Origin of the sequence: Promicromonospora sukumoe (assembly GCF_014137995.1) — a bacterium.
Classification (GTDB): Bacteria; Actinomycetota; Actinomycetes; order Actinomycetales; family Cellulomonadaceae; genus Promicromonospora; species Promicromonospora sukumoe.
This window is the reverse complement of record NZ_JACGWV010000002.1, coordinates 114748-170415: the sequence shown is the minus strand read 5'-3', so window position 1 is coordinate 170415 and position 55668 is coordinate 114748. Positions and strand designations below refer to the sequence as shown.

Genomic DNA, 55668 nt, shown 5'->3' with positions numbered 1-55668 from the left:
GGCCCCGGTGGGGGCCAGGGCCGTCCGGGTCCGTCCGGCCCCGGCGGCCAGGGTGCCCCGGGCAGCCACGGCGCGCCCGGCCAGCAGGGTGGTCCCGGCCAGCAGGGCGCACCGCCCAGCCCGTTCGGCGGGCGCCCGTCGAGCGCGCCCGTGCCGCCCGCCCCGCAGCAGGGTCGGTCGGGCCGGTTCGCGCCGAGCGCACCCCCGGCTCCTGGCGGCGCCGGCGACCCCGGCCAGACGACGCAGTGGGGTGCTCCCCCCGCGGCCCCGACCCAACAGCCGCCGTCGCCGTTCGGCGGTCGCCCCGGTGCGCCGAGCGCACCCGGTGCGCCCGGCGGCCTCGGCCAGCAGCGTCCGGGTTCCCCGGGCCGTCCCGTCGGCGGCCCGCCGAGCGGCGCGGTCTCGGGCGGCGCGCCCGCGCTCCCCTGGGAGGCCGGCGCTGCGGCATCGCCGCAGTCGGCGCCCCCGGGCGGCGCGCCCACGGCCCCCGGCTCCCCGTTCCCCGGCCGCCCCGGCGGCCAGCCCGGTCCGGGCGGTCCCGGCCCCGGTCAGAACGGCGGGCCCGGCCAGCAGCACCCCGGTGCCCCCGGCCAGTTCGCCGCCGGCCCGGTGGCCCCGTCCCGTTCCTCCCGCCGTGAGGTGGAGGAGGAGTGGGACGAGGAAGAGGACGAGGGTCCGCAGTACACCTGGCTGCACTACATCATCCTGGTGGTCGTGGCGTTCGTGCTCGGCCTCCTGATCTGGAAGCTCGTGCTCGAGGGGGACAGCTCGATCGCGACCGACCAGGCTGCTGCCCTGCTGGGCACCCTGCCGGGCGGTCTGCCCGGCCTCATCGGAGGTAATGCGGTATGACGGCGACCGAGCGGGCCACCGAGCTCGCGATCATCGCGGCGCGAGCGGCGAGCGACATCAAGGCGCAGGAGATCATCGCGCTCGACGTCAGCGAGCAGCTCGTGCTGACCGACGTGTTCCTCATCGCGTCGGGCGCCAGCGAGCGTCAGGTCTCCGCGATCGTGGACTCCGTCGAGGAGGCGCTCTTCAAGGAGGGCGTCAAGCCGATCCGGCGCGAGGGCAAGACCGAGGCCCGGTGGGTGCTCATCGACTTCGGCGACGTCGTCGTGCACGTGCAGCACGCCGAGGACCGCACGTACTACGCGCTCGAGCGCCTGTGGAAGGACTGCCCGGCCATCCCGCTGCCGGAGGACGCGCAGGGCGGCGGCGACGCCGCCGAGTACCAGGACCCCGACGACGGCGCGATCCACCTCGCCGGGGACTCCCGCCTGTGACCGCTGGAACGATCGTCCTGCTGCGCCACGCGCGCACGGCGTACAACGCCGGGCTGCGGCTGCAGGGCCAGATCGACATCCCGCTCGACGAGGTCGGTCGCTGGCAGGCGGAGCAGGGCGCCACGGCGCTGGCGGCGTCGCACAAGGCGTCCTTCGTGGTGGCCAGCGACCTGCAGCGGGCCCGGGACACGGCCGTCGCGTACGCGCGGCACCTCGACCTGGACGTCGTGACCGACGCCGGACTGCGCGAGCGGTCGTTCGGCGACTGGGAGGGGCTGACCGACGCCGAGATCGCCGAGCGCTGGCCGGAGGAGCACGCCGTCTGGCGCAGCGGCGGCGAGCCGGAGGCGAACGGCGTCGAGTCCAAGGCGGTCACCGCCCGGCGCATGGAGGAGGCCGTGCTGCGGCATGCCGACTCCCTGGCCTCGGGGGAGACGCTCGTGGTCGTGTCGCACGGTTCGGCCATCACGCAGGCCATCACCCGGCTGCTCGGCCTGGACCCCGCCGTCTGGCGCGGGCTGCACGGCCTGCACAACGTGCACTGGTCGCACCTGCGGGCCTCCGGGCCCGGCGCGTCGCCCGCGTGGCGGCTCGTCGCGCACAACGTCGGGGCCGGTTACCCGCTCGACACGTGGCAGTCCGGGCCCGAGGCGCGGCAGTGACCACGCGGTGATCACGCAGTGACCGAGCGCACGCCGGTCTAGATTTGGTCCCTGGCGTCGGTCTGCATAGACTAGCAACGCTCGCCCGGCCAGCACGGCTGGGGGAGACCATTTCGGGGCTGTGGCGCAGCTGGTAGCGCACCTGCATGGCATGCAGGGGGTCGGGGGTTCGAGTCCCCCCAGCTCCACCGAGATCATCCGCGGTCCGCCCATCGGGCGGGCCGCGGATTTTCTGTTTCCGGGGTTCCGGCCAAGGGCCGACGCCGGTCAGCCGGGCCGGTGTGAAGCGGGTCACGGTGGCCCCCGGTTCGTTGACCTGAACCGTGGTTGAGGTCCTAGCGTCGGGAGCATCCGACGAGAGGACCCGGACATGACCGTCTACACCCTGCCTGACCTGCCCTACGACTACGCGGCGCTCGAGCCGCACATCAGCGGGCGCATCATGGAGCTGCACCACGACAAGCACCACGCCGCGTACGTGGCCGGCGCCAACGCCGCGCTCGACGCGCTGGCCCAGGCCCGGGAGAGCGGCGACCTCGCCTCGGTGAACCTGCACGAGAAGAACCTCGCGTTCAACCTCGGCGGCCACACCAACCACACCGTGTTCTGGAACAACCTCTCGCCCGACGGCGGCGGGGAGCCGGACGGGGAGCTCGCGGCGGCGATCATCGACCAGTTCGGCAGCTTCGCGGCGTTCCAGGCGCACTTCGCCGCCGCGGCCACCGGCATCCAGGGCTCGGGCTGGGCGGTGCTCGGCTGGGACAGCATCGGCGGGCGGCTGCTGGTGTTCCAGCTCTTCGACCAGCAGGCGAACGTGCCGCTGGGCGTCACCCCGCTGCTCATGCTCGACATGTGGGAGCACGCGTTCTACCTGGACTACCTCAACGTCAAGGCGGACTACGTCGCGGCGTTCTGGAAGCTGGCGAACTGGGCCGACGTCGGCGCCCGGCTCGACCGGGCGCGAGCCGCCACCGGGGGTCTCCTGACGGCGGTCTGAACCGCGCTCCGGCCTCGCTTTGGTCAGGCGGGCCGGATCGGTCTAGACTGACGGCGCTCGCCCCCACCAGGGCGAACGCCTTTGGGGCTGTGGCGCAGCTGGTAGCGCACCTGCATGGCATGCAGGGGGTCGGGGGTTCGAGTCCCCCCAGCTCCACCCACGAGAACGCGGGACACCGACGGGTGTCCCGCGTTCTTGCTTTTCCGGTCGCAACATTGTCCTGTCGCGGCCTTTTCCTGTCGCGGCGCGGCGTTCCAGGGCAGGGTGTCCTCCGAGGAGGTGGCCGATGCGGACGGGCTCGACACGGCAGCCGGGGACCTGGCAGGTCCTGCGGGAGTCGCTCGACGGCGCCGTCGTGCTCCCCGAGGACGAGGGGTACGACGCCGCACGCCGGCTGTTCAACGGGCGGTTCGAGCACCTGCGGCCGGCGGCCGTCGCCTACCCGGAGCACGCGGGCGACGTCGCCGAGTGTCTCGCCCTGGCCCTGCGGTCGGGTGTTCCCGTCGCGGTCCGCAGCGGCGGGCACTCGTACGCGGGCTGGTCGGGCGGGACCGGCCGCCTGATCGTCGACGTCAGCCGTCTTGCGGGGGTCGACGTCGCCGGGCGGACGGCGACCGTCGGGGCCGGCGCGCGGCTGGGCGCCGTGTACGACGGGCTCGCCGCGCACGGCGCGACCGTCCCCGCGGGCACCTGCCCCACGGTCGGCATCGCGGGGCTCACGCTCGGCGGCGGCCACGGCGTGATGTCGCGGGCGTACGGCCTGACCTGCGACAACCTGGTCCGCGCCACCCTCGTGACCGCCGACGGCCGGGAGATCGTCTGCGACGACGAGGACGACCCGGAGCTGTTCTGGGCGCTGCGGGGCGCCGGGGGCGGCACGTTCGGCGTCGTGACCGGGCTGGAGCTCCGGACGCACCCGGCCGGGCCGACGGCGTCGGCGGACCTGGCCTGGGCGTGGCGGGACGCCCGCCGGGTGCTGACGGCCTGGCAGCAGTGGGCGCCGTCGCTGCCCGACCATGTCTGGACGGCCCTGCGCCTCCAGCGCGCCGCAGACGGCCCCACGGTCTCCGTGACCGTGTTCAGCCTGGGCGACCGGGACGAGCTCGACGGCCTGGTCGACCGGCTCCCCGGCGGCGCGCTCGACGTCGTCGTGCGCGAGGAACCGCACGCGGACGCGATGCGCCGGCTCGGGGGCGAGCCTGCCGCGGAACGGGACACCGCCGAACCGGACGCCGCGCCGGACGGCGAATCCGGTGCCGCGCCGGAAGCGCATCCCCACAACTACGACGTCCGCAGCCAGTTCCTCCGGCGGTCGCTGCCGCCCGCTGGTGTCGAGGCCGCTGCCCGGGCCGTCGAGGCGGCCGGGCCGGGCATCGAGGCGGTTGTCGCCGTCGTCGCCCTGGGTGGGGCGACCAACCGGGTCGCGCCGGGCGCGACCGCGTTCGTCCACCGGGACAGCCTCTTCCTGGTGCAGCACGAGGCGTACTGGACGCCGTCGGCCCTGCGTGGGCCCGCCGAGATGGCCGCGGCGGAACGGGCTGCGGGCGACTGGCTCGTCTCTGTGCACGATGCGCTGCGCCCGTACGCCTCCGGCGAGGCCTACCAGAACGTGCCCGACCCGCGCCTGCCCGACGCGGAGCGCGCCTACTACGGGGAGGCCGTCCCCCGGCTGCGCCGGGTGCGGCAGCGGCTCGACCCCGACGGGGTGTTCAGTCGCCCCCAAACGATCTGAGCCAAGGACATGAGCGAGGGTGGGAAGTGACGGAGAGGGAGCCGATGGACAAGGCCGACTTCAAGAAGAGCCTCGACGCCTACCAGGCGAAGCGGGACCAGTTCCGGCTCGTCGACGTGCCCGAGCAGTGGTACCTGATGATCGACGGGCACGGCGACCCGAACACGTCGCCGGCCTTCGCCGAGGCGATCGAGGTGCTCTACCCGGTGGCTTACACCCTCAAGTTCGCGAGCAAGCGCGAGCTCGGGCGCGACTACGTCGTCATGCCCCTGGAGGGGCAGTGGTGGGCGCAGGACATGGCCGCCTTCACGTCCCAGCGGGACAAGTCCCGCTGGGACTGGACCCTGCTGATCATGCAGCCGGACTGGACCACCCCGGAGATGTTCGACGCCGCCGTGGCGAAGGTCGACGAGAAGGTCAGGGCGAAGGGCGGCCCGGCCCGGCTCGGCGACGTCCGCCTGGAGACGCTGGCCGAGGGGCGGTGCGTGCAGACGCTGCACGTCGGCTCGTTCGACGCCGAGGCCGGGACGCTCGCGCGGATGCACGACGAGTTCATCCCGGGCCGCGGGCTGCGCCGGACCGGCCGGCACCACGAGATCTACCTCAGCGACTTCCGCAAGGTGGCGCCCGAGAAGCAGCGGACCATCCTGCGGCAGCCGGTCGAGGAGGTCCGCGGTTGACCGCCCATGGGGCCGCGGGCCTGCGCCGCACCTACCTGAACCTCGGCCTGGGCGAGCTGGCCGCCGTGGTGGTCTTCGTCGTCGTCCGGCCCGGGGTCGCGGCCCGGCTGGGCGATGACGGCGGGCCCGCGCTGTGGTGGGCCATGACGCCGTTGCTGGTCGTGCTGCTGCAGGGCAGCGCCTACTGGCTCGCCGCGCGCGCCTGGTTGCCCGGCTCCGGGCGCTTGGGGAGCCCGCGGCGGGGTACGGGGCGACGCGGGATGCCGCGTCCCGTCGCCCTCACGTACCGGGCGTTCCGCCTGCTGAACCCGGTGCTGCTGGCGGTCTGTCTGGCGGGCCTGCTGCTGTCCGGCGCCGACGGCGGAGCCCTGGTGGTCTGCCTGCTCGTCTGGGCCTTCGGCGTGCTGGAGTACGTGAACTACTTCGTGGTGCGGCTGTCGTACCCGGTCGCCCGGTGGTTCGCGCTGGTCGGCCGACGGCGGACGCCCGCCCTGGTCCGGGACGTCGCCCGGACGCTCGGTGCGCCGGCCGCGGCCGGCGTCGTCCACCCTGGGGCTGACGACGCCGTCCACCCGGGGCCCGATGCCGGGGGCGGCGTGCGTCGGTAGTTTCGTGGCCATGACCACGACCGCCGACACCTCGTCCGCCCGCGCCGACCTGTACCGCCCGCTGGTGCGGTCCGGGATCGTGGTCGTCCTGAGCTTCCTGCTGGGCGGCCTGACGTCGTACGCCCAGGGGTTCCTGCCGGACGCCTTCGCGTCCTTCGCCAACTCGGCCAGCGGATGGACGGTGCTCACGGCCCTGCTCGTGTACTGGTCCCGGGTCCGCACCGCGCCGGCCGCCGTGCTGGGCGCGGTGAGCTTCGTGCTGCTCGTGCTCGGATACACCGTCGCGGCCGACCTGCGCGGGTTCTACTACGACCCGCTCCTGTTCTCGGTGGTCGGCGTGGTGGCCGGCCCGTTCGTCGGCGTCGCCGCGTCCTGGCTGCGGGCCGACGGCGTCCGCGCGGCGTTCGGCACGGCGCTGCTCGCCGGCATCGGCGTGGGCGAGGCGGTCTACGGGCTGACGATCATCCGGGAGACCACCAGCCCGGTCTACTGGACGGTGATCGGCGTCGCCGGCCTCGCGCTGCTGGCCGGCGTGCTCGTGCGCCGCGTCCGGGGCGTGCTGCCGGTCGCCCTGGCCGTGGGCGGGACGGCGGTCGTCGCGGCTGCGTTCTACCTCGCCTATTCCAGCCTGTAGACGCACCGGCGGGGCGGCCTACGGTCCGACCAGGCGGTCCAGCAGCCGGTCGAGCAGTGCGTCCGCGCGCGACGCGGCGCTCGCGTCGATCAGCAGCGTCTGCGCCAGCCCGCTCGCGGCGGCGACGATCAGCTCCGCGTCCAGGTCGGCTGCGCTGTCGGCCGCGCCGTTGGTCGCGCTGCCGGCGGCGTCGTCGGCCGGGCTGCCGGCTGACTGTGCGCCGCCCGCGCTGGCCGCCGCCCCTGCTCCCGCCCGCCGGAGCTGGTCCGCGATAGCGGTGACCAGGTACCGCGGCGCGCCCAGCGTGTCCTCCGCGACGACGTCGGAGGCCGTGAGTGCGGCCGTGTGGAAGGCGTTGAGCACCACGGTGTCCTGGCGCCGCTCGGCGTCCGTCGGCAGCAGCTCGACGAGGATCGCCTGGATCACGTCGCGCGGGGCAGGGTCCCCACCGAGGGCCTCGAGCCGGCGGGTGAACCGGGCTCCGGCGTCGGCCACCACGGCCTGGTGGGTGGCGAGCAGGAACTTCCGCTTGGTGCCGAAGTAGTACTGGACCAGGCGGACCGAGATGCCGGCCTCCGCCGCCACGGACTGGAAGGTCGCCGCCCCCAGGCCCTCGCGTGCGACGACGCGTCGGGTGGCGTCGGTGATCTGCGTCCGCCGCTGATCGTGGTCGGCCAGTCGAGGCATGCGGTCCCGCCCTCTCGTCCTTTTTATGGTATGTCTGCACCATCATAAGTGATACGTTCATATCACCAAACCCACGGAGGGCATGCCATGGTCAGGATCGGACGCTTCAGGAGCGACGCGGCGCGCGACACCTACCTGCGCGCCTATGCGGCGATGGAAGGGCTGTGGCCGGTGCCGTCGATGACGGCCGACGTGCCGACCGCCTACGGGACAACGCATGTCCGCCGCTCGGGCTCCGGCGACGGGCTGCCGCTCGTGCTGCTGCACGGCTACGGCGGCAACGGCCTGTACTGGCACGACGTGGTGGAGGCCCTCGCCGGCGACCGCGCCCTCGTGGCTCTGGACACCGTCGGTGCGGCCGGGCGCAGCGTGCAGAGGGCGCCCCTGCGCGGCGACGCCGACTACGGCGCCTGGTTCGCGCAGGTGCTGGACGGGCTGGGCCTCGGCCGGGTCCACGTGCTGGGGGAGTCGCTGGGCGCGTGGCACGCGACGCTGGTGGCACTGCACGCCCCGGACCGGGTGGCGAGCGTGTCCCTGATCGAACCCAACGGCGTGGTCACGCGCACGCCGTTCCGTGCCCTGGTGAGGATGCTCCGGTTCGGGGTCAACCCCACCGACGAGGGCTGGCGCAGGATGAGCGAGTGGCTGGCGCCGGGAACTCACCCGACCGACGCGGAGCGGGCGTGCATGAAGGCCGCGCAGGGCTACCGGACCGCGGCCGGGTGGGCGCGGCCGCTCAAGGACGCCGAGCTCGCGTCGCTCGCCCCTCCGCTGCTGGCGCTCTACGGCGAGCGGTCGGTGGTCTCCGAGCCGTATGCCGCTCGACGCCGCCTCGCGGAGCGCCTGCCCTCGGCCGAGGTCGAGATCTTCCCCGGGGCTGGGCACGGCGTGCGCGGGCAGGTGCCGGACCGGGTGGCCGCCCGGGTCTCGCGATTCGTCGCGCGGCACGACACCTCGGCGCGCGTCGATCGTTGAGCAGGCTCGGGCCAGGTGCTGGTCAGGGCGTGACGGGCTGTTTGAGAATCGTTCTCATTTCTGGTTGACTCCTCCTCGGTAACGAGAATGATTGTCATTCTAGATGGAAGGAGCGGGCGGCCTCGGCCGCCCGACCAACGATGAGAAACCACACCACCCGCGCGGCCGCAGGCCTCGGCGCGGCACTGTCCCTGGTCCTGCTGAGCGCCTGTGCCACCGAGGGCGACCCGGCCGGCTCGGCCTCCGGGTCGGCCTCGGCCGAGGCCGACGGTCACGACGAGCACGAGGAGGGCGCCACCGAGGCCCAGGCCCGCACGGCCCGCCTCGCCGTCACGTACGACGGCGGCGTCGTGGTGCTCGACGCGATGAGCCTCGAACCCGTGGGCGAGGTCGAGCTGGAGGGCTTCACCCGGCTGAACCCGGCCGGCGACGAGCGGCACCTGATGGTCTCCACGACCGGCGGCTTCAAGGCCCTCGACCTGGGCTCCTGGGCCGAGGCGCACGGCGACCACGCCCACTACTGGACGGCCGAGCCGAGCCTGACCGACGTCACCTACGAGGCGTCCGAGCCCGGGCACGTCGTGGTCCACGAGGGCCGCACCGCCCTGTTCGACGACGGCACCGGCCTGGTGCGCGTGCTCGACTCGGCGCACGTGGCGGACGCCGACGCGGCGGCCCGCGAGTACACGACGCCGTCGGCCCACCACGGCGTGGCCGTCGAGCTGACCGACGACACCCTCGTGATCTCCGAGGGCACCGAGGACGCCCGCACCGGCATCCGGGCGCTCGACGGCGACGACAAGGAGATCGCGGCCTCCGACGAGTGCCCCGGCGTGCACGGCGAGGCCGTGGCCGCCGACGAGGCCGTCGTCATCGGCTGCGAGGACGGCGCGGTGGTCTACGCGGACGGCGAGATCACCAAGGTCACCTCGCCCGACGCCTACGGCCGCATCGGCAACCAGGCCGGCACCGAGGCGTCGCCGGTCGTGCTGGGCGACTACAAGAAGGACAAGGACGCCGAGCTCGAGCGGCCCACGCAGGTCTCGCTGATCGACACCCGGACCGGCGACCTCCAGCTCGTCGACCTGCCGTCGTCGTACACCTTCCGGTCCCTCGCGCGGGGCGACGACGGCGAGGCCCTCGTGCTCGGCACGGACGGCCAGGTGCACGTGATCGACCCGGAGTCCGGCAAGCTCACGCAGTCGATCCCCGTGATCGACGAGTGGGAGGAGCCGACCGAGTGGCAGGAGCCGCGTCCGGCGATCCTGACCCTGGACGGCTCGGTCTACGTGACCGACCCGGCGAACGACTCGATCCACGCGGTGGACGTCGAGACGGGTGAGGTCTGGAAGTCCGCGGAGCTCGGCGTCACCCCGAACGAGCTGAACGGCGTCACGGGCGGGGAGCCCCACACCCACGAGGCCCACTGACCCTCAGGGCAGACGTGCGCCCCGCTGGTCGAGCTTGTCGAGACCGTTTCGAGGTCTCGACAAGCTCGACCAGCGGGGTTTCGCCCGTCCGGGGGTGGGTCAGGGCGTCTCGAAGAAGGTGCGGAGGTCGGCGACCAGGACGTCCGGGACCTCCATCGCCGCGTAGTGGCCGCCCGTCGGGTACTCGGACCAGTGCTCGATGCGGGCGTTGTCGCGGTCGGCGAACGCCCGGATCGTCTTGAAGTCGTCGGCGAAGACGGCGACGCCGATGCGGCCCTGGCTCACCACCGGCTCCGCCCCGGACCGTGCCTCGCTGTAGTGGTAGCGCACCGAGGTGGCCGACGTGTTGGTCAGCCAGTACAGGCTGACCTGCGCCAGGACCTGGTCGCGGGAGACCAGGCTCGTGCCGTTGCCGAAGCTCTCGAACAGCTCGTTGTAGGCGAGCTGCCCCACCGGCGAGTCGCTGAGCCCGGCCGCCACGGTCTGGGGCCGGGAGCCGTTCATCGTGTTGTACGCGCCGACGCTCTGGAACCACTGCAGGTGCTCCAGCGCCGCGAACTCCTTGGGGCCGAAGCCGTCCATCTCGCCGTCGGCGCCGGTCGGGAACGAGAAGAGCTGGAGCACGTGCGCGCCCAGGAAGCCCTCGGGGTCGAGCACGGCCAGCTCGCGGCTGACCATGGCGCCCGCGTCGCTGCCGTGGGTGCCGTAGGACTGGTAGCCGAGCCGGCGCATCAGGGTGTCCCAGGTGCGGGCGACGCGGGCCATGGTCCAGGTGCCGCCGTCGGCGGGCTGGCTCAGCGGGGTGCTGAAGCCGAAGCCGGGGATGGACGGGACCACCACGTGGAAGGCGTCCTCGGCGCGGCCGCCGTGGGCAACGGGGTCGGTGAGCGGGCCGATCATGTCGAGGAAGTCGAGCACCGAGCCCGGGTAGGTGTGGGTCAGCAGAAGGGCGCGGGCGCCCGGCTCGGCCGAGCGGACGTGCAGGAAGTGGACCGTCTGGCCGTCGATCTCGGTCAGGAACTGGGGGAACGCGTTGACGCGCTCCTCGACCGCGCGCCAGTCGAAGCCGTCGCGCCACTGCTCGACCGACTCGCGCAGGTAGGACTCGGGCGTGCCGTAGTCCCAGGAGTCGCCGGGCGCGGCCGGGGCGAAGCGGGTGCGGGCGAGGCGGTCGTTCAGGTCGTCGAGGTCGGCCTGGGGGATGTCGATGCGGAAGGGGCGGATGCTGGTGTCGTTGGTGTTCATGTCTCCGACACTACGAGCGGTTCAGGAACGGTTCTTTCCTCTATTCTGAACCGGTCCCAGAACTTTTTTCAGATGCTGGTTTCGGATGCCGGTGAGGAGCGGAGATGACGACGACGGCGGGGCGGCTGCTCGCCCTTCTCGGCCTGCTCCAGTCCCGCGCCGAGTGGTCCGGGCCGGAGCTCGCGACGCGCCTCGACGTCACGGACCGCACGGTGCGCAACGACGTCGCGCGCCTGCGCGAGCTGGGCTACCCGGTCGACGCCGTCCGCGGGCCGGGCGGGCGGTACCGGCTCGGTGTGGGCGGCAAGCTGCCCCCGCTGGTGCTCGACGACGAGGAGGCGGTCGCCATCGCGGTCGGGCTGCGGGCCGCGACCGCCGTGGTGGGCATCGAGGAGTCCAGCGCCCGCGCGCTCGGCAAGCTGGAGCAGGTGCTGCCCGACCGGCTGCGCCGTCAGGTCGCGGCGCTGCGGGACGCGACGGAGGCCGGGCCCGTGAACACGGACAGCAACGTCGAGGACCCCGCCGTCGACCCCGCGCTGCTCACCGAGCTGGCCGCCGCGATCCGGGACCACCAGGGGCTGCGGTTCTGGTACCGCGAGGAGCCGCGGGAGGTGGAGCCGGTCCGGCTCGTGGCGTGGCAGCGCCGCTGGTACCTCGTGGGGCGGGACGTCGGCTCGGGCCGCTGGGAGCCGTACCGCGTGGACTGGCTGGAGCTGCGCCGTCCGGGCGGACGCCGCTTCACGCCCGTGGAGCCGCCCTTCGACCTGACCGAGTTCGTGGTGCGCGAGGTGGCCCGCACGGGCTGGGCGGTGCACACCCGGATCGTCGTGCACGCCCCGGCGCACGAGGTGCTGGAGCGCATCAACCCGGCCGTCGGCACGGTCGAGCCGCGGGACGAGGCGACGTGCCTGCTGGTCACGGGCGGGGACAGCATCGAGACGGTGGCCGTGTGGATCGGCATGCTCGGGCTCGACTTCACGGTGGCGGGACCCCCGGCCCTGCTGGACCACCTCGGCGTGCTGTCCCGCCGGTACGCGGGGGCGGTCAGCGGCGCGTCAGGTGTCCCTGCTCGATGACGTGGCTGAGCCGGTCGCGCGTCTCGGCGAGCTCGCGCATCCGCTCGTCGATCTTGTCCCGCTCGGCCGCCAGCAGGTCGAGCATGTCGGCCGACGCCATGCCGGTCTCCATGCACGGCATGATCCCCGAGACCGCCTTGCTGTTCAGCCCCGCCGCGTACAGGAGCTGGATCAGCCGCACGCGGTCGACGGCGTCCTGCGCGTACCGGCGCTGGCCGGCGGGGGAGCGCTCCGAGTCCAGCAGCCCCTGTTCCTCGTAGTACCGCAGCGCGCGCACGCTCACGCCCGTGCGCGTGGCGACCTCGCCGATCCGCATGTGTCCTCCAGATCACACCGGCAGGGCCCGGTCGGCCCTTGCCCCTGACGTCAACGTCAGATTCTACGGTGCTCGTGGCGGGGCCGTCCGGCCTCGCGCCACACCGAGCACCAAGGAGCAGGACCATGGACATCGCCGGATCCGTCGCACTCGTCACCGGGGCCGACCGCGGCATCGGCCGGAGCTTCGCCGCCGAGCTGCTGGAGCGCGGGGCGACCGTGTGGGCCACCGCCCGCCGCCCCGAGACGGTGGACCTGCCGGGCGTGCGGGTGCTGCCGCTCGACGTCACCGACCCGGCGTCGGTCGCCGCGGCGGCGGAGGCGGCGTCGGACGTGTCGCTGCTGGTCAACAACGCCGGGATCTCCGTCCAGCAGAACCTGGTCGCGGGCGACGTCGACCGGACGCGGCAGGAGATGGAGGTGCACTACTTCGGCACGCTGCACATGATCCGGGCGTTCGCGCCCGTGCTCGCCGCGAACGGCGGCGGCGCGATCGTCACCATGCTCTCGGCGCTCTCGTACGGGCACTTCGACGGCGCCAACTCCTACGCGGCCGCCAAGGCCGCGCAGTGGAGCCTGGTCGACGCCGCCCGGCTGGAGCTCGCAGCGCAGGGCACCCTGGTCACCGGCACGTACGTGGGCTCCGTGGACACCGACATGATGGCCGGCTGGGACGTGCCGAAGGTGCACCCGGCCGACGTCGCGCGGGCGGCCCTCGACGCCGTCGCCGCGGGGGAGACCGAGGCCCTGGTCGACGACGACGCCCGGGGTGCGCGCGCCGCGCTGGCCGCGCGGCTGGCGGTCACGGGAGTGCGCTAGGCCGGCGTCTCGCGCAGGCCCAGCATGCCGCGGAGCATCGCCGCGAGGATGCGGGCCAGCCGCGGCTCGACCTCCACCAGGGCGTGCGAGAGCAGCGGGTCGGACCGGTAGAGCTCGGCGACCTCGGCGCCCGGGGTGGCGATCTGGTGGAAGGTCCCGGCCAGCGAGGTCGCGGCCGCCACCAGGTCGACGCCGTCCTGCTCGGTCAGCCCGGGCAGGGCGGCGCGGACCGCCGGGACGATCTGCCCCAGCCCGTCGCGGGTCGTGAGCTTGAACTCCCGGACCTTCTCGACCGACACGTTCCGCTCCAGGTTCAGCGGCGTCTGCGCGAGCAGGTCGCAGAACATCCCGCGTCCGGCGAGGGTCGAGGCGAACGCCGCGGCGACGGCGTCGGCCCGGGTACCGGCGTCGGCCCCTTGCTGCCCGACGGCGCGCACCCGCGCGGCGAGGTCCGGCGCCCAGTCCTGCCAGCCCTCCGCCGTGAGCCGCAGGAAGATCTCCTCGCGCGTCTCGAAGTACCGCAGCATCGCGGACTTGTGCATGTCCACGGCGGTGGCGATGTCGGTCAGCGTCACCTCGCGGATGCCGCGCTCGGAGCCGAGCCGGCGGGCCGCGTCGAGGATGGCCGCCTCCCGGACGCGCTTGGCCTCGGGCGAGCGCGCTCGCTGGAAGTCGCGTGTCGTCATGCTCACATCTTAGCGCAACGGGGTTGCGTAAGTTAGAGAAACGGTGTTTCGTTAACGCCATGCAGCAGACATGGTTCATCACAGGTTCCTCGCGTGGCTTCGGCCGCGCCCTCGCTCTCGCCGCGCTCGCCGCGGGTGACCAGGTGGCAACGACCGCCCGGCGTCCCGAGCAGCTCGACGACCTCGTCGCGCAGTACGGCGAGCGGGTGCTCCCGCTCCGGCTCGACGTCACCGACCCCGCCGCCGTCCGCGCGGCGCTCGACGAGGCCGCCGCCCGGTTCGGCGGCATCGACGTCGTCGTCAACAACGCGGGCTACGCCAACGTCGCCCCGATCGAGACCGGGGACGACGCCGACTTCCGCACCCAGTTCGAGACCAACTTCTGGGGCGTCTACAACGTGTCCAAGGCCGTGATCCCGCTGCTCCGCAAGCAGGGGAGCGGCCTCGTGATCCAGTTCTCGTCGGTCGGCGGCCGCGTCGGCGGGTCGCCGGGCATCGCGTCGTACCAGGCGGCCAAGTTCGCCATCGACGGCTTCAGCCGCGTGCTCCGCGTCGAGACGGCGCCGTTCGGAGTCAAGGTGCTCGTCGTCGAGCCGAGCGGCTTCCGCACCGACTGGGCCGGCGCGTCCATGACCGTGCACGATGCCCCGGCAGGGTACGAGTCCACGGTCGGCGCCATGAACACGCGGATGCGTCAGGCCGGCGCGGGCGCCGCGGGTGACCCGGCGCGGGCCGCCGAGATCCTGGTGGCGGTCGCCAAGCACGACGACCTGCCCGACAACCTGCCGCTGGGCGTCAACGCCACGGAGATGTCGGTCGCGCAGGACCGCCGGCTCCTGGCGTCGGACGAGCGGTGGGGCGACGTGAGCAGGTCGGCGGACTTCGGCCAGCCCTTCCCGGCCGCCCTCCCGAAGGCCTGAAAGATCCGGCCTGCTCATCTGTGATCGTCATCGTGCTCATCTGTTAGCCTGACGGCTGTTCAACGGAGTCGGAAGGCGGCGGAGGAGCACGATGACGGCACTCGACGAGGAGACCGTGGGCAGCCTGGTGGCGTCCGCGCCGGACGGCGCAGACCTGACGGTGCCCACCTATGACCGCGACCGGCTCACCACCGGGATCGTGCATCTCGGGGTGGGCGGCTTCCACCGCGCGCACCAGGCGATGTACCTGGACCGGCTGATGGCCGAGGGCAAGGCGCTCGACTGGGCGGTCTGCGGCGTCGGCGTGCTGCCGGGCGACGCCCGTATGCGCGACGCGCTGGCCGCCCAGGACGGCCTCTACACGCTGGTGCTCAAGCACCCGGACGGGCGCCTGGAGGCGCGCGTCATCGGGTCGATCAAGGAGTACCTGCTCGCCCCCGACGACCCGGAGGCCGTGCTGGAGAAGATGGCCTCGCCCGAGGTCCGCATCGTCTCCCTCACGGTCACCGAGGGCGGCTACAACATCCACCACGTGACCGGCGAGTTCGACCTGGCGGACCCGGCGGTCGCCGCGGACCTGGCCGACGGCGCCGTCCCCGCGACGACGTTCGGCCTGGTCACCGAGGCCCTGCGCCGACGGCGGGAGCGTGGCGTGCCGCCGTTCACCGTGATGAGCTGCGACAACATCCAGGGCAACGGCGAGGTCGCGCGCCGCGCCTTCACCACGTTCGCCCGCGCGAAGGACGCCGACCTGGCGGCGTGGATCGAGACCGAGGTCGCGTTCCCGAGCTCCATGGTGGACCGCATCACGCCGGTGACCACCGACGCCGACCGTGCCCTGGTGGCCGAGCGGTTCGGCGTCGACGACGCCTGGCCCGTCGTGGCCGAGCCGTTCGAGCAGTGGGCCCTGGAGGACACCTTCCCGACGGGGCGGCCGCCGTTCGAGGACGCCGGCGTGCAGGTGGTGCCCGACGTCGAGCCCTACGAGCTGATGAAGCTCCGCCTGCTCAACGCCAGCCACCAGGCCCTGTGCTACGTGGGCTACCTGGCCGGTCACCGGTACGCGCACGAGGTCGCCGGGCAGGACGTGTACGCCCGGTTCCTGCGCGGGTACATGGACCGCGAGGGCACGCCCACGCTGGAGCCGGTGCCCGGCATCGACCTGGACCAGTACAAGGCCACGCTGATCGAGCGGTTCGCGAACCCGCACGTGGCAGACACCCTGGCGCGGCTGTGCGCCGAGTCGTCCGACCGCATCCCCAAGTGGCTGCTGCCCGTGGTGCGGCACCACCTGGCCACGGGCGGGCCGATCGAGCACGCGGCGCTCGTCGTGGCCTCCTGGGCCCGGTACGACGAGGGCACGGACGAGGCCGGCGAGCCCATCGAGATCGTGGACCGGCTCGCCGACCGCCTGCACCGCGCCGCCCTCGCGCAGGCGGAGGACCCGCTGGCGTTCCTGCGGGACCGCGAGGTGTTCGGCGACCTGGTCGACGACGAGCGCTTCACCGCCGCCTACACCGCGGCGCTGGACGCCCTGCACGAGCAGGGCGCCCGCGCCACGGTCGAGGACCTGGTCGCCCGGGGCTGACTCGCTGTCGCTGGTCGAGCTTGTCGAGACCCGGGTCTCGACGAGCTCGACCAGCGGCGTCGGTCAGCTCGGGGCTAGCTCGGGGCGATGATCTCCAGCGCCGCCGCGGCGGCGTCGTCGACCACCAGGGTGTCGGCGACGCCGCCGTTCACCGCGGCCAGCAGGCCGGGCGCGACGGCGGACCCGTAGCCGATCGCGATGACGCGGGGCGTGCCGGTGAGCTGTTCGAGTGTCACGCCCACCACGCGCTCGTCGAGGCTGGTGCGGACGGGCCTGCCCGCGGCGTCGAACAGGCGGCCCGAGCACTCGGCGACCGCGCCCGCGGCCGTGGCCGCCTGCTGCTCCTCGACGCTGATCTGCGGGAACACCGTGGAGGTGCGCTCGGACCAGTTGCCGATCGCGACGACGGCGACGTCGAGGTGGTCGGCCCGCGCGAGGGCGTCGGCGATCTCGGGCTGGCGGCGCATGCCCGCGGCGGTCGCGGCGTCGGCCACCAGGAGCGGGGACCAGACGGGCCAGGTGCGCACGCCCGGCATCTGCGCGAACGTGCTTATGAGCGCCAGGGAGTTGCCGCTGCCCTCGACGGGCAGGGCGCCGACGAGCTGCACGACGTCGCACTCGGGGAGCTGCCCGATGTGCCGCACCGCGGCCTCGACCGTGCGCGACCAGGACACCCCGACGGTCATGCCCTCGGTGATCTGCTCCCGGGCGGTGCGCGCGAGCGCGACGGCGACGTTCTCGCGCGTGGCGGCCGGGTCCGGGCCGCTGGGCGCGACGAGGATCTCACGCGCGCCGAGGCGGGCGGCCAGGCGCGCGCCGCGCTCGCCGTCGACCCCGGGCGCGTTGATCTCGATGCGCACCACGCCCTGCTCCCGGGCCTGCGCGAGCAGCCGGGCCACCTGGAAACGGGAGATGCCGCGGTCACGGGCGATCTCGACCTTCGACTTGCCGTCGAGGTAGTAGTCGGTACTCACCTCGACCATGAGGTTCGTGTCGTTCGGGGTCACCTTCGTCCTCACTCCCGCGAGTGGTGGCGGGAACCATTTGAGCGACTTCTGAGTGGGGGCCTTGCTCACCTGAGCATACCGAACTAGTCTGCGGATGCAGATGAGCAGTTAAAGATTCTCAGATGAGCGCGGCGGAGAGGCTGCGCCGAGGAGAGGACGAGGATGTTCCGACCTCCGAGGGGTAACTCGGTGAGATGGGCGGCGGCCGCCGCGACGGCGGCCACCGCGCTGGCCCTGTCCGGCTGTGCCGGGGCGGGAGCCGTGGGCGGGGACGACGGCGAGCAGATCGTGGTCGCGATCGTCTCCAACCCGCAGATGCAGGACGCGATCTCGTTGCAGGACGAGTTCCGTGCCGCGCACCCGGGCGTCGACGTGCGCTTCGTGTCGCTGCCCGAGAACGAGGCCCGCGCCAAGATCACGGCGTCCGTGGCGACCGGCGGCGGTGAGTTCGACGTCGTCATGATCTCCAACTACGAGACGCCGATGTGGGCCGAGAACGGCTGGATCGAGAACCTGCAGCCGTACATCGACGAGACGGAGGGCTACGACGCCGAGGACTTCGTCCCCAGCGTCCGCGAGGCCCTCTCGCGCGACGGCGACATGTACTCGGTGCCGTTCTACGGCGAGTCGTCGTTCCTGGCGTACCGCGCCGACCTGTTCGAGCAGGCGGGGCTGGACATGCCCGCCAACCCGACCTGGGACGAGGTGCGGGAGCTGGCCGCGGAGCTGAACGAGCCCGCCGAGGACTTCTCGGGCATCTGCCTGCGCGGCCTGGCCGGCTGGGGCGAGGTCATGGCGCCGATGAGCACCGCGATCAACACGTTCGGCGGCGGCTGGTTCGACGAGGACTGGAACGCCACCCTCGACTCGCCCGAGAGCCGTGAGGCCATCGAGACCTACATCGACACCGTGCAGACCTCCGGCCAGCCCGGCGCCGCGACGTCCGGGTTCGGCGACTGCCTCACCCGGTTCGCCCAGGGTCAGTCGGCCATGTGGTACGACGCGACGTCGATGGTCTCGTCCATCGAGGACCCTGCGTCCTCCACCGTGGCGGGCAAGGTCGGCTACGCGCCCGCGCCGGTCGCGGACACCGAGTCGGCGGGCTGGCTCTACAGCTGGTCCCTCGCCATCCCGTCCACGAGCGAGCACAAGGACGCCGCCTGGGACTTCGTGTCCTGGATGACGAACAAGGAGTACATCAAGACCGTCGGCGAGGAGATCGGCTGGGAGCGGGTGCCCCCGGGCAGCCGGCTGTCCACCTACGAGATCCCCGAGTACGCCGAGGTGTCCGAGGCCTACGCCGACGCGACCCTGGAGTCGATGAACGGGGCCACGCAGGAGGCCGCGATGACCCACCCGGTGCCCTACCCGGGCATCCAGTTCGTGGGCATCCCGGAGTTCCAGGACCTCGGCACCCGCGTGGGCCAGCAGATGTCCGCGGCGATCGCCGGACAGGTCACCGTGGACGAGGCCATCGCACAGTCGCAGCGCTACGCCGAGACCGTGGCGGAGACCTACCGGGCCCAGGAGGGGAAATGAGCACCTCGACCATCGACCGGCTGGAGAGCTCGCGCCGGGCGGCCCGCGCCTCGGCGGCGGAGCGGTCCATCAGCAAGGCCGAGGGGTGGCGCCGCCGCGGCCCGCTCCTGCCGGCCCTGATCTTCACCGTCATCGTCACGCAGCTCCCGTTCCTCGTGACGATCTGGTACTCGCTGCGCGGGCAGAACCTGCTGCGGCCCGGCGAGGACATCTTCGTGGGCCTGTCGAACTACATCGACATCGCCCAGGACTCGACGTTCCGGCAGACCGCGCTGAACTCGGTGGTCATCACGCTGGGCTGCGTGCTCGTGGCGATGGTGCTCGGCATCGTGCTGGCGCTGCTGCTGGACCGGCCGTTCTTCGGCCGGGGCGTGGCCCGCACCATGCTCATCACGCCGTTCCTGGTGATGCCGGTGGCGACGTCGGTGCTGTGGTCCGTCGCGCTGCTCAACCCCACGTACGGCCTGTTCAACTGGGTGCTCGGCGTGTTCGGCATCGAGGCGGTCGACTGGACGTCGACCTACCCGATCATCGCGATCCTGATGGCGCTGGTCTGGCAGTGGACGCCGTTCATGATGCTGCTGGTGCTCGCCGGGCTCCAGGCCCAGGCGAAGGACGTGCTGGAGGCCGCGTCGGTCGACGGCGCCGGCCCGTGGCGGGTCTTCCGCTCGATCACGCTGCCGCACCTGCGTCGGTACATCGAGCTGGGCGTGCTGCTCGGCGTCATCTATGTGGTCAACACGTTCGACCAGATCTACCTCATGACGGCGGGCGGGCCCGGTACGGCCAGCGCCAACCTGCCGTTCTACATCTACCAGCGCGCGTTCCTCGGGTTCGACATCGGGCAGGCCGCCGCCATGGGCGTCGTCGTCGTGATCGCCACGATCATCGTGGCCTCCGCCGCGCTGCGCCTCATCTTCCGCAGCTTCGAGGTCAAGGAGTGAGCATGTCCGACGTGACCCGGGCGTACCGCCGTCGAGCCACGGGTGGTGTGCTGACCACGCTGACCTGGCTGCTGGCGCTCGCCTTCTTCTTCCCGGTCGCCTGGATGGCGGCCACCGCGTTCAAGCAGGAGAACCAGGCGGCGTCCGACCCGCCCACGTGGTTCTTCACGCCCACGCTCGACCAGTTCCGCGCCGTGATCGAGGGCGGGTCCGGCGTGTACGTGGCGAACTCCGCCATCGCGACCGGCGTCTCGACCGTGCTCGTGCTGCTGCTGGGCATCCCGGCGGCGTACGCGCTGTCGATCCGGCCCGTGGAGAAGGTCAGCGACGTGCTGTTCTTCTTCATCTCCACCAAGATGCTGCCCGTCGTGGCCGTCATCGTGCCGATCTACGTGGTGGCCGGGCAGCTCAAGGTGCTCGACAACATCTGGACCCTGGTGGTCCTGTACACGGCGATGAACCTGCCGATCGCGGTGTGGATGATGCGGTCGTTCTTCCTGGAGGTGCCGGGGGAGGTGCTGGAGGCGGCGTCCGTCGACGGCGCCGGGCTGATGCGGACCCTGCGGTCCGTGCTCATCCCGATGGTGGCCCCCGGCATCGCCGCCACGGCGCTGATCTGCGTGATCTTCTCGTGGAACGAGTTCTTCTTCGCCCTGAACCTCACCGCCTCCCGGGCGGCGACGGTGCCGGTGCTCATCGTGTCGACCATGACGAGCGAGGGCCTGTTCCTGGCCCGGCTGTGCGCGGCGGCGCTGCTGGCGTCGCTGCCCGTGATCATCGCGGGCTGGGTGGCGCAGAAGCAGCTCGTGCGCGGGCTGTCGATGGGTGCGATCAAGTAGGGGCAAGTAAGGGGTTGGTCTACCCAGTGATTGGGCCCGAAACCACGTCGGTTTCGGGCCCAATCGCTGGGTAGACCAATGTGCTGCGGGGGCGGGGCGGGGCTGACGGCGGCCTGCGGCCGGGTGGCGGTGGTGTGGACGTCGGCGGCGTCAGGGGCGGGCCGACGGCGGCGGCGTTGGTGGTGGTGTCGGCGGCGTCGGCGGTATGGGCGGGGCCGCTGGACTGAGGTTGGTTCAGCAGGCTGGGGGCGACCGTTTGGCGGGCGGATGCGGCCGTCTGGAGCCTGCTGAACCGAAGTCAGCAGCCGAGGCGGCGGCTGGAGTCAGTGGTTGTGCGAGGCGGCCGGAGTCCGTGGTCGGGGTGAAGTGCCGGGAGTCGGCAGAATTCCCTACTTTTTCTGTCGGGTACTTGCCGGAGAAAATCGGGCACCGTTCGATGGGCGGCATGCGCCTTGGATCAGATCAACGGAGACCTGTCCGCACCGCCTGGGTCGCGGCGTGCGCCGCGGCCGTGCTGGCCGGGGGCCTCGGCCCTGTCGTGCCGGCGGTTGCCGACGCCGACGTCGGCACCGTCGCTGACGCCGCCGCCGGTGTCGCAGTCGCGACGTCCGACGCCGCCGACGTCGCGACGTCCGTCGCACGGCCGACTGCTGCCGTACCGCCGACGTCGGCCGGGCTGCCGTCCGACGCCACGCCCGCCACCTACACCAACCCCGTCTCCGCCGGGGTGACCGACACCTTTCCCGACCCCGCCGTCATCCGCGGCAAGGACGGCGCCTGGTACGCGTACGGCACGCAGAACCCGGTGTTCAACAGCCAGGGCGAGCCGGGGGAGCGCATCCTGCCGATCCTGCGCTCCACGGACCTCGTGACCTGGGAGTACGCGGGCGAGGTGATCCAGTCCGACGACGTCCCCGCCACGTGGCGCGACAACTCGCGTGCCTGGGCGCCCGACATCCGCTACGTCGACGGCGAGTACCTGCTCACCTACGGGCTCTCCACGGGCGGCCTCGCCGTGGCCACCGCGCCGACGCCGACCGGCCCGTGGACCCACGGCGACGAACTGCTGGTGCCGTCGGCGCCGATCGACGGCTGCCCCACCGGCAACATCGACCAGGCGCTCTTCACCGACGACGACGGCACCCTCTACCTGTACTGGGGCAGCTACGACGTGCTCTGCGTCTCGGAGCTGACGCCCGGCGCGGGCGAGCTCACCGGACCCGTGACCCAGGTGGCACAGGGGCGGCGTGCCGAGGGCGCGTACGTGGTGCGGCACGACGACCTCTACTACCTGATGTACTCCGACGCGGGCTGCTGCGAGGGCGCGTTCAGCGGCTACACCGTCAAGGTGGGGCGCAGCGACAGCCCGGTCGGCCCCTTCGTGGACGACGACGGCACCGACCTCATGGCCGAGTCGAGCAAGGGCGGCTACGTGCTGACGTCGAACGGCGACGGTTACGCCGGACCGGGGCACCACTCGCTGATCACCGATCTGGCGGGTCAGGACTGGATGGCATACCACGCGATCCCGGAGGCGGACCCCGACTTCCCGCCCGTGGACACCCGCAACGGCGTGCTGAACCTGTCCAAGCGTCCGTTGATGATCGACCGCCTCGACTGGATCGACGGCTGGCCGGTCGTCAACGCGGGCGCCGGACCGTCGTCGGGCCCGCAGCGGGCGCCGGTGACGAGCGGCCCCGTGAGCAGCACCTTCGCGGACGGCTCCCTGGCCGGCTGGCGGGCCGGCGGCGACGTCGTCGTCGGGCAGGAACCGGACACCGGGCCGTACGCCGCCCTCGACGGGGCGACCCTGACCAGCCGGGACCGCGCTGGCGGTGACCTGCGCGCCCAGGCTGACCTGCGCGTCGCGGACGACGACGGCGCCGCGGGACTCGCGCTCGGCACGGGCGCCGGGCGCGTGACCGCCTGGGTGGACCGGGCCGCCGGCGAGCTGCGTCTGGAGACGGGTCGCGGGCCCAGGGCGCAGCGGGCGGCGACGCCGCTGCCGGACAACTTCCCGTACGGGGACTGGAACGTCGTGACCCTCGACCGGGAGGCGCGCTCGGGCGCGTACACGGCCACCGTGTCGGCCGACAACCTCAAGGAGCCGCTCGGCAGCGTCGGCCTCACGGTGCGCGGGGCCGCCGGCCGCGTGCCGGTGGGCGTCACCGCGCGGGGCGCGGCCGCCGCCGACAACGTGAGCCTCGTGCCCGCCGCGCGTCCCGTGACCGAGCGCGTGCCCGACCCGCAGCCGGGCGCGCTGCTGCCGGAGCACTCGGACGAGTTCGACGGCGACGTCGTGCCCGGCACCGGCGCGGCCAGGACCGGCGCGGACGGCGCCGGCGCGGAAACCACCGGCGCAGCCAACACCGGCTGGACCTGGGTGCGCGGCCCCGCTGCCGGCGTCCGCCTGGACGACGGCGCACTGACCTGGCCCACCCAGAACGCGGAGCTGTACCAGGGCACCAACACCGCCTCGGTGCTGACCCGCGACGCCCCCACCGGCGACTACCTGGTCGAGACGAAGCTGACTCTCGACGGCGTGGGCGTGAACCGGCAGGCCGGGCTCGTGCTCTACGCGGACGACGATCAGTTCGTGAAGCTGGTGCACTCCCAGCTCGGCCTGCTGCGCAAGCCCGGCAGCGCTGCGCAGACGGTGGAGTTCACCAAGGAGGCGGCCCGGACGACCAGCACCCCGCCGTCGGCCGCGTACAGCGCCCCGATGTTCGGCCCGGCGCCGGGGGAGACCACGTGGCTGCGGCTCGCCGTGCACCGGGACGCGGCGAACGCGGAGTACGAGGTGCGCATGGCGTCCAGCACCGACGGCGAGACGTGGCGGTGGGGCGGCGTCTGGACCCTGCCCGACGACCAGCCCCTGCGCACCGGCCTGGTCGCGATGAACACGGCGGGCGCGACGGCCACGTTCGACTACGTCCGCACGTACGCCCTCCCCTGACTCATCATCGCCGGTCGAGCTTGTCGAGACCCGGGTCTCGACAAGCTCGACCAGCGGATGGGTGTCTCGACCGGCGGACGGGGGTCTCGACAAGCTCGACCAGCGTCGAGCGAGAGTTCTGGTTGAATCCGACGGAATTGGTCGTGTTTTCTGCCGGGTCGTTGACGGAAAAATTCGGGGGTCCTTATGGTCACGAGCATGTCGACGACGACAACTGGCAGCGCCGCACGCCGCGCCCACGAGAGCCGTGTGCTGGCCGCGCTCCGCGACGGCCCCCTGAGCCGCGCCGAGCTCGCCCGCCGCGTGGGCCTGTCCCGCACCACCCTGTCCGAGACCACGGCCGAGCTGCTGCGCCGCGGCGCCGTCGTCGTGGTCGACACCGACGCCGCCACCCGCCGCGGCAGCGGCCGGCCCGCCGAGCGCCTCGCGCTCGACCCCGGCTCCGGCCAGTACCTGGGCGTCGACTTCGGGCACCGCCGCGTCCGGGCCGCCGTCGCCGACGCCGCCCGCGAGACCGTCGCCTCCGGCGTCGAGCACTACGACGACGACACCCCGTGGCCCCGCCGCCTCGACCTCGCCTTCCGGCTGGTGGACCGGCTCGCCCGCGAGCACGGCCTGCACTTCGGCGAGCTCCAGGCTGTCGGCATCGGCGTCGTCGGCCCCTACGGCGGGTGGCGCGTCGACAGCAAGCAGGTCTCGTGGGCCCGCCGCTCCGCCCCGCACGACGTGCACGGCGCGTTCGCCGAGCGGTTCGGCGCGCCCGTCGTCGTCGACAACAACACGCGCCTCGCGGCGCTCGCGGAGGCGGTCTCCCAGCCCGAGGGCGCGACCGACCTCCTGTACGTGCGGCTGTCGGACGGCGTGGGCGGCGGCCTCGTCGTCTGCGGGCGGATCGGCACCGGGGCGCACGGGTTCGCGGGCGAGCTGGGCCACATCAACGTCGACCCGGCCGGGAGCCGGTGCCGCTGCGGCAAGCGCGGCTGCCTGGAGACCGTCGCCTCCGCGCCGGCCGTGCTCGCGGCCTGCCGCGCCCGGGGCGTCGAGGTCACCACGCTCGATGACCTCGCCGCCGTCGTCGCCACCAGCGACCCCGTGGTCGAGGCGGTGCTGCGCGACGTCGGCGCGGCCGTGGGCCGGGTGCTCAGCACCGCGGCGCTGACCCTGGACCCCGACGAGATCGTGATCGGCGGCGAGATCGTGCACGTCGCCCCCGTGATCGTCGAGCAGGCGGCCGCCACGCTGCGCTACGAGCTGCACCCGCTGCCCACCGACGAGCCGCTCGTCGTGCGCGCCGGCCGCCTGCGCGACACCGACGGCGCGCTCGGCGCGCTCGCCGCCGCCTTCCACCTGTCCCCGCTGCTGGCCGGCTACCCCCAGCCCGAGGCCGCCGACGGCGACGCCGACCTGCGCGGAACCCTGCGCACCCCGATGCCCGCACTGCACGCACGCCTGAGGAGAGCCCTGTGACCACGTCGACCGTGTCGACCCCGACCCCAGCGCGTAACGGGTCACCGCCCCGCCGCCGGGCGGGCAGACGCACCACGCTGCTGACCCTGAACGCCGTCTCGATCGTGGCGGGCATCGGCATCTGGTGGGTGCTGGCCCTCAGCGGCCTCCAGCTCCCGACGCCGCCCGAGGTGCTCGCCAAGGCCGTGGACCTGACGGTCAGCGGCACCCTGGGCGAGGACCTGCTCGCCAGCCTCGGCCGGGTGCTGGCCGGGTTCCTGCTCGGCTCGGCCGCGGCCGTCCCGGTCGGCTTCCTGATGGGCTGGTACGTACCGGCCCGCGGCCTGTTCGAGCCGTGGATCCAGTTCTTCCGCACCATCCCGCCGCTGGCCCTGCTGCCGCTCGTGCTGGTGCTGATGGGCATCGGCGAGTTGCCCAAGGTGTTCGTCATCTTCCTCGCCGCGTTCCTGGCCTGCGTGATCTCCACGTACCAGGGCGTCGTCAGCGTGGACCGGACGCTCATCAACGCGGCCCGCGTGCTCGGGGCCAAGGACGGCACGATCTTCCTGCGCGTCGTGGTGCCGGCGTCCTCGCCGTTCATCCTCGTCGGCATGCGCGTGGGCCTCGGCTCCGCATGGGCCACCCTCGTGGCCGCGGAGCTGCTCGCCGCGCAGGCGGGCCTCGGGTTCCGCATGCAGCAGGCCCAGACCTACTACGACCTCGCGACGATCTTCGTCTCCATCGTCGCGATCGGCGTGCTCGGCCTGGTGATGGACCGGCTGCTGCTGCTCGCGGAGACCCGGCTGACCGGATGGCAGGAGCGACGATGACCACCAGCACGCAGGACGCCCCGCGCACGACGACGGGCGCCGCCAAGATCTCCGTGCGGGACACCCGCAAGACCTTCGCCCTCAAGGACGAGGAGTTCGTCGCCCTCGACGGCGTGAACCTCGACGTCGCCGACAACGAGTTCGTGACCGTCGTCGGCCCGTCCGGCTGCGGCAAGTCCACCCTGATGAACATCGTCGCCGGGCTGGAGGCGCCGACGTCGGGCCAGGTGCTGGTCGACGGCGCCGGCGTGACCGGGCCCGGCCCCGAGCGCGGCGTCATCTTCCAGCAGTACGCGCTGTTCCCGTGGCTGACCGTGCGCAAGAACGTCGAGTTCGGGCTCAAGGTCGCGGGCCTGCCCGCCGCCGAGCGGCGCGAGCGCGCCGAGCACTACGTGCGCCTGGTGGGCCTGGAGCAGTTCGCGGACGCCCTGCCCAAGACGCTGTCCGGCGGCATGAAGCAGCGGTGCGCCATCGCCCGCGCCTACGCCGTCAACCCGTCGATCCTGCTGATGGACGAGCCCTTCGGGGCGCTCGACGCCCTGACGCGCGTGCGGCTCCAGGAGCAGCTCCTGGACACCTGGAGCACCGAGAAGCGCACCGTCCTGTTCATCACGCACGACGTCGACGAGGCGGTGTTCCTCGCCGGCCGCGTGGTGGTCATGGCCGCCCGGCCGGGCCGCATCCACGAGGTGATCGACGTCGACCTGCCCTACCCGCGCACCGAGGAGGTGCGGCTCAGCCCGGAGTTCGCGGAGCTGCGCAACCGGGTGTGGCGGGCCGTGTACCACCAGACCACAGACACCCAGACCTCCACCCAGACACAGAACTGAGGACACCCCCATGCGATCTTCCAGGAGAACCCTCGCCGCTGCCGCGGCCGGCCTCGCCCTCGCGCTCTCGCTCGGCGCCTGCTCGTCGGGCGGCGGCGCCGGCGGCGAGGACGGCACGATCGAGGTCAACTTCGGCTACATCCCCGACTTCAACGGCACCAGCCTGCTGGCGATCGCCGAGGACCAGGGGCTGTGGGAGGAGCACGGCATCGACGCCACGACGTCGTCGTTCACCAACGGGCCGCTGCAGATCCAGGCCCTCGGCACGGGCGACCTCGACTTCGGGTACATCGGCCCCGGCGCCTTCTGGCTGCCCGCCTCCGGGCAGGCCAAGGTCGTCGCGCTGAACACCCTCGGGCGGGCCGACCGCGTGGTCGCGCAGCCCGGCATCGAGTCCGTCGAGGACCTGGCCGGCAAGACGGTCGCCGTGCCGGAGGGCACGTCGGGCGACATGATCCTCACGCTCGCGCTGGAGGAGGCGGGCATGACCAAGGACGACGTCGAGCTCGTGCCCATGGAGCCGCCGGCCATCGTCGCCGCGCTGTCCTCGGGCCAGGTCGACGCCGCCGGCTTCTGGTACCCGGCGCTCGCGACGGTCAAGGAGCAGGTGCCCGACCTGGTGGAGCTCGCCCAGAACAGCGACTTCGAGGAGACCGTCGCGTTCCCCACGGCGTTCGTGGCCGGGAACGACGTCGTCGCCGACGACCCCGAGAAGGTCGACGTCGTCGCCGACGACCCCGAGAAGGTCGACGCCGTGCTGAAGGTGCTGCGCGAGGCGATGGCGTACCGCACCGAGAACATGGACGAGGCGATCGCGCTCACCGCCGACTTCAACGACCTCGACCCGGCCGACGTCGAGGCGGACGCCGCCAACGTCGACGTCCTCTCCGTCGACGAGATCGACACCCTGACGCAGGACGGCACCACCGACACCTGGCTCACCGGGATGCAGGACTACTTCGTGGGCTCCGGCCAGCTCCCCGAGGCGGTCGACCCGTCCGAGTTCTACCTGGGCGACCAGTTCGTGAAGGCCGGTGAGTGACCCGGTGGGTGACGCAGCGGGGGCGAAGAACGTCCTGTTCCTGATGACCGACCAGCACCGGGCCGACACCCTGGGCGCCTACGGCAACCCGCTGGCGTCGACGCCGGTGCTGGACGGGCTCGCGGCGTCGGGCACGCGGTTCGACCGTTGGTACACGCCGACGGCGATCTGCACGCCGTCGCGCGCGAGCCTGCTCACGGGCCAGGCGCCGTTCCGGCACCAGGTGCTCGCCAACCACGAGCGCAACGTCGGCTACCAGGAGGATCTGGCCGAGGGCACCTTCACCTTCGTGGAGGCGCTGCGCGAGCACGGGTACAACACCGGCCTGGTGGGCAAGTGGCACGCCGGCACGGAGAAGAACGCGGCGTCGTTCGGGTTCGACGGGCCGGACCTGCCCGGCTGGCACAACCCGGTCGACAACCCGGACTACCTGGCCTACCTGGCCGAACGCGACCTGCCGCCGTACGAGATCAGCGACCGCGTGCGCGGCACGCTGCCCAACGGCGGGCCGGGCAACCTGCTCGCGGCCCGGCTGCACCAGCCGGTCGAGGCCACGTTCGAGGCCTACCTGGCGACCCGCACAATCGAGCTGCTGGAGCGGTATGCGGACGACTTCCGGTCGGGGGAGCGGCCGTTCTTCCTTGAACTGAGCTTCTTCGGGCCGCACCTGCCGTACATCGTGCCGGACGAGTACTTCGACCTGTTCGACCCGGCCGACGTCGAGCTGCCCGCCTCCATCGCGGAGACCTTCGAGGGCAAGCCGCCCGTCCAGGCGAACTACAGCGCGCACTGGACGTTCGACACCATGCCCATCGAGGTGACGCGCAAGCTCATCGCGGTCTACTGGGGCTACGTGACGCTCATCGACCAGCAGATCGGGCGGGTCATGGACGCGCTGGAGCGGCTGGGGCTCGTGGACGACACCGCGGTGTTCTTCACGTGCGACCACGGCGAGTTCACGGGCGCGCACCGGCTGCACGACAAGGGCCCCGCGATGTACGAGGACATCTACCGCACGCCCGGGCTGCTGCGGGTCCCGGGCGGCCCGGCGGGGCAGGTGCGCACCGAGTTCGTGAGCCTGCTCGACTGCACGGCCACGATCCTGGAGCTGGCCGGGATCGACCCGGCGCCCGCCGTCGACTCCCGCAGCCTGCTGCCGCTGGCCGCGGGCGACGACGTCGAGTGGCAGCAGGACATCGTGTGCGAGTTCCACGGGCACCACTTCCCCTACCCGCAGCGGATGCTGCGGGAGGACCGGTACAAGCTGGTGGTCAACCCGGACTCCGTCAACGAGCTCTACGACCTGCACACCGACCCGGACGAGCTCACCAACGCGTACGCGGACCCCGCCCTGGACGGCGTACGGCGCCGCATGATGGGGCGGCTCTACCGGCTGCTCCGTGACCGCGGCGACAACTTCTACCACTGGATGACCACGATGTACGACGTCGGCGAGGTGGACCACGACCCGACCCAGTCGGGGCTGGACGAGACGACGTACGCGGCTCGCTGAGGGCTGGGCTCAGGCCTTGCGGAGGTAGTCGATCAGCAGGTCGAGGACCGCCTCGAGCTGGTCCGTGCTGCCCGTCGCGCGCAGCACCTGGACGCCGCCCTGGATGCCGGCCACGAAGGCCGAGGCCACCCGGGCGGCGTCCAGGTCGGCGCTGATCCGGCCGGCGTCCTGCATGGTGACGACGCCGGCCTCGATCCGCGCCCGCCACTGCCGCAGCAGCTCCGTGACCACCTCGGCGGCGCCGGGCGTGCTGGAGACCTGGTCCATGAGCGCGGCCAGCGGGCAGCTGCGGCCCTGGGCGTGGTACCGCGCGACGACGGAGTCCCGCCACGCCGTCCACGCCTCCCAGGTGCCCAGGTCGCTGAGGTGCGGCTCCTGGTCGATCAGCACCCGGTCGGCCTCCTCCTGGGCGACGGCGAGCAGCAGCTCCTCCTTGCCGCCGGGGAAGTAGTGGAACATCTGCCCCTTGCTGGTCCGCGTGACCGCCAGCACGTCGTCCAGCGTGACGGCGCCCGGCTCGGTGCCGCGCAGGTACTCCGCGGCGCCGTCGACGATGCGCCGCCGCGTGGCCTGGCCCTTCGGGGTGAGCTTCACGACCTCGACGGTACGAGCGATTTTCTGGACTTGCTAGTCCAAAATTGGGTTCCTAGCGTCGAGGGCATGACACAGCGACTGCAGGACCGCACCGCCCTCGTCACGGGCTCCACCAGCAACATCGGCCGCGCCATCGCCCAGCGGCTCGCGGCGGAGGGCGCGCACGTCGTCGTCTCCGGCCGGGACGCGGAGCGCGGCGAGGCCGTCGTCGCGGGCATCCGGGCCGACGGCGGAAAGGCCGACTTCGTCCGGGCCGACCTCGACGGCAGCCGGGAGGCGAGCCACGCGCTCGCGGCCGAGGCCACCGAGGTGCTGGGCGGGCGGATCGACGTGCTGGTGAACAACGCCGGCATCTACCGCACGGCCCCGACCCTGGCCGACACCGACGCCGACGCGCTCGACCAGCTCTACGCCGTGAACGTCAAGGCGCCGTACTTCCTCACGCAGGCCGTGGCACCCCGCATGGTGGCCGACGGCGGCGGCGCGATCGTCAACCTCGGCTCGTGGGTCGCCCGCCTGGCCGCGCCGTCGGGCGGCGCGTACGCCTCGACCAAGGCCGCGATGGAGTCCCTCACGCGGTCCTGGGCCGCGGAGCTCGGCGCCCAGGGAGTGCGCGTCAACGCGGTCTCGCCCGGCGTCGTCCGCCCGCCGGAGCTCGACCCGGCGCTCTCCTTCTCGGAGAACATGACGGTCGGCACCCCGGCCGGCGCGCCGGGGCACCCGGACGCGATCGCGGCCGCCGTGGCCTACCTGGCCTCCGACGACGCGCGGTTCGTGCACGGCTCGGTGCTCGACGTCGACGGCGGGCGGGCGAACGTGGCGGTCGTGGCCGCCTGATCCTTGCGCGCCGGTCTTGTGCCAGCCAGACCATGCAGTTACTGCCAAGATCTGAGCCGTTCTGGCAGCAACTGCATGGTCCGCTTCCGGATGAAAGCGTGGCTTGTCAGCAGATTTCACCCAAAATTAACTGATGTCACCTCAGGTCACGGCCGTCGCGTGCCAGGGTGGGCGAGGCACCGGGGCCCGCAGGGGGTCGCGGGCCCACGCACACGGAGGTCGACGATGCGCACACGTCTCGTACGGGCACGGGGTCTGGGTCGGGTCTGGGGGAGCGGGCTGTCGGCGCTCGCCGTCGCCGCCGGGGTGCTGGTGGCGCCGGGCGCGGTCGCGCAGGACTCCGCGACGGTCGCGGCGGACGTGCCCGCCGGGTACTACGACAGCGCCGAGGGCCTGTCGGGCGAGGCGCTCAAGGCCGAGCTGAACGACATCATCAGCGACGCCGACGCGGTGTCGTACGACGAGGTGTGGGACGGACTGATGGCCAGCGACGAGGACCCCGCGAACCCGAACAACGTGATCCTCCTGTACAGCGGGCAGTCGCGGGCCAAGAGCCTGAACGGCGGCGCCGTCGGCGACTGGAACCGGGAGCACGTCTGGGCCAAGTCGCACGGCGACTTCGGCACCGCGACCGGGCCCGGCACCGACCTGCACCACCTGCGCCCCACGGACGTGCAGGTCAACAGCATCCGTGGCAACAAGGACTTCGACGAGGGCGGCAGCGCGGTGTCGGGCGCGCCCGGCAACTACACCGACTCCGACTCGTTCGAGCCCCGCGACGACGTCAAGGGCGACGTCGCGCGGATGATCCTCTACATGGCCGTGCGCTGGGAGGGCGAGGACAGCTTCGCCGACCTGGAGCCCAACGACACCGTGAACAACGGCTCGGCCCCGTACCACGGCAAGCTCTCCACGCTGCTGGAGTGGAACGCCGCCGACCCGGTGTCCGCGTTCGAGGCCAACCGGAACGACGTCATCTACGAGCAGTTCCAGCACAACCGCAACCCGTTCGTCGACCACCCGGAGTGGGCCGACGCCATCTGGGGCTGACCGCCCCGCCCCGACCCCGCCCACGTGTCAGACCTACAGGTCACCCGGGGGACCTGTAGGTCTGACACGTGCGCGGCCATACGCTGGGGGTGAGCGGAGGTGGTCACCGTGCCCGACGACGTCAGGTCACAGCCGCGGGTGCCGCCGCGCTGGTTCGTCCGCACCGCCTGGTGGGTGCACCGCGGCCTCTACCGGGTCACCGGCGGCCGGTTCGGGCTGCGCCGTCCCCGCGGGCACCGCTGGGGCATGCTGCGGCTGACCACCACCGGACGCCGCACCGGACGCGAGCACAGCGTGATCGTCGCGTACATCGAGAACGGCGACGACCTGGTCACCCTCGCGATGAACGGCTGGGCCCAGGGCGACCCGGCCTGGTGGCTCAACCTCAAGGCCCACCCGGAGGCCACCGTCGACCTGGTGCACGAGTCCCGGCCGGTCCGCGCCCACGCCGCCCAGGACGCCGAGCGCGACCAGCTCTGGACCGCGTGGCGCGCGTACGACCACGAGCTCGACGCCTACGCGGGGCTCCGCACCACCGAGACGGCGGTCGTCGTGCTGAGCCCGTGGGAGCAGCCGACGCACCTGTGATCTGGGGTTCCTGGGGCCCTGGGCGCTCCGGCGGCCCGACGACGGCGTCACAGCGTCGCCGTCGCCAGCGCCTCCTCGTGCCCGTCGAGCGTGATCTCGATGCGGTCCATGTCCGTGAGCGACACCGCCGTCGAGGCGTCCAGCCCCGTGGTCTCGCCGCCCGCCCACGACCACGTCGCCGCGACCGTGCGGGTCCCGTCCCGGTCCACCAGCACCAGCTCGTACCGGATCGGCTCCCGCGGCACGTAGGCGCCCTCGGGCGGCTGGTCCCCGGGATCGGGCGGGTAGTGGCAGGACCACTTGAACTTCGTGCCCCAGGCCGTGGGCGTCGCCACCACCTCGGCGCGCATGTCCGCGCCGTCCACGGGCCGCAGCTCGATGGTCCGCGCGTCCGTGGCGGTGCCCGTCCCCGTCCCCGTGCCCGTGTCCGGGGTGGTGGCCGACGACGACGGCGCGGCCCCGCCATCGGCCACCGTGCCACCCTGAATCCCGCCCTGACTGCTGCCCGGCGTGCCGAACACGCCGTTTCCCGTCAGCACCGAACCGCCCACCGCGCCCGCGACGAGCAGGGCGCTCGCGGCGACGGCGCCCAGCGTCCGGCGGCGGAACCGGGAGCGGCGGGCGGCGCGGGCGAGGCTCGTGAGCGGCACGACGTGGGCCGACCCGGGTGCGGGCCGACCGGTTGCGACATCGCCGTCGGGCAGCGCGCCGCCGGACGATCCGCCGCCGGACGTGTCGCCCTCGGGCCGTGCGCCGCCGTCGGAACGCGCGCCGAAGCCGGGCCGCGCGCCGCCGTCGGGCAGGCCGGTGAGGCCCGGCGCCTCCTCGACGAGGGCCTGCGCGTGCGCCGGGCTGATGGTGCCGAGCAGGCCGGGCAGGCCGGCGAGGTCGGCCACGGCGGCGCGGCACGCGTCGCACTCGGCGAGGTGCCGCTCGTAGGCGCGCCGGTCGCTCGGGCCCAGGGCGCCGAGCACGTAGGCCGCGTCCCAGTCGGCGAACCGGTCGCCGCCCCCAGACTCTGCGGGGATCATGCCGTGACTCCTTTCTCCTGCAGCGCCAGGCGCAGCGCGCGCAGCCCGTAGTGCAGCCGCGACTTGACCGTCCCGGCCGGGACGCCCAGCTCGGTCGAGAGCTCGGCCACCGAGCGCCCGCCGTAGTACGCCCCGACCACCACCGCGCGGTGCGACGGCGACAGCGACAGCAGGGCGTCGGCCACGAGCCACGAGTCCAGCACGGACTGCGTGGTGTCGCGCTCCTCGCGGTCGGGCGGGTGCCCGGTGGAGTGCTCGCGGGTGCGGCGCGCGCTGCGCAGGTGGTCGACGCTCAGGTTCCGCGCGACCGTGAACAGCCAGGCGCGCACGGAGTCCTCCGAGCGTTCGAGCACCTCGGGGTGGCGCCACGCGCGCAGGAGGGTCTCCTGCACGACGTCGCGCGCCTCCTCCTCGTCGCCGGTGCGGCGCACGACGTACCGGTACAGCGCGTCGGCGTGCGTGTCGTGCACCGCCTCGAGGAGCTCGTCCTCGGCACCCACGAGCAGCTCCCTCCCTGGTCCGTGTCCTGGTCCCTGTCAGACGTCCCGCGTCGTCACTGGCCGGGCGCCAGCTGGAGCGAGAACTCGATGCTGCCCTCATCCTCCACCGTCACGAAGCCCAGGTCCGGCGCCTCGACGTCGAAGTCGGCGAACGTGATCGGCACGCTGCCCACGACCTGCACGGGGTCGCCGGTGGTCGCGTCGCCCGCCACCTCGGCGTCGAACGTGGCCGGCTGCGTGACGCCGTGCACCGTGAGCTCGCCGGTCAGGGCGACCGACGTGGCACCCTCCTCGATCGGGGCCGGGTCGGTCAGCACGAAGGTCGCCGTCGGGAACTGGTCCACCTGCAGCGCGTTGTCGCGGAAGTACGCGTCGCGGTTGCCCTCGTCCGTGGCCACGGTCGCCATCTGGACCTCGACGTCGGCGGCCGTGATCGCGCCGTCCGCGACCGTCACGGACCCGGTGACGTCCTCGGTGCGCCCGGTCACGGTCACGTCCTCGCCCTGCAGCACCTCGTCGAGGCGGTAGCCGGCGAACGACCCGTCGCTCACGGTCCACGTCCCGGCCGCCGCGTCGGCGTCGGGCAGCGGGGCCGCCGACGACGCCAGGCTCGGTGCGTCCGCCGCGGCCTCGTTGGCGTAGTCCGCGTACAGGCCCGGCCCGAAGATCGCCGCCGCCCCGCCGATGACGACCACTGCTGCCCCGACGCCGATGCCTACCTTTGCCCCAGTGCGCACGTGCCGCCCCTCTCGTTCGCAGGCCGACCGGATATCGGCCTCTGCCCCGTACGACGGGTGAAAGGGTGCTTCGGTTCAATGTGACTTTGAGGGGGGTTGAGTTGGGCTGGGTCTGGGCTGGCTTCGGACTGGCTTTGGACCGAACTCATCGACTTCGGTCCCTTGTCCTGAGATCGGTCCGTTGATGGACCGGTCTCATCGCATCCGGCCGATCTCATTCGGGGTGGGCCGATGAGTTCAGGGGTTCTGGGCCGTCAGGGGTGGTGGGCGTGCGTTGCGCCGCCCGGACATTGCGCACCTGGAGGCATGACATGACCGACACGTTCGACGTCGACGTGACGCGCGACCTCGACGGACCCGTCGACCGGGCCTGGGCCGCGTGGGCCACGCCCGAGGGCCTGCGCGCGTGGTGGGGTCCCGGCCCGTTCACCTGCCCCGCCGCCGAGGTGGACCTGCGGGTCGGCGGGCGCGCGCTCGTCGCCATGCGCGCCCCCGCGGAGTACGGCGGCGGCGGCGACCAGTGGTCCACCTGGGACTTCTCGCTGGTCGAGCCGGCGCGCCGCATCGAGTACACGTTCCGCTTCAGCGACGCCGACGGCGCCCCGCAGGACCCACCGATGCCGGGGGTGCCCGCGGAGGGGCGGCACAGATCACCGACCTCGGCGGCGGGCGCAGCAGGATCCACATGGTCGAGCACGGCTACACGACCGCCGAGGCCCGGGACATGTCGCGGCAGGGCCTGGAGGCATGCCTCGACAAGATGGGCGCGTACGTGGCGGGCGGGCAGGGCTGACCGGTTGCCACGGCACGGGGCGGGACGACGGCGCGGGACGGCAAGGGCTTACGGGCAGGGAACCTCGCGGAACTCGTCGGGATCAGCCAGCGGGAAGCGGTAGCAGACCGTGTCCGCCTCGCCGGTGGGCTGCCCCGTCCAGTCGTTGACCGGGCGGGAGTACTCGACCACCAGGGCGCTCGGGGACTCATCGACGACGGACCCGTCCTCGATCGCGTCGGCGCGCGGCGACAGGTGCAGCTCGTTGCGGTCCAGGTCGGCCAGGCGCCAGGCCCACCGGTCCTGGGCGGTGTCGATCGCGGCCATCCCGAACGCGACCAGCAGGACGATGCTCGCGGCGAGGACGACGGTCACGATCCAGCGCGTGCGGTAGCGGGGCGAGGCGGTCATGGGTCGCATCGTGCCAGGTGTGCGGGGGTGACCGGACGGGAATTTCGGGGTGCCGCCGGGCGGGGCCGGTCCGGCGCGATCACGCGAGGCGCATCGCGATGCTCGCGGGAGCCGTCTCGACGAAGCCGAGGCTGCGGTACAGCGGCCGGCCGGGCTCGTCGGCGTTGAGCGTGATGTACGGGTCGGCGGGCGCACGCTCCGCGATCTGGTCGAGCAGCCACGTCATCACGCGGCGGCCCAGGCCGCGTCCCTGGTGCCCGGGCAGGGTCGCGATGTCGGCGATGTGGAAGTACCAGCCGCCGTCGCCGAGCGTGCGCCCCATCGCGACGGCGCGGTCGGTCGCGACCTCGCGGACGTGGCAGAAGGCCCAGCTCGACGTCAGGACGGGCGCCGCCTGCTCGGCGTTCCTGGGCGACAGACCCGACGCCGCGCGCAGGTGCAGGTACTCCTCGACGCCGGGCGCGGTCGGGACCAGGAGGTACGGGTCGTCGCTCATGGCAGCACCCTAAGCAGTCGCGCGCCTCGCCATGGGAGGCGGCCCGCTACCGTGGCTGCGCATGACGCACACCGACCTCGAGATCGACGCCGATCTGATCCGGGACCTGCTCCGCGACCAGCACCCCGACCTGGCGGAGCTGCCGCTGGAGCTCGGCGCGCGCGGCTGGGACAACCAGCTCTGGCGCCTCGGCGACGACCTCGCCGTCCGGCTGCCGTGGGCGACCGACTCGGCCGACGAGCTGCTGCGCAAGGAGCACGCCTGGGTGCCGGCTCTCGCCGCGGGCCTCCCGCTGCCGGTCCCCGTGCCGCAGCGCCTCGGGGAGCCGGCCGAGCGATTCCCGCGGCCCTGGATCGTCACCACCTGGGTGCCTGGCACGCCCGCCGACCGCGAACCGGCCACGCGTGGTGCCGAGGCGGCGCGGGCCTTGGGCGAGTTCCTGACCGCGCTGCACCGGCCCGCGCCCGACGACGCGCCGTCGGGCCGGGGCCGCGGCGGGCCGCTCGCCGGGTACACCCCGGGTCTCGAGCGGCAGCTCGCCGAGGCGGTGGAGCGTGGGCTCGTCGCCGACCCCGAGCCGGTGCGCGCCGTCTGGGACGACGCCGTGGCCGCGCCCGGGTGGGCAGACCTGCCGGTGTGGCTGCACGGGGACCTGCACCCGGCCAACGTGCTGACGGCGGACGGCACGTTCTGCGGCGTCATCGACTTCGGCGACCTGTTCGCCGGCGACCCGGCCTGGGACCTCGCCGCGGCCTGGCTGCTCCTGCCCGACGGCGGCGTCGACGTCTTCCACGACGCCTACGGGCACGAGGCGGACGCCGCGACCCTGCGGCGTGCTCGCGGCGTGGCCGTGGGGCGGTCGCTCTCCGGGATGCTCATCGGCGAGGCCGGCGTGCACGGGCGCCCGGGGGGCAAGGCGACGTGGGGGCCGCCGGCGCGGGCCGCGCTGGACCGGCTGTTGGCGACGGCCTGAAGGCGGCGCGCCGGGCGGGGCGGCCTGGCCGGGGGCGGCCTGACGACGGCGTCCCGACGGCAGCGGCCTGACGGCGGCGGCGGTCAGGCGGCGAGGTCCGTGAGCAGGCGTTCGCGCAGCCGGACCAGCTCGTCGGCCGACTCGGCGGGGCTGGCGCCGTCGGTGAACACGGTGGCGGCTGCGAGCTCGCCGGCCAGGGGGTCGGCGACCCACCGTGCGATCCAGTCGTGGCCCTCGATGATCCAGTCCTTGCCCCGGCTGGTGACCGCGCGCTCGCGCAGCACGGCGACCGACCGCACGGGGTCGGGGCTGGGCAGCAGGTGCACGACGTCGGGGACCGGCGCCAGCACGCGGCGCACCCGGGCGGCGTGGTCGCGCCCGGTGAAGCTGGTGTAGCCCGCGCCGAACGCGATGACGGCCTCCGGGTGGTCCTCGACGACGCGCTGCACGGCATGGGCGCGGGCCGGCTCCCACTCGCGCTCGGCGGCGGCCCAGCCCACGGCGCCGTCGCGCTCCAGGAGCCGGTCCAGGCTCCAGCCGACCTCGGCGCAGTACGTCCAGGCGATCTCGTCGATGTCCACGAACGGGCGCCCGATCCGCTCGGCCACGAGGGCGCCGAGCGTGGACTTCCCCGCGGCGAGCGGGCCAACCAGGATCATCGACGGACCTCCCGTGAGTGGGCGAAATGTCTCAGTATCACCCACCCGCCAGCCCGTGCTCTCCGCCAGGACGTCGGCGACGATGGGGACATGGTCCGGGTCCTCGGCGTCGACGTCGCGAAGAAGTACTGGGTCGCGGTCGCGAGCGACCTGCGCGTCTATGCCGACCTGACGTTCACCGGCGTGCTCGCGGCGGCGGACGCGGACGGGCCGGTCGAGGTCGTCGGCGTCGACATGCCGATCGGGATGCCCGACGGCGCCGGCTACCGTCGGGCCGACGTGCTGGCCCGTGAGCACGTCGGCCCGAGGCGCGCGTCCGTGTTCATGACGCCGCCGCGTGCGGCTCTGACCGCGGATTCCTATGCCGCGGCGCTGGAGACGGCCCGCCGGGCGACGGGCAGGGGCCTGAGCCGGCAGGCGTGGGCGCTCGGACCGCGGATTCTCGAGGTGGACGACGTGGTGCGATCGGTCGGCCGGCGCATCGTGGAGGTGCATCCCGAGCTGTCGTTCGCGACCCTGGCCAGGCGTCACCTGCTCGCGCCCAAGTCGACGTGGGCCGGGCTGGAGGACCGGCGTGCCCTGCTCGCCGGGGTGGGGTTCACGTTGCCCGCCGACCTCGGGCGCCCGGGGCAGGTCTCCGGGCCCGACGACGTGCTCGACGCCGCCGTGGCTTGCTGGACCGCAGGTCGCGTGGCCGACGGCGTCGCGCGCGTCTACCCCGACCCGCCGGAGCGGTTCGACGGGATCGAGGCCTGCATCCGCGCCTAGCCTGGTCAGCCCTGACCCGGCCGGTGGTGGTCCAGGTAGTTCTGCGTCGTCGTGAGGCTGCTCAGGTCGGGCATCCGGTCGAGGTAGACCAGGCCGTCGAGGTGGTCGATCTCGTGCTGGAAGACCCGGGCGGCGTACCCCGTGACCTCGCTCGTGAGCGTCTGCCCGGTCTCGTCGGTGTACCGGACGGTAATGGTCTCGGCGCGCGGCACGAGACCCAGGTAGCCGGGCACGCTGAAGCAGCCCTCCCAGTCGAGCACCGTCTCGGCGGAGCGCGCCAGGACGGTCGGGTTCAGGATCTGGATCAGGCCGGTCTCGGGCCGGTCGGGGAAGACGTCGGTCCGGCGGACCTCGATGATCGCCGCCCGCACGGACACACCGAGCTGCGGCGCGGCCAGCCCGGCGCCGTTCAGCTCGCGCAGCCGGGTCGTCAGGGTCGCCAGCAGGTCGCGCGCAGAGGCGGCGTCGGCCGGCGCGGTGGGTGCCCTCAGCCGTGGGTCGCCGACGGTGACGACGTCGTCGTCCGCGATCCCCTGGATCCAGTTGTCGTCGCTGCGGTGCTGGGTCACTCGATTCCCTCCGGGCCGGGCGTGGTTCCGCGCCACCGTAGCCGGGGCGTGGTTCCGTGGACCGCATCCGCGCCGGGCACGGCGCCGTACGCAGGGGCCGTAGGCAGGAGAGACGCATGTCGGACGCACGCCGGGACCGGCTCGCCGGGCTCCTCGCCGACGCCGCGGACCGGTTCGGCGTGACGATCGACGGCGAGCCGGTGCGCGGGTCCTACGACCGCACCCTCGCCGTCCGGGCGTCCGGCCCGGCGTGGCTGCGTGTCACGGCGCAGGAGCCGCGATGGGCGCAGGGCCTGTACTGGGACGGCATCGCCACGGCCACGGGCCCGCCGTTCGGGGGCATCCCGATGCCGCCGCACCTGCGGTCCGCCGAGTGGGTCGAGCGGTGGGACGACGTCGACCAGGTGGTCCGGGCGGACCTGATCGGCTACGTCGACGAGCCCGCCGTGGGCTCCGGCCTGGTGCTCGACCACGCGGTGGACCTGCCCGACGCCTGGTGGGCCGGGCTCCGCGCCGGGCTCGGCATCCTGCGCCGGGTCACGGTGACCGAACGCCGGGTCCTGGAGCCCGACGTCGTCCGGTCCTCGGTCCTGGCCCTCTTCGGCGTCGAGATCGACCTCGACCGCGTCGACTGGGAGGTCGCCCACGGCGACCTGCACTTCGGCAACCTCACCGCCCCGCGCCTGACGATCCTCGACTGGGAGTACTGGGGCTGGGCGCCCGCCGGGTACGACGCCGCCGTCCTCGCCTGCTCCGCCGTCCTCCGGCCCGACGTCGCCGCCCGGGTCCGCGCCGAATTCGCAGACGTGCTCGGCACCTACTCCGGGGCCGTCGCCCAGCTCGCCGCCGCCGACAAGTACCTGCGGCTGGTCGGCATCGGCGCGTACCCCGAGATCGCCGTCCCGGTCCGGCGCCAGGCGGAGACGCTCGTCCGGGAGCGGTTCGCCTGACCTGCCACGCGCCCGCGGGCGGGCTCACGCGGTACGCCTTCAGGCAGCGGGCGTCGCGTGGACGACGTCGAGCCCCAGGGTGCGGTTGAGCCTGCCCGTGATCCACGCGGTCGTGGTGCGCGGGAGAAACCGCGGGAGCCAGGACCCGACCTGGTTCAGCCGCCGGCCCGGGTACGACGCGCTGCGGCCCCGGGCGAAGTCGTCGAGGGTGCGGCGGGCCACGTACTCGGGGGAGTCGAGGAGCCGCGGGTCCACGCTGTGCGACGTGCCGTCGAAGAACGCGGTGTCCGTCCCGCCGGGGTGCGCCGCCATGACGCGGACGCCCGTCCCGCGCAGCTCCTCGGCCACCGCCTCCGTGAACGACAGCACGAACGCCTTGGTCGCGGCGTAGCCGGCCTGGAAGGGCATCGGCTGGAAGGCCGCCGTCGAGGCGACGTTGATGATGCCGCCGCTGCCTCGGGCCGCCATCGGCGTACCGATCCCGTGGGTCAGTGCCATGAGCGCGGAGACGTTGAGGTCCACCGCCGTCTGGTTCGGGGCGAACGGGCGGCCCAGAAACGGGCCCGCCGGGCCCATGCCCGCGTTGTTGACGAGCAGGTCGACCGGCGCCGGGGCGGCGTCGAGGTCGCGCAGCAGGGCGGCGACCTGGTCGCGGTCCGTCAGGTCCGCCGCGCGGGTCGTCACCGTGACGTCGTGCGCGGCGCGGATCTGCGCGGCCAGCTCGTCGAGCGCCGTCGCCGAGCGCGCGACGAGCACGAGGTCCGAGCCGCGCCGGGCGAGCTCGGCCGCGTAGGCCGTGCCGAGCCCGCGCGAGGCGCCGGTCACGAGGGTGGTGGTGCCGCGGTAGCTGTACATGGTCCGCCTTCGTCCGTAGATGCTTCGAGTCTCGAAGTAGTTCGGACCCTAACACCTTCGAGTCTCGAACTAACAGAGGCTAGGATCGCGGGATGGGCCAGACCGATCTCGAAGCCGTCGTCCGGGCGAACCACGAGCTCTTCATGCTTACGGGCGACCGGGCGGCCGAGGTCGTCGCGCGGCACCGGCTCACGCTCCAGACGGCGCAGGCGCTGTGGGTTATCGACCCGGGGGAGGCTGCGCCGTCGATGAAGGTGATGAGTGAACGCCTGCACTGCAACGCGCCGAACCTCAGCTTCGTCACCAACCAGCTCGTCGAACGGGGGCTGGTCGAGCGCGCCACCGACCCGCACGACCGCCGGTCACGCGTCGTCGTCCTGACTGCCGAGGGCCGGCGCGTGCGCACCGAGATCATCGCCGGGACGCTCGACCGGACCCCGTTCGCCGGCCTCGACGCGGACGACCTGCGGGAGCTCGCCGGGCTGCTCGCGAAGGCGCTCGCGGCGCGGGACGACGCGTCCGCCCCCCGAGCGGCTCGCTCCTGAGCAGGCCGCGGGCTAGCGCCGGGGCTGCCCGGGAGCGGGCTGCTCAGGAGCGGGGCTCCTCAGGAGCTCGCTCCCGCGACCTCCAGCAGCACGTCGACGAGGCGCTCGGCGGCGTCGGGCCGGCCGTTGCTGCGGGCGGCGTCGGCCATGCGCTCGCGCCGTCCGGCGTCGCCCAGGAGCCCGGCCAGCGCCCCGCGCAGGTCGGAGAAGGTGAGGTCGCCCTCCAGGGCGATCGCCGCGCCCAGGTCCTGCAGGCGGCGGGCGTTGTGCGCCTGCTCGTTCCCGGCCGACGACGGCAGCGGGACCAGCACCGAGGGCTTGCCCAGCGCCGTCAGCTCCGCGATCGTGCCGGCCCCGCTCCGGGAGACGACGACGTCGGCCAGGGCGAGCACGTCCGGCAGCTCCGCCCCGACGAACCCGAGCACCCGGTACCGCGCGGCCAGCGCGGAGGGCAGGCCGGCGGTGTTCTCGAACATCTCCTTGAGGTTGTTCGGCCCGCACTGGTGGATCACGTTGGCGCGCTCGAGCAGCCAGGGCAGGGCCCCGGTGACCAGCTCGTTGATCTGCACCGAACCCTGCGCGCCGCCCGTGACGTACAGGACGGGCAGGTCGGGGTCGAACGAGTCGAGGCCGAGGGCGTCGACGGCCTTGAGGGGTTCGCCGGTGAGTACCTCGGCGCGCACCGGGTTGCCGGTCACGACGGCGCGCTCGCGCACCCCCTCCGGCAGCAGCTCGATGGTCGACGGCGAGGACACCGCGACCCTCGTAGCGCGCTTGGCCAGCAGGCGGTTGGCCAGGCCGAGCCGCACGGTCTGCTCGTGCACCACGAGCGGGCGGCGGACCAGGCCCGCCGCGATGCCGACCGGGACGGCCACGTAGCCGCCGGTCGACAGGATCACGTCGGGCTTGAAGTCCGACACGATCGAGCGGGCCTGCGCGACGCCGATCGGCACGCGCGCCATGTCCTTCATGTTGCTGGCCGACAGCATGCCCAGCGGGTTGCCCGACCGGCGCAGCTTGCCCGTCGCCACGGGCAGGAACCGGATGCCCTCAGACGCCGTCACCCGCGCCTCCAGCCCGTCGGCCGTACCAGCCCACAGGACGCTGACGGCGGTACCCGAAGCGGCCAGCCGGGCCTGCAGCGCGCGCAGCGTCGTGAGCGCCGGGTACGTGTGGCCGCCGGTCCCGCCACCGGTGACGAGTAGTCGGAACTCGGACGGCTGTGAACTCACGAGACATCTCCCTAGGACGGCAGGGGTGGGGGCGCGGTGTCCACTGTAGGCGATCTGCGCGGGCCCGTTGCTTCGCCGTCGGGATATGGATCTTCGCAGGTCAGCGTGTTGGAGGCCCGGTCAGGTGCGCAGATCCGCGCACGATCCGGTGGTCCGGTGGCGCAGACCGCCGGGAACGCGCGAATGAGTAAAGAAATGTGCGGACATGAACGCCGGAAAGGCGTTCTATTTCTACATTCGCAATTGTCTTGACCGGCCATTGAATTCGGTGGCAGTATCTCGGCACCCATCGAACTGGGTGCCACATGGTCACGAGATGAGCGTCAAGAATCGGTCGGCCCTGGCTCGGAATGACAACAGAGAGTAGAAGACCATGGGCGGCGTGATCATGACCGGCGTCAGCGTGAGGGTGACCGGAATGTCGAGCACGGAGCGCGGATCCGAGGGCGTCGTGAAGACCGTGCGGCAGGGCTGGACCGGCAAGGAGGCCGTGGTCGTGGCTCCTGGCCCCCTGCGGTCGCGAGAGTTCACCGTTCCGCTGGTGGACCTCTCGATGAAGTGATTTCCCTGCTTTCGGACGCGCCTGAGAACTGCCACATTGTTGCAGTTCAGGGGTGCTTTTTGCGGGGTGCACGAGCCTTTGTGAACTCATGGCCGGAGCCATGATTCACGTCACCGCGCCCCCAGTCTTCGGCTGACCTCGCGCGCCGCCCGCGTGGCCTGTTCCGCGAGCCCGGCCCGGGCGTCGTCGTCGTACGCCTCGGAGCGGAACGTGATCGCGAGCCCGGCGACCGGGCGCCCGGTGTGGTCGACGACGGCGGACGCCACCGACGCGAACCCCGCCGTCACCTCGCCGTCCTCCACCGCGAAGCCGCGCTCGCGGACCAGCCGCAGCACGTCGCGCAGCTCGCGCAGGGTGCGCGGCCCAGCGCCGGTCAGGTCCGTGAACGACCCCGGCGTCGGGTACAGGGCCCGCACCTGCGCCGGCGGCAGCAGCGCGAGCACCGCGCGTCCGCTGGCGGTGAGGTGGCTGGGGAGGTGGACGTCGACGTCGGTCACGAGGGGCGGCCGCCCCGCCGCGCGCTGCTCCACCAGGTACAGGACCTCGCGGCCGTTGAGCACCGCGAGGTGCCCGTTCTCCCCGGCGGCCTCGACCAGGCGGGCGACGACGGGCGCCGCCAGCCTCGTGAGCGGCGCTTGCCGGGTGTACGCGCTGCCCAGGCCCAGTGCGGCGACGCCCAGGCCGTAGCGGCGCTCGTCGGGGAAGTGCCGCACGAAGCCCTCGTCGCCCAGCACCGACAGCAGGTGGTAGACGCTGGAGCGCGGCACCCCGATGCCGTGCGCGATGGCGCCCGCGGGCACCGGCCCGGGCTGCGCCGCGAGGAACGAGAGCAGCCGGGCTGTGTGGCGTGCGGCGGGAACGGCGCTGCTGGTGCCCACGGGGTGGCCTCCTCGGGGTGCTGGTGGTGGTCGGTAGTACCGGGTGGTCGGTAGAAGGTCAGGTAGTCGGCACCCCGGGTTGCCGACTACCTGACCTTCTACCGATCACCCCGAATTGCCGACCAGCCGCGCACCGCATCCCGGAACGGGCTCCCGGCGGATGTCTCGTATCCCAGACTCTATCGCCGGTTGCGGGCGCGCTGCGGAAGCCGCGGCGGGGTTCGATGAGCGCATGAGCACCCTGCACGACGCGGCGACGACGCCCGCCACCGGCGCGGCCGCCCCCGAACCGACCCAGGCACAGGACCCGCACGACCTGCCCCGGCACGTCGTCCTCGACGGCACCCCGCTCACGGTCGAGCAGGTCGTGGCCGTCGCCCGGTACGGCGCGTCCGTCGAGATCCACGAGAGCGCGCTGGCCCGGATGGTGCAGAGCCGCGCCGTCATCGAGGACCTCGCCCACGACACCGTGCCCCACTACGGCGTCTCCACCGGGTTCGGGGCGCTCGCCCGCCGGCACATCCCGACCGAGATGCGGGCCCAGCTCCAGGTCAGCCTCGTGCGCTCGCACGCTGCCGGCTCCGGCCCGGAGGTCGAGACCGAGGTGGTGCGCGCCCTCCAGCTCCTGCGGCTCGCGACCCTGGTCACCGGGCACACCGGCGCCCGCCCCGTCACCGCGCTGACCTACGCCGCCATGCTCGACGCGGGCATCACGCCCGTCGTGCACGAGTACGGGTCGCTCGGCTGCTCCGGCGACCTCGCGCCGCTCGCGCACGTCGCGCTCGCCGCCATGGGGGAGGGGCGGGTGCGGGTCGTTCGGTCGGGGGTCTCGACGGGAGCGGGGGTCTCGACAGGCTCGACCAGCGAAGTGGGTTCGACCGGCGATGAGGGCCACACCATCGACGCCGCGCAGGCGCTCGCCGACGCCGGGATCGAGCCGCTGGTCCTCGCCGAGAAGGAGGGTCTGGCCCTCATCAACGGCACCGACGGCATGCTCGGCATGCTCTGCCTGGCGATCCACGACCTGCGCCGCCTGCTCACCACGGCCGACGTCGCCGCGTCCCTGTCCGTCGAGGCTCTCCTCGGCTCGGACGCCCCGTTCGCCGAGGACCTGGTCGCGCTGCGGCCGCACCCCGGCCAGGCGGCGTCGGCGTCGAACATGCGCCGCCTGCTGGCGGGCTCGCCGCTCATGGCGAGCCACCGCGCGCTGGACGACGCCGGGAACCCCGCGTGCACCCGCGTCCAGGACGCCTACTCCCTGCGCTGCGCGCCCCAGGTGCACGGCGCCGCCCGCGACACCCTGGACCACGCTGCCACGGTCGCGGGCCGGGAGCTGGCCTCCGCGATCGACAACCCCGTCGTCACGTCGGACGGGCGGGTCGAGTCCAACGGCAACTTCCACGGGGCGCCCGTCGCCTACGTGCTGGACTTTCTCGCCATCGCGGCCGCCGACCTGGCGAGCATGAGCGAGCGGCGCACCGACCGGTTCCTCGACGTCGCGCGCAACGAGGGCCTGCCGGCGTTCCTGGCGCACGACCCCGGCGTCGACTCCGGGCACATGATCGCCCAGTACACGGCCGCCGGGATCGTCTCGGAGCTGAAGCGCCTGGCCGCGCCCGCGAGCGTGGACTCGATCCCGAGCTCCGCGATGCAGGAGGACCACGTGTCCATGGGCTGGGCCGGCGCCCGCAAGCTGCGCCGCTCCGTCGACGGCCTCACCCGGGTGCTCGCCATCGAGGTGCTGACGGCCACGCGCGCCCTGGACCTGCGCGAAGAGGCCGCGGCGGCGGGTACGGGGGCGGTGCACGACGCCGTCCGCGCCGTCGTGCCCGGCCCCGGACCGGACCGCTACCTCGCCCCGGAGATCGAGCACGTGGTGGGGCTCGTGGCGGACGGGCGGATCGAGGCGGCGGCCGCGGGCGCCGTCGGGCACCTCGACTGAAACGGAGGTGCAGCGCAGGGTGAGGGCCGAGGAACGAGGCACTCGCCCGGAGCGGAACCGCAGATTCAGTCGAGAAACAAACAGAGCACTGCACCTACGCAACCCCAGTCGAACTGAGCCGAAGGAGACCCAAGTGAACCAGCCGTACGACCGGGGGACCCCCGTCGCCGTCCGCGCCGCGCGCGGCACCACCCTGACCGCCCGGAGCTGGCAGACCGAGGCGCCGCTGCGCATGCTGATGAACAACCTCGACCCCGAGGTGGCCGAGCGGCCCGACGACCTGGTGGTCTACGGCGGCACCGGCCGGGCGGCGCGCGACTGGCCGAGCTACCACGCGATCGTCCGCTCGCTGACGGACCTGCGCGAGGACGAGACCCTGCTGGTCCAGTCGGGCCGTCCGGTGGGCGTGCTGCGGACGCACGAGTGGGCGCCGCGCGTGCTGATCGCCAACTCCAACCTCGTGGGCGACTGGGCCACGTGGCCCGAGCACCGGCGGCTGGAGCAGCTCGGCCTGACGATGTACGGGCAGATGACGGCCGGTTCCTGGATCTACATCGGCACCCAGGGCATCCTGCAGGGCACGTACGAGACGTTCGCGGCCGTGGCCGCCAAGCGGTTCTCGGGCACGCTGGCCGGGACGCTCACCCTGACGGGCGGCTGCGGCGGCATGGGCGGCGCGCAGCCCCTCGCCGTCACGCTCAACGGCGGCGTGTGCCTCGTGGTCGACGTCGACCCGGCCCGCCTGCACCGCCGCGTCGAGACGCGCTACCTCGACGTCGTCGCGTCGTCCCTGGACGAGGGCGTGGAGCTGGCGCTGGCCGCCAAGAAGGAGCGCCGGGCGCTGTCCGTGGGCGTGGTCGGCAACTCCGCCGACGTCGTGCCGGAGCTGCTGCGCCGCGGCGTCGAGGTGGACGTCGTCACGGACCAGACCTCGGCGCACGACCCGCTGTCGTACCTGCCGTCGGGGGTGGCGCTGGAGGACTGGGCCGCTGAGGCGGAGAAGAACGCGGAGGGGTTCACCGAGCGGGCGCGCGAGTCGATGGCGCGGCACGTCGAGGGCATGGTCGGCTTCCAGGACGCGGGCGCCGAGGTGTTCGACTACGGCAACTCGATCCGCGACGAGGCGCGCCAGGGCGGGTACGGGCGGGCGTTCGACTTCCCGGGCTTCGTGCCCGCGTACATCCGGCCGCTGTTCGCGGAGGGCAAGGGGCCGTTCCGCTGGGCGGCGCTGTCGGGCGACCCGCGCGACATCGCCGTGACCGACCAGGCCGTGCTCGACCTGTTCCCCGACGACGACCACCTCGGGCGCTGGATCCGCGCCGCCCAGGAGCGCGTCGCGTTCCAGGGGCTGCCCGCCCGGATCTGCTGGCTCGGGCACGGGGAGCGCGACGTCGCGGGCCTGCGGTTCAACGAGCTCGTCGCGTCGGGGGAGATCTCGGCGCCGCTCGCGATCGGACGCGACCACCTCGACTCCGGCTCCGTGGCGTCCCCGTACCGGGAGACGGAGTCGATGGCCGACGGCTCCGACGCGATCGCGGACTGGCCGCTGCTGAACGCCCTGGTCAACACGGCCTCGGGCGCCACGTGGGTGTCGCTGCACCACGGCGGCGGCGTCGGCATGGGGCGGTCGATCCACGCCGGCCAGGTCTCCGTCGCGGACGGGACGGCGCTGGCGGCCGAGAAGCTCGCGCGGGTCTTGGCGAACGACCCGGCGACGGGCGTGCTGCGGCACGTCGACGCCGGGTACGACGACGCTGTGGCGGCCGCCGAGCGCGGCGGGCTGCGGGTGCCGATGCGGGAGGGGGCGTGACGGGGTCGGGTGCGGGTTCGTCTGCCGCGGGCGGCCTGCTCGGGGCGATCGCCGACGTCGGGCGGGCGTCGTCGGGCGGGTACGAGCGGTTCGCCTGGACCGTGCACGACCTGGCCCTGCGCGAGTGGTTCGCCGCCGAGGCCGCGGCGCGCGGCCTGGACGTGACGACGGACCGAGCCGGGAACCAGTGGGCGTGGTGGGGCGACCCGGACGCCGACGGGCCCGGCGTCGTGACCGGCAGCCACCTCGACTCGGTGCCGGGCGGCGGCGCGTTCGACGGTCCGCTGGGCGTGGTGAGCGCGTTCGCGGCGCTGGACGCGCTGCGGGCGTCCGGCGTCGTGCCCGCTCGGCCGCTGGCGATCGTGAACTTCTCCGACGAGGAAGGGGCGCGGTTCGGGCTCGCCTGCCTTGGCTCGCGGGCGGTCACGGGGACCGTCTCGGCGGACCGGCTGCTCGCGCTGCGCGACCGGACGGGCGACAGCCTCGCGGACGTGCTCGGGCGGGTCTCGCCGGGCGGTTCGGGCGTGTCTAGCTCGTCTCGCGGGTCGAGCCTGTCGAGACCTGGTGAGGTGTCGACAAGCTCGACCAGCGGCGTCGGCGTCGGCGTCGGTGGTAGCGGGAGCTGGGGCAGCGGCGGCGTGTCGCTCGAGCACTACGGGCGCGACGACGAGGCCCTCGCGCGGATCGGCGTCTTCGTCGAGCTGCACGTGGAACAGGGCCGGTACCTCGCCGACCTGCCCGCGGACGAGGCGGCGCCCGTCGCCGTCGGCGCCGCGATCTGGCCGCACGGCCGCTGGCGCGTCGACCTGGCGGGCGAGGCCAACCACGCCGGCACCACGCCGCTGGCGCACCGCCACGACCCGATGCTCGACCTCGCGCGACTGATCACCGACGTCCGCGCCGCCGCCGAGCAGGCCGGGGCGCTCGCGACGCTGGCCAAGGTCGAGGTGGAGCCCAACGGCGTCAACGCGATCCCGTCGCGGGTGCGTGCCTGGATCGACGCCCGCGCCGAGACGGAGGACGCCGTCCTCGCGGTGCTCTGCGGCCCGGGCGGTGTGGGCGGTGCGGTCCCGGTGGAGGCCGGGCACATGACCGCGGGTCCGGTAGCGGAAAGAGTGCCCGGAGAGCGACCAGGTCTGCGCTCATCTGCGCCGGGTGGGCCCGGCGGACGCGGCGGGCCGGGCACGGGCGGGGGGCTCGGCGGGTCGAGTGGGTCCGGCGTCTTCGGCGGGCTGGGGGAGTGGGCGCCCGTCGAGGAGTCCTGGACGCCCGCGACAGTGTTCGACCCGGCGCTCGCGGCGCGGCTCGCCGACGTCGTCGGGCGGCCTGGCTCCGACCTGCCCGCCCCTGTGATCGGCACGGGCGCCGGGCACGACGCCGGCATCCTCGCGGCGGCCGGCGTGCCGACCGCGATGCTGTTCGTGCGCAACCCGACGGGGGTGTCGCACTCGCCGGCCGAGCACGCCGAACAGTCCGACTGCGATGCCGGCGTCGAGGCCCTGACCGCCGTCCTCGCGGACCTGCTGACGACCCCGGCCGTCCCGCTGGGCAGGTCGGCGACGCCGGTCGCCCGGGCAGGGTCGGCTGTCGGCTCGGCCGGGTCGGCCGCGCCAGCTCGACAGGGCCTTCCGTGACCTCTCTTTCGAGACCTAAGTTTCTTCGCTTTGCGGCCGGCCAAAGCGAAGAAACTTAGGTCTCGAAGGACAGACACGAACAGCGACGGAGCACGGAACGCGAGAGGAGAGTCATGAGCGGCTTCTGGTGCGAGCGGGCCTGGCTGCCGGGAGTCGGCGGCACCGGCAGGTCTGTCAGCGGATCGACCCAGGCCGACGACGGGCCAGCCCCCGGCGGAGTCGTCGAGTCCGTGCGGGTCGTGACCGACGGCGGACGGATCGTCGCCGTCGAGCCCGGGGTCCCGGCGTCGGACGGCGATGTGCGCCTGCGCGGCGTCGTGCTCCCGGGGCTCGCCAACGCGCACTCGCACGCGTTCCACCGCGCCCTGCGCGGCCGTACCCATGCCGACGGCGGATCCTTCTGGACCTGGCGGGACGGAATGTACGCGCTCGCAGCGGCCCTGACGCCGGAGCGGTACGAGCGGCTGGCCCGCGCCGTCTTCGCCGAGATGTCGCTGGGCGGGACCACCGCCGTCGGCGAGTTCCACTACGTGCACCACCGCCCCGACGGCACGCCGTACCCCGCGGCCGACGGCGGCCCGAACGCCATGGCCGAGGCCCTCCGCTCCGCCGCCCGGGACGCGGGCGTGCACCTCACGCTGCTCGACACCTGCTACCTGCACGGCGGCCTGGGCCCCGCCGGGTACGAGCCCCTCGCGCCGGAGCAGGCCCGGTTCGGCGACGGCTCGGTCGAGCGGTGGGCAGCGCGTGTGGACGCGCTGCGCACCGCCTGGGCCGACGACGACCGCGCGCTCGTCGGCGCCGCCGCCCACTCGGTGCGCGCCGTCGCCTCGGACGAGCTCGCCGCCGTCGCCCGCTGGGCCCGGGCGGCGGGCGCGCCCCTGCACGTCCACCTGTCCGAGCAGCCGGGCGAGAACGAGGCGGCGCTCGCGGCCCTCGGCGTCACCCCGACCCGGCTCCTGCACGACGCCGGCGCGCTCGGCCCCGGCACCACCGCCGTCCACGCCGTGCACCTGACCGGCGACGACGTCGCGCTGCTCGGTACCTCGGGCACGGGCGTCTGCCTCTGCCCGACGACGGAGCGCGACCTCGCCGACGGCATCGCCCCGGGACTGCGGCTGGCGCGCGCGGGGTCCCCGCTGTCGGTCGGCACGGACCAGCACGTCACCGCCGACGTGCTCGCGGAGGCGCGCGGCGTCGAGGAGCACGAGCGGCTCGCGTCCGGACGGCGCGGCGCGTTCGCCCCGGCGACCCTCGTCGAGATCGCGACGTCGGCCGGGCACGCCGCGCTCGGCCGCCCCGACGCCGGACGGATCGCCGTGGGCGCCCCCGCCGACCTGGTCGCGGTACGCCTCGACACGGCCCGCACCGCCGGGACCGACCCCGCCCAGGTCGTGCTGGTCGCGGGCGCGGCCGACGTGTCCGACGTCGTCGCGGGCGGCGACCTCGTGGTGCGCGACGGTGTGCACCGGGCCGGCGACGTCGCCCGCATGCTCGTCGAGGCGATCGAGGAGCTCTGGGCGGCGGCCGGCCAGACCGCCGTCGTCGGCAAGGCTGCCGGGCTGCCCGCAGTCGGCCAACGCGCGGGGCTGCCTGCCGCCGGTCAGGACGCCGTCGTCGGCCAGACCACGGCCCGACCCGCGGCCGCACAGGACATCACGAGGGGGAGCGACGCATGAGCGTGCTGCTGACGAACATCGGCGAGCTGGTCACCAACGACCCGGCGCACGGCGGGTCGGGGCCGGGCCTCGCGGGCGGCGAGGGGTTCGCCCCGGACGGGATCGGCATCGTGCCCGACGCCGCCGTCGTGATCGAGGAGGGCCGGATCGCCTGGACGGGGCCGGCGTCGTCGGCACCGGCGGCTGACGACGTCGTCGACCTCGCGGGGCGCTGCGTCCTGCCCGGGTTCGTGGACTCGCACTCGCACACCGTCTTCGCGGGCGACCGCGCCGCCGAGTTCGCCGCCCGCATGACCGGCGAGCCCTACACGGGCGGCGGCATCGCGACGACGGTCGCCGCCACGCGCGCCGCGAGCGAGGACGACCTGCGGGCGCGCGGCCGGGCGCTGGTGCGCGAGATGCTCGCGCAGGGCACCACGACCGTCGAGATCAAGAGCGGCTACGGCCAGGACATCGCCACCGAGGCCCGCACGCTCCGGATCGCCCGCGAGCTCACGCCCGAGACGACGTACCTCGGCGCCCACACCGTCCCGGCCGAGTACGCCGACGACCGAGCCGGCTACATCGACCTCGTCACCGGCCCGATGCTCGCCGCGTGCGCGCCGCACGCCCGCTGGGTCGACGTGTTCTGCGAGCCCGCTGCACCCACGGCCTTCGACGAGGACGAGTCCCGCGCCGTCCTGCTCGCCGGCCTCCGGGCGGGGCTCGGCGCCCGCGTGCACGGCAACCAGCTCGCGGCCGGCCCCGGCGTGCGGCTCGCGGTCGAGGTCGGTGCGGCGAGCGTGGACCACTGCACCCACCTGACCGACGCCGACGTCGACGCCCTGGCGGCCTCCTGGAGCGGCGCCGCCTCCCGCGGCTTCGCTCCCGAAGCGGTGCGCCTCGCCGACGCCGAGGCTGGGCACGGGCGCCCCGCCGACGTAAGGCCTGGTGTTGGACAGCCTGCCGACGTCGGATCTGGGGATGTGCGGCGTTTCGACGTCGGGCCTGGTGCCGGGCTCGGGACGGTCGCGACCCTGCTGCCCGCCGTCGAGTTCTCGACGCGGTCGCCGTACCCCGACGCCCGCCGGCTGCTCGCCGCGGGCGTGCCGGTCGCGCTGGCCACGGACTGCAACCCCGGCTCGGGCTACTCGTCGTCCATGCCGTTCGTGGTGGCGCTCGCGGTGCGCGAGATGCGCATGAGTCCCGCGGAGGCGCTCTGGTCGGCGACGGCGGGCGGGGCGGCGGCGCTCCGCCGGGACGACGTCGGGCACCTGGGGATCGGTGCCCGCGCCGACCTGACCGTCCTCGACGCCCCCAGCCACACCTACCTGTCCTACCGCCCGGGCGTCCCGTTGATCCACCAGGTCTGGCAGTCGGGCACCCGCGCCGTCTGACGAGCCCGCGAGCCCGGCCGCCCCCTGACCGTCCGACTGACCGCCCAGCGCACCGACCAGCTGACCGTCCGACCCAAGCTGCCCGACGTACCTGACTTGTCCGACCTGCCCGCAGCGGCACTCACCTTCGAGACCTAAGTTTCTTCGCTTTGGCGGGCTCGAAAGCGAAGAAACTTAGGTCTCAAAGGAGATGTCCCCCGCGGGGGATCGGTCGACGTCGGCCCGGGCGGCACCGCTCGGGTCGGTCGCCGACGTCCCCGGGCGGCACCGGGTGGGCCTACAACTGAACGTAGGGTTGGTCGCTCTAAGAGGGCTCTTAGAGCGACCAACCCTACGTTCGACGACGGCGGTCGGCGGCGACAGCCGACGACGACGACGGTTGACGACGCACCGGTCGGCCACGGGCCGGTGACGACGACGGCCGGCATCACGACAGCCGGCGCCGCCTCCGGCTACTGTTCCGTGATGCCCAGGTCCGGGGCGGCGACGAAACGCGCCCTCGCCGTTGCCGCGCCGTGGAGCTCCAGGAGCACCAGCTCGTTGCCCGACTCGCGCACCAGCGGGCCCGGGACGTACAGCGTGTGCGTGGGCCCGAGGCTCCAGTACCGGCCGAGCAGCTCGCCGTTGACCCAGGCCAGGCCCTTGGTCCAGCCGTCGAGCCGCAGGAAGTGGTCGGCGCCGCCGACCGAGTCGAACGTCGCGCGGTACAGGCCGGCGCCGACCGGCCGCAGACCGCGGTCCGCGACCGGTAGCGCACGACCCGGCGCGTCGAGGGCGGCGCGGAGCAGCTCCGGCGCGTCCTCGACGAGCAGGGCGCCCGCCTCCCACTCGTCGATGGTGCGCACCGCGGTCCGCACCGGCCCGATGAGGCCCTTGGGCTCGCCGATCCGCCGGCCGTAGTTGACCCGGCCCTGGTCCTCGACCAGCAGCGTGAGGTCGCCCGCGGCGGCGGGCAGCGGGACGGCGAAGGTGTGCGAGCCGCGGTCGAGCACGCCGATCTGCTCGTCGTCGAACAGGACGACGGCGCGGTCGCGCACCTCGGCGACGGTCAGGACGGCGTCGTCGGGCCGGATGCGGGTGCGGTAGACGGAGAAGCCCGACCACTGCCGCAGGTCGTCGGTCGTGGGCGTCGACGTGAACGCGCGCAGGTCCTCGCGGAGCAGGCTCGGCAGTGCGTGGGCCAGCGGCACCACGTGGGCGGACAGGTCGACGTCGAGCACGGGTGACGCCGGCGCACCAGCACCCCCGCCGTCACCAGCACCCCCGCCCCCAAGAGCAGCAAGACCAGCAGGAACATCCTCCGCCACCGGAAGATGCCGCGCGATCACCTCGCGCATCGCGTGGTACTTGGCGGTCGGCGTGCCGTCTTCGGCGAGCGGCGCGTCGTAGTCGTACGACGTCGTGATGGGCCGGTAGATGCCCTTGTCGTTGGCGCCGCTGGTCAGCCCGAAGTTGGTGCCGCCGTGGAACATGTAGAGGTTCACGGAGCCGCCCGCCGCGAGCAGGTCGTCCAGGTCGGCGGCGTTCGCCTCGGCGGGCGCGAGGTGGTGCTCCAGCCCCCACGAGTCGAACCAGCCGTTCCAGAACTCCATGCACATCAGCGGGCCCTTGGGCTGGTGCCGGCGCAGGATCTCCAGCCGCTCCTTGCTGCGCGAGCCGAACGTCGCCGTCTTGTGCAGCTCGGGCAGGCCGCCGCGGGCGAGCATCTCGTCGTCGGCCTGGTCGCAGGTGAACAGCGGCACGTCGATGCCCTGCTCCCGCGTCAGGTCCACGAGCGCGCGCAGGTACTTCTGCCGCTCGGGCAGCGGGTCGTCCCCGTAGGCGCCGTACTCGTTCTCCACCTGCACCATGAGCACGGGGCCGCCGCGCGTCACCTGGCGCTCGGCCACCAGGGGCAGCAGGTTCGCGAAGTACGTGCCGATCGCGGCGAGGAACCGCGGCTCGTGCCGCCGCACGCCGACGGCGGGGTCGGCGAACAGCCAGCCGGGCAGCCCGCCGCCGTCCCACTCCGCGCAGATGTAGGGCCCCGGGCGCACGATCGCGTGCAGCCCCTCGGCGGCCACCAGGTCCAGGAACCGGCCGAGGTCGCGCCGCCCGGTCAGGTCGAACGTGTCCGGCTCGGGCGCGTGGAAGTTCCACGGCACGTACGTCTCGATGGTGTTCAGGCCCATGAGCCGGGCCTTGCGGATCCGGTCGGCCCACTGGTCGGGGTGCACGCGGAAGTAGTGCAGCGCTCCGCTGACGACCTGCATCCGCTCGCCGTCGAGCAGAAAGTCCTCGGGTCCGATCTCGAACGTCGGCATGTGGTGTTCCTCAGGGGGTGGGCCGTGCGGCAGAGGCACGAGGCGTGGGACGTGGGTAGGGAAGTGGGTGGGGACATGGGACGACGGCGGGGGAAGGCCCCCCCGCCGTCGTACCGGTCAGCAGCTCAGCCGCGGCTCACTCGCCGACGGTGAAGCCCTGCTCGTTGCCGTACTTGACGATCGACTCCTGCCAGGCGCCCAGACCGTCCGCGAGCGACGTCGAGCCGGTGTAGGCCTGGCCCGCGGTGTCGGGGAACACGCTGTTCGCGTAGACCTGGTACGGCAGGTACTGCCAGCCCGGGACCACGCCGGTGGCCGACGCCGAGAGCACCTCGTTGATCTTCTGCCCGCCGAAGTACTCGGACTCCTCGGCGAGGAACGCCTCGTCGTTCAGGTCGGCGAGCGTCGCCGGGAAGTTGCCGCCCTCCAGGCGGGTCGCGACGCCGTCACCGGCGTTCGCGTACTCGAGGAACCCGTAGGCCAGCGCCTTCTTGTCGCTCGCCTCGGTGATCGACAGCGCGGAGCCGCCGTTCTCGGCCGTCGCGTTCTCGCCCTCGGTCCACTGCGGCATGGGCGCGACGCGCCAGTCGCCCGACGCCGGGGCGGCGCCCGACTCCAGGTTCGCGGGCAT

At 73.4% G+C, this 55668-nt stretch carries 54 protein-coding genes, 2 tRNA genes and 1 pseudogene (2 of these 57 cut by a window edge); 39 read left to right on the top strand and 18 right to left on the bottom strand.

Annotation, left to right across the window (positions count from 1 at the left end; genetic code table 11):
- The 10 genes from FHX71_RS18020 to FHX71_RS17975 form a co-directional block, all read left to right on the top strand.
- Positions 1–852: the 3' portion of a hypothetical protein gene (locus FHX71_RS18020; RefSeq protein WP_182618915.1), read on the top strand. 294 nt of this gene lie to the left of the window's left edge; only the last 852 of its 1146 coding nucleotides appear in the window; its start codon lies beyond the left edge, outside the window; its stop codon occupies positions 850–852.
- Complete coding sequence (gene rsfS / locus FHX71_RS18015) at positions 849–1286, top strand: ribosome silencing factor (protein WP_182618914.1); 438 nt, start codon at positions 849–851, stop codon at positions 1284–1286. Before FHX71_RS18020 ends, rsfS begins: the two co-directional genes overlap by 4 nt.
- On the top strand, positions 1283–1948 hold the full coding sequence (locus FHX71_RS18010) for a histidine phosphatase family protein (protein ID WP_182618913.1): 666 nt from the start codon (positions 1283–1285) through the stop codon (positions 1946–1948). Before rsfS ends, FHX71_RS18010 begins: the two co-directional genes overlap by 4 nt.
- A gap of 115 nt (positions 1949–2063) precedes the next feature.
- Positions 2064–2136, top strand: a tRNA-Ala gene (locus tag FHX71_RS18005).
- Positions 2137–2318: 182 nt separating this feature from the next.
- The gene (locus FHX71_RS18000; protein WP_182618912.1) at positions 2319–2945 is read left to right on the top strand and encodes a superoxide dismutase; all 627 of its coding nucleotides are present in this window, start codon (positions 2319–2321) and stop codon (positions 2943–2945) included.
- A gap of 83 nt (positions 2946–3028) precedes the next feature.
- Positions 3029–3101 (top strand) — tRNA-Ala (locus FHX71_RS17995).
- A gap of 130 nt (positions 3102–3231) precedes the next feature.
- Complete coding sequence (locus FHX71_RS17990) at positions 3232–4677, top strand: FAD-binding oxidoreductase (protein ID WP_182618911.1); 1446 nt, start codon at positions 3232–3234, stop codon at positions 4675–4677.
- A 44-nt stretch (positions 4678–4721) separates the two neighbouring features.
- Positions 4722–5357: a GyrI-like domain-containing protein gene (locus FHX71_RS17985; RefSeq protein WP_182619928.1), complete on the top strand. Its 636-nt coding sequence runs from the start codon at positions 4722–4724 to the stop codon at positions 5355–5357.
- Positions 5354–5965, top strand: coding sequence for a hypothetical protein (locus tag FHX71_RS17980; RefSeq protein WP_220490185.1), 612 nt, complete (start codon positions 5354–5356; stop codon positions 5963–5965). Before FHX71_RS17985 ends, FHX71_RS17980 begins: the two co-directional genes overlap by 4 nt.
- Positions 5966–5975: 10 nt before the next feature.
- A complete protein-coding gene (locus FHX71_RS17975) occupies positions 5976–6599 on the top strand; it encodes a DUF6518 family protein (protein ID WP_182618910.1) in 624 nt (207 codons plus the stop codon).
- An 18-nt stretch (positions 6600–6617) separates the two neighbouring features.
- Here the strand turns inward: FHX71_RS17975 and FHX71_RS17970 are convergent, their stop codons facing one another.
- Entirely contained in the window at positions 6618–7286 is a 669-nt protein-coding gene (locus FHX71_RS17970) for a TetR/AcrR family transcriptional regulator (RefSeq protein ID WP_182618909.1), read from the bottom strand.
- A gap of 87 nt (positions 7287–7373) precedes the next feature.
- On the opposite strand from FHX71_RS17970, the gene FHX71_RS17965 reads away from it, so the two are divergent.
- The gene (locus FHX71_RS17965) at positions 7374–8261 is read left to right on the top strand and encodes an alpha/beta fold hydrolase (protein ID WP_182618908.1); all 888 of its coding nucleotides are present in this window, start codon (positions 7374–7376) and stop codon (positions 8259–8261) included.
- Positions 8262–8401: 140 nt separating this feature from the next.
- Positions 8402–9691 (top strand): zinc metallochaperone AztD, encoded by a 1290-nt coding sequence (gene aztD / locus FHX71_RS17960; RefSeq protein WP_182618907.1) that lies wholly within the window; start codon positions 8402–8404, stop codon positions 9689–9691.
- A gap of 99 nt (positions 9692–9790) precedes the next feature.
- Here the strand turns inward: aztD and FHX71_RS17955 are convergent, their stop codons facing one another.
- Positions 9791–10936: an epoxide hydrolase family protein gene (locus tag FHX71_RS17955; RefSeq protein ID WP_182618906.1), complete on the bottom strand. Its 1146-nt coding sequence runs from the start codon at positions 10934–10936 to the stop codon at positions 9791–9793.
- 104 nt (positions 10937–11040) lie between these two features.
- Between FHX71_RS17955 and FHX71_RS17950 the strand changes: the two genes are divergently transcribed.
- Positions 11041–12012: a helix-turn-helix transcriptional regulator gene (locus tag FHX71_RS17950; protein WP_182618905.1), complete on the top strand. Its 972-nt coding sequence runs from the start codon at positions 11041–11043 to the stop codon at positions 12010–12012.
- Here the strand turns inward: FHX71_RS17950 and FHX71_RS17945 are convergent.
- Positions 11981–12328 (bottom strand): MerR family transcriptional regulator, encoded by a 348-nt coding sequence (locus FHX71_RS17945; RefSeq protein WP_182618904.1) that lies wholly within the window; start codon positions 12326–12328, stop codon positions 11981–11983. The two genes, FHX71_RS17950 and FHX71_RS17945, sit on opposite strands and share 32 nt — an antisense overlap.
- Positions 12329–12453: 125 nt before the next feature.
- Between FHX71_RS17945 and FHX71_RS17940 the strand changes: the two genes are divergently transcribed.
- The gene (locus FHX71_RS17940) at positions 12454–13146 is read left to right on the top strand and encodes an SDR family oxidoreductase (RefSeq protein ID WP_182618903.1); all 693 of its coding nucleotides are present in this window, start codon (positions 12454–12456) and stop codon (positions 13144–13146) included.
- Here FHX71_RS17940 and FHX71_RS17935 read toward each other — a convergent pair.
- On the bottom strand, positions 13143–13832 hold the full coding sequence (locus FHX71_RS17935; RefSeq protein ID WP_182618902.1) for a TetR/AcrR family transcriptional regulator: 690 nt from the start codon (positions 13830–13832) through the stop codon (positions 13143–13145). The genes FHX71_RS17940 and FHX71_RS17935 overlap by 4 nt on opposite strands.
- Positions 13833–13891: 59 nt before the next feature.
- On the opposite strand from FHX71_RS17935, the gene FHX71_RS17930 reads away from it, so the two are divergent.
- Together FHX71_RS17930 and FHX71_RS17925 are read left to right on the top strand one after the other, a co-directional pair.
- On the top strand, positions 13892–14752 hold the full coding sequence (locus FHX71_RS17930; protein ID WP_182618901.1) for an SDR family NAD(P)-dependent oxidoreductase: 861 nt from the start codon (positions 13892–13894) through the stop codon (positions 14750–14752).
- Positions 14753–14843: 91 nt separating this feature from the next.
- The gene (locus FHX71_RS17925; RefSeq protein WP_182618900.1) at positions 14844–16340 is read left to right on the top strand and encodes a mannitol dehydrogenase family protein; all 1497 of its coding nucleotides are present in this window, start codon (positions 14844–14846) and stop codon (positions 16338–16340) included.
- Positions 16341–16414: 74 nt separating this feature from the next.
- Here FHX71_RS17925 and FHX71_RS17920 read toward each other — a convergent pair whose 3' ends face one another.
- Complete coding sequence (locus FHX71_RS17920) at positions 16415–17347, bottom strand: sugar-binding transcriptional regulator (protein ID WP_182618899.1); 933 nt, start codon at positions 17345–17347, stop codon at positions 16415–16417.
- Between the two features lie 189 nt (positions 17348–17536).
- On the opposite strand from FHX71_RS17920, the gene FHX71_RS17915 reads away from it, so the two are divergent.
- The 9 genes from FHX71_RS17915 (at position 17537) to FHX71_RS17875 (ending at position 29286) form a co-directional block, all read left to right on the top strand.
- Positions 17537–18886 (top strand): ABC transporter substrate-binding protein, encoded by a 1350-nt coding sequence (locus FHX71_RS17915; RefSeq protein ID WP_312877104.1) that lies wholly within the window; start codon positions 17537–17539, stop codon positions 18884–18886.
- On the top strand, positions 18883–19830 hold the full coding sequence (locus tag FHX71_RS17910) for a carbohydrate ABC transporter permease (protein WP_182618897.1): 948 nt from the start codon (positions 18883–18885) through the stop codon (positions 19828–19830). The genes FHX71_RS17915 and FHX71_RS17910 overlap by 4 nt, the downstream gene beginning before the upstream one ends.
- Before the next feature lie 2 nt (positions 19831–19832).
- Positions 19833–20669 (top strand): carbohydrate ABC transporter permease, encoded by an 837-nt coding sequence (locus FHX71_RS17905; RefSeq protein ID WP_182618896.1) that lies wholly within the window; start codon positions 19833–19835, stop codon positions 20667–20669.
- A gap of 445 nt (positions 20670–21114) precedes the next feature.
- Positions 21115–23625 (top strand): glycoside hydrolase family 43 protein, encoded by a 2511-nt coding sequence (locus tag FHX71_RS17900; RefSeq protein WP_220490184.1) that lies wholly within the window; start codon positions 21115–21117, stop codon positions 23623–23625.
- 198 nt (positions 23626–23823) lie between these two features.
- On the top strand, positions 23824–25092 hold the full coding sequence (locus tag FHX71_RS17895) for an ROK family transcriptional regulator (protein ID WP_220490183.1): 1269 nt from the start codon (positions 23824–23826) through the stop codon (positions 25090–25092).
- Complete coding sequence (locus FHX71_RS17890) at positions 25089–25901, top strand: ABC transporter permease (protein ID WP_182618895.1); 813 nt, start codon at positions 25089–25091, stop codon at positions 25899–25901. Before FHX71_RS17895 ends, FHX71_RS17890 begins: the two co-directional genes overlap by 4 nt.
- On the top strand, positions 25898–26731 hold the full coding sequence (locus tag FHX71_RS17885; RefSeq protein WP_182618894.1) for an ABC transporter ATP-binding protein: 834 nt from the start codon (positions 25898–25900) through the stop codon (positions 26729–26731). Before FHX71_RS17890 ends, FHX71_RS17885 begins: the two co-directional genes overlap by 4 nt.
- A gap of 10 nt (positions 26732–26741) precedes the next feature.
- Complete coding sequence (locus tag FHX71_RS17880) at positions 26742–27773, top strand: aliphatic sulfonate ABC transporter substrate-binding protein (protein WP_182618893.1); 1032 nt, start codon at positions 26742–26744, stop codon at positions 27771–27773.
- Positions 27774–27777: 4 nt separating this feature from the next.
- Positions 27778–29286 (top strand): sulfatase family protein, encoded by a 1509-nt coding sequence (locus tag FHX71_RS17875; protein ID WP_312877103.1) that lies wholly within the window; start codon positions 27778–27780, stop codon positions 29284–29286.
- 9 nt (positions 29287–29295) lie between these two features.
- On the opposite strand, the gene FHX71_RS17870 is transcribed toward FHX71_RS17875, so the two are convergent.
- Positions 29296–29880, bottom strand: a complete 585-nt coding sequence (locus FHX71_RS17870) for a TetR/AcrR family transcriptional regulator (protein WP_182618891.1) — start codon at positions 29878–29880, stop codon at positions 29296–29298.
- Between the two features lie 66 nt (positions 29881–29946).
- On the opposite strand from FHX71_RS17870, the gene FHX71_RS17865 reads away from it, so the two are divergent.
- The 3 genes from FHX71_RS17865 to FHX71_RS17855 all read left to right on the top strand — a co-directional run bounded on the left by FHX71_RS17865 (position 29947) and on the right by FHX71_RS17855 (position 32355).
- Positions 29947–30717 carry an SDR family NAD(P)-dependent oxidoreductase gene (locus FHX71_RS17865; protein ID WP_182618890.1) on the top strand — a complete coding sequence of 257 codons (771 nt, stop codon included), beginning with the start codon at positions 29947–29949 and terminating at the stop codon, positions 30715–30717.
- Between the two features lie 225 nt (positions 30718–30942).
- A complete protein-coding gene (locus FHX71_RS17860; protein WP_246403317.1) occupies positions 30943–31767 on the top strand; it encodes an endonuclease I family protein in 825 nt (274 codons plus the stop codon).
- A 108-nt stretch (positions 31768–31875) separates the two neighbouring features.
- A complete protein-coding gene (locus FHX71_RS17855) occupies positions 31876–32355 on the top strand; it encodes a nitroreductase/quinone reductase family protein (RefSeq protein WP_312877102.1) in 480 nt (159 codons plus the stop codon).
- A gap of 47 nt (positions 32356–32402) precedes the next feature.
- Here the strand turns inward: FHX71_RS17855 and FHX71_RS29780 are convergent, their stop codons facing one another.
- The 3 genes from FHX71_RS29780 to FHX71_RS17840 are packed head-to-tail and all read right to left on the bottom strand — an operon-like array spanning position 32403 to position 34623.
- Positions 32403–33386: an anti-sigma factor family protein gene (locus FHX71_RS29780; RefSeq protein ID WP_182618888.1), complete on the bottom strand. Its 984-nt coding sequence runs from the start codon at positions 33384–33386 to the stop codon at positions 32403–32405.
- Entirely contained in the window at positions 33383–33886 is a 504-nt protein-coding gene (locus FHX71_RS17845; protein ID WP_182618887.1) for a sigma-70 family RNA polymerase sigma factor, read from the bottom strand. The genes FHX71_RS29780 and FHX71_RS17845 overlap by 4 nt, the downstream gene beginning before the upstream one ends.
- Before the next feature lie 53 nt (positions 33887–33939).
- Complete coding sequence (locus FHX71_RS17840; RefSeq protein ID WP_182618886.1) at positions 33940–34623, bottom strand: YceI family protein; 684 nt, start codon at positions 34621–34623, stop codon at positions 33940–33942.
- A 311-nt stretch (positions 34624–34934) separates the two neighbouring features.
- Here FHX71_RS17840 and FHX71_RS29395 point away from each other — a divergent pair.
- Positions 34935–35159: pseudogene (locus tag FHX71_RS29395) on the top strand (SRPBCC family protein); the annotation flags it as partial.
- 305 nt (positions 35160–35464) lie between these two features.
- Here FHX71_RS29395 and FHX71_RS17830 read toward each other — a convergent pair.
- Entirely contained in the window at positions 35465–35806 is a 342-nt protein-coding gene (locus tag FHX71_RS17830; RefSeq protein ID WP_182618885.1) for a hypothetical protein, read from the bottom strand.
- A gap of 79 nt (positions 35807–35885) precedes the next feature.
- Positions 35886–36302 (bottom strand): GNAT family N-acetyltransferase, encoded by a 417-nt coding sequence (locus tag FHX71_RS17825; RefSeq protein WP_182618884.1) that lies wholly within the window; start codon positions 36300–36302, stop codon positions 35886–35888.
- A 61-nt stretch (positions 36303–36363) separates the two neighbouring features.
- Here FHX71_RS17825 and FHX71_RS17820 point away from each other — a divergent pair, with 61 nt between their 5' ends.
- Positions 36364–37275 (top strand): aminoglycoside phosphotransferase family protein, encoded by a 912-nt coding sequence (locus FHX71_RS17820; RefSeq protein WP_182618883.1) that lies wholly within the window; start codon positions 36364–36366, stop codon positions 37273–37275.
- A gap of 83 nt (positions 37276–37358) precedes the next feature.
- On the opposite strand, the gene FHX71_RS17815 is transcribed toward FHX71_RS17820, so the two are convergent.
- Entirely contained in the window at positions 37359–37934 is a 576-nt protein-coding gene (locus tag FHX71_RS17815; RefSeq protein ID WP_182618882.1) for a shikimate kinase, read from the bottom strand.
- A 90-nt stretch (positions 37935–38024) separates the two neighbouring features.
- Between FHX71_RS17815 and FHX71_RS17810 the strand changes: the two genes are divergently transcribed.
- Positions 38025–38702 (top strand): DUF429 domain-containing protein, encoded by a 678-nt coding sequence (locus tag FHX71_RS17810; RefSeq protein ID WP_182618881.1) that lies wholly within the window; start codon positions 38025–38027, stop codon positions 38700–38702.
- A gap of 5 nt (positions 38703–38707) precedes the next feature.
- Here the strand turns inward: FHX71_RS17810 and def are convergent, their stop codons facing one another.
- Positions 38708–39271: a peptide deformylase gene (gene def, locus FHX71_RS17805; protein ID WP_182618880.1), complete on the bottom strand. Its 564-nt coding sequence runs from the start codon at positions 39269–39271 to the stop codon at positions 38708–38710.
- A gap of 116 nt (positions 39272–39387) precedes the next feature.
- Here def and FHX71_RS17800 point away from each other — a divergent pair, with 116 nt between their 5' ends.
- Positions 39388–40221 carry a phosphotransferase gene (locus FHX71_RS17800; RefSeq protein WP_182618879.1) on the top strand — a complete coding sequence of 278 codons (834 nt, stop codon included), beginning with the start codon at positions 39388–39390 and terminating at the stop codon, positions 40219–40221.
- Between the two features lie 39 nt (positions 40222–40260).
- Here the strand turns inward: FHX71_RS17800 and FHX71_RS17795 are convergent, their stop codons facing one another.
- The gene (locus FHX71_RS17795; RefSeq protein ID WP_182618878.1) at positions 40261–41076 is read right to left on the bottom strand and encodes an SDR family NAD(P)-dependent oxidoreductase; all 816 of its coding nucleotides are present in this window, start codon (positions 41074–41076) and stop codon (positions 40261–40263) included.
- Between the two features lie 92 nt (positions 41077–41168).
- Here FHX71_RS17795 and FHX71_RS17790 point away from each other — a divergent pair, with 92 nt between their 5' ends.
- Complete coding sequence (locus FHX71_RS17790) at positions 41169–41621, top strand: MarR family winged helix-turn-helix transcriptional regulator (protein ID WP_182618877.1); 453 nt, start codon at positions 41169–41171, stop codon at positions 41619–41621.
- Positions 41622–41680: 59 nt separating this feature from the next.
- Here FHX71_RS17790 and FHX71_RS17785 read toward each other — a convergent pair whose 3' ends face one another.
- Entirely contained in the window at positions 41681–42853 is a 1173-nt protein-coding gene (locus tag FHX71_RS17785; RefSeq protein ID WP_182618876.1) for a UDP-N-acetylglucosamine--N-acetylmuramyl-(pentapeptide) pyrophosphoryl-undecaprenol N-acetylglucosamine transferase, read from the bottom strand.
- Between the two features lie 418 nt (positions 42854–43271).
- On the opposite strand from FHX71_RS17785, the gene FHX71_RS17780 reads away from it, so the two are divergent.
- Positions 43272–43415, top strand: coding sequence for a hypothetical protein (locus tag FHX71_RS17780; RefSeq protein ID WP_182618875.1), 144 nt, complete (start codon positions 43272–43274; stop codon positions 43413–43415).
- Between the two features lie 110 nt (positions 43416–43525).
- Here the strand turns inward: FHX71_RS17780 and FHX71_RS17775 are convergent, their stop codons facing one another.
- The gene (locus FHX71_RS17775) at positions 43526–44293 is read right to left on the bottom strand and encodes an IclR family transcriptional regulator (RefSeq protein ID WP_182618874.1); all 768 of its coding nucleotides are present in this window, start codon (positions 44291–44293) and stop codon (positions 43526–43528) included.
- Between the two features lie 232 nt (positions 44294–44525).
- On the opposite strand from FHX71_RS17775, the gene hutH reads away from it, so the two are divergent.
- The 5 genes from hutH to FHX71_RS17750 all read left to right on the top strand — a co-directional run bounded on the left by hutH (position 44526) and on the right by FHX71_RS17750 (position 52734).
- The gene (gene hutH, locus FHX71_RS17770) at positions 44526–46235 is read left to right on the top strand and encodes a histidine ammonia-lyase (protein ID WP_246403315.1); all 1710 of its coding nucleotides are present in this window, start codon (positions 44526–44528) and stop codon (positions 46233–46235) included.
- A 133-nt stretch (positions 46236–46368) separates the two neighbouring features.
- On the top strand, positions 46369–48045 hold the full coding sequence (gene hutU / locus FHX71_RS17765) for a urocanate hydratase (RefSeq protein WP_182618873.1): 1677 nt from the start codon (positions 46369–46371) through the stop codon (positions 48043–48045).
- The gene (locus tag FHX71_RS17760; RefSeq protein WP_182618872.1) at positions 48042–49679 is read left to right on the top strand and encodes a Zn-dependent hydrolase; all 1638 of its coding nucleotides are present in this window, start codon (positions 48042–48044) and stop codon (positions 49677–49679) included. The genes hutU and FHX71_RS17760 overlap by 4 nt, the downstream gene beginning before the upstream one ends.
- 113 nt (positions 49680–49792) lie before the next feature.
- Positions 49793–51358 (top strand): formimidoylglutamate deiminase, encoded by a 1566-nt coding sequence (locus tag FHX71_RS17755; RefSeq protein ID WP_182618871.1) that lies wholly within the window; start codon positions 49793–49795, stop codon positions 51356–51358.
- The gene (locus FHX71_RS17750) at positions 51355–52734 is read left to right on the top strand and encodes an amidohydrolase family protein (protein WP_182618870.1); all 1380 of its coding nucleotides are present in this window, start codon (positions 51355–51357) and stop codon (positions 52732–52734) included. Before FHX71_RS17755 ends, FHX71_RS17750 begins: the two co-directional genes overlap by 4 nt.
- A gap of 452 nt (positions 52735–53186) precedes the next feature.
- On the opposite strand, the gene FHX71_RS17745 is transcribed toward FHX71_RS17750, so the two are convergent.
- Together FHX71_RS17745 and FHX71_RS17740 are read right to left on the bottom strand one after the other, a co-directional pair.
- Positions 53187–55037: a glycoside hydrolase family 35 protein gene (locus FHX71_RS17745; RefSeq protein ID WP_182618869.1), complete on the bottom strand. Its 1851-nt coding sequence runs from the start codon at positions 55035–55037 to the stop codon at positions 53187–53189.
- Between the two features lie 136 nt (positions 55038–55173).
- A protein-coding gene (locus FHX71_RS17740; RefSeq protein ID WP_182618868.1) for an ABC transporter substrate-binding protein crosses the window boundary here: on the bottom strand, positions 55174–55668 show its 3' portion. It continues 846 nt past the right edge of the window; 495 of the gene's 1341 nt are visible here — the last part of the coding sequence; its start codon lies off the right edge, out of view; it ends in the stop codon at positions 55174–55176.

Coding starts and splice junctions, on each gene's coding strand:
- rsfS (WP_182618914.1), top strand. CDS start 849: ATGACGGCGACCGAGCGGGCCACCGAGCTCGCGATCATCGCGGCGCGA.
- FHX71_RS18000 (WP_182618912.1), top strand. CDS start 2,319: ATGACCGTCTACACCCTGCCTGACCTGCCCTACGACTACGCGGCGCTC.
- FHX71_RS17990 (WP_182618911.1), top strand. CDS start 3,232: ATGCGGACGGGCTCGACACGGCAGCCGGGGACCTGGCAGGTCCTGCGG.
- FHX71_RS17985 (WP_182619928.1), top strand. CDS start 4,722: ATGGACAAGGCCGACTTCAAGAAGAGCCTCGACGCCTACCAGGCGAAG.
- FHX71_RS17975 (WP_182618910.1), top strand. CDS start 5,976: ATGACCACGACCGCCGACACCTCGTCCGCCCGCGCCGACCTGTACCGC.
- FHX71_RS17970 (WP_182618909.1), bottom strand. CDS start 7,286: ATGCCTCGACTGGCCGACCACGATCAGCGGCGGACGCAGATCACCGAC.
- FHX71_RS17965 (WP_182618908.1), top strand. CDS start 7,374: ATGGTCAGGATCGGACGCTTCAGGAGCGACGCGGCGCGCGACACCTAC.
- aztD (WP_182618907.1), top strand. CDS start 8,402: ATGAGAAACCACACCACCCGCGCGGCCGCAGGCCTCGGCGCGGCACTG.
- FHX71_RS17955 (WP_182618906.1), bottom strand. CDS start 10,936: ATGAACACCAACGACACCAGCATCCGCCCCTTCCGCATCGACATCCCC.
- FHX71_RS17950 (WP_182618905.1), top strand. CDS start 11,041: ATGACGACGACGGCGGGGCGGCTGCTCGCCCTTCTCGGCCTGCTCCAG.
- FHX71_RS17945 (WP_182618904.1), bottom strand. CDS start 12,328: ATGCGGATCGGCGAGGTCGCCACGCGCACGGGCGTGAGCGTGCGCGCG.
- FHX71_RS17940 (WP_182618903.1), top strand. CDS start 12,454: ATGGACATCGCCGGATCCGTCGCACTCGTCACCGGGGCCGACCGCGGC.
- FHX71_RS17935 (WP_182618902.1), bottom strand. CDS start 13,832: ATGACGACACGCGACTTCCAGCGAGCGCGCTCGCCCGAGGCCAAGCGC.
- FHX71_RS17930 (WP_182618901.1), top strand. CDS start 13,892: ATGCAGCAGACATGGTTCATCACAGGTTCCTCGCGTGGCTTCGGCCGC.
- FHX71_RS17925 (WP_182618900.1), top strand. CDS start 14,844: ATGACGGCACTCGACGAGGAGACCGTGGGCAGCCTGGTGGCGTCCGCG.
- FHX71_RS17910 (WP_182618897.1), top strand. CDS start 18,883: ATGAGCACCTCGACCATCGACCGGCTGGAGAGCTCGCGCCGGGCGGCC.
- FHX71_RS17905 (WP_182618896.1), top strand. CDS start 19,833: ATGTCCGACGTGACCCGGGCGTACCGCCGTCGAGCCACGGGTGGTGTG.
- FHX71_RS17900 (WP_220490184.1), top strand. CDS start 21,115: ATGCGCCTTGGATCAGATCAACGGAGACCTGTCCGCACCGCCTGGGTC.
- FHX71_RS17895 (WP_220490183.1), top strand. CDS start 23,824: ATGTCGACGACGACAACTGGCAGCGCCGCACGCCGCGCCCACGAGAGC.
- FHX71_RS17885 (WP_182618894.1), top strand. CDS start 25,898: ATGACCACCAGCACGCAGGACGCCCCGCGCACGACGACGGGCGCCGCC.
- FHX71_RS17880 (WP_182618893.1), top strand. CDS start 26,742: ATGCGATCTTCCAGGAGAACCCTCGCCGCTGCCGCGGCCGGCCTCGCC.
- FHX71_RS17865 (WP_182618890.1), top strand. CDS start 29,947: ATGACACAGCGACTGCAGGACCGCACCGCCCTCGTCACGGGCTCCACC.
- FHX71_RS17860 (WP_246403317.1), top strand. CDS start 30,943: ATGCGCACACGTCTCGTACGGGCACGGGGTCTGGGTCGGGTCTGGGGG.
- FHX71_RS29780 (WP_182618888.1), bottom strand. CDS start 33,386: ATGATCCCCGCAGAGTCTGGGGGCGGCGACCGGTTCGCCGACTGGGAC.
- FHX71_RS17830 (WP_182618885.1), bottom strand. CDS start 35,806: ATGACCGCCTCGCCCCGCTACCGCACGCGCTGGATCGTGACCGTCGTC.
- FHX71_RS17825 (WP_182618884.1), bottom strand. CDS start 36,302: ATGAGCGACGACCCGTACCTCCTGGTCCCGACCGCGCCCGGCGTCGAG.
- FHX71_RS17820 (WP_182618883.1), top strand. CDS start 36,364: ATGACGCACACCGACCTCGAGATCGACGCCGATCTGATCCGGGACCTG.
- FHX71_RS17815 (WP_182618882.1), bottom strand. CDS start 37,934: ATGATCCTGGTTGGCCCGCTCGCCGCGGGGAAGTCCACGCTCGGCGCC.
- FHX71_RS17810 (WP_182618881.1), top strand. CDS start 38,025: ATGGTCCGGGTCCTCGGCGTCGACGTCGCGAAGAAGTACTGGGTCGCG.
- FHX71_RS17800 (WP_182618879.1), top strand. CDS start 39,388: ATGTCGGACGCACGCCGGGACCGGCTCGCCGGGCTCCTCGCCGACGCC.
- FHX71_RS17795 (WP_182618878.1), bottom strand. CDS start 41,076: ATGTACAGCTACCGCGGCACCACCACCCTCGTGACCGGCGCCTCGCGC.
- FHX71_RS17790 (WP_182618877.1), top strand. CDS start 41,169: ATGGGCCAGACCGATCTCGAAGCCGTCGTCCGGGCGAACCACGAGCTC.
- FHX71_RS17780 (WP_182618875.1), top strand. CDS start 43,272: ATGTCGAGCACGGAGCGCGGATCCGAGGGCGTCGTGAAGACCGTGCGG.
- hutH (WP_246403315.1), top strand. CDS start 44,526: ATGAGCACCCTGCACGACGCGGCGACGACGCCCGCCACCGGCGCGGCC.
- FHX71_RS17755 (WP_182618871.1), top strand. CDS start 49,793: ATGAGCGGCTTCTGGTGCGAGCGGGCCTGGCTGCCGGGAGTCGGCGGC.
- FHX71_RS17750 (WP_182618870.1), top strand. CDS start 51,355: ATGAGCGTGCTGCTGACGAACATCGGCGAGCTGGTCACCAACGACCCG.
- FHX71_RS17745 (WP_182618869.1), bottom strand. CDS start 55,037: ATGCCGACGTTCGAGATCGGACCCGAGGACTTTCTGCTCGACGGCGAG.